33 protein-coding genes (1 of these 33 running past the window's edge) are annotated in these 46,231 nt (G+C 68.8%); 12 read left to right on the plus strand and 21 right to left on the minus strand.

Annotated elements, in window-relative coordinates; genetic code table 11:
- The 7 genes from PLE19_08120 to PLE19_08150 all read left to right on the plus strand — a co-directional run.
- Positions 1-307: the 3' end of a Gfo/Idh/MocA family oxidoreductase gene (locus PLE19_08120; protein ID HPD14900.1), read on the plus strand. 959 nt of this gene lie to the left of the window's left edge; the window shows 307 of its 1,266 coding nt (coding positions 960-1,266); its start codon lies beyond the left edge, outside the window; the stop codon is at positions 305-307.
- 251 nt (positions 308-558) lie between these two features.
- The gene (locus tag PLE19_08125; protein HPD14901.1) at positions 559-3,183 is read left to right on the plus strand and encodes a HEAT repeat domain-containing protein; all 2,625 of its coding nucleotides are present in this window, start codon (positions 559-561) and stop codon (positions 3,181-3,183) included.
- A 37-nt stretch (positions 3,184-3,220) separates the two neighbouring features.
- Complete coding sequence (locus PLE19_08130; protein ID HPD14902.1) at positions 3,221-5,878, plus strand: heparinase II/III family protein; 2,658 nt, start codon at positions 3,221-3,223, stop codon at positions 5,876-5,878.
- Positions 5,879-6,406 (plus strand): hypothetical protein, encoded by a 528-nt coding sequence (locus PLE19_08135; GenBank protein ID HPD14903.1) that lies wholly within the window; start codon positions 5,879-5,881, stop codon positions 6,404-6,406.
- A 64-nt stretch (positions 6,407-6,470) separates the two neighbouring features.
- Complete coding sequence (locus PLE19_08140; protein HPD14904.1) at positions 6,471-7,178, plus strand: PEP-CTERM sorting domain-containing protein; 708 nt, start codon at positions 6,471-6,473, stop codon at positions 7,176-7,178.
- A 98-nt stretch (positions 7,179-7,276) separates the two neighbouring features.
- On the plus strand, positions 7,277-7,963 hold the full coding sequence (locus PLE19_08145; protein HPD14905.1) for a LysE family transporter: 687 nt from the start codon (positions 7,277-7,279) through the stop codon (positions 7,961-7,963).
- Between the two features lie 97 nt (positions 7,964-8,060).
- Positions 8,061-8,987 (plus strand): fumarylacetoacetate hydrolase family protein, encoded by a 927-nt coding sequence (locus PLE19_08150; protein HPD14906.1) that lies wholly within the window; start codon positions 8,061-8,063, stop codon positions 8,985-8,987.
- Between the two features lie 51 nt (positions 8,988-9,038).
- Here PLE19_08150 and PLE19_08155 read toward each other — a convergent pair whose 3' ends face one another.
- On the minus strand, positions 9,039-10,562 hold the full coding sequence (locus tag PLE19_08155; GenBank protein ID HPD14907.1) for an amidohydrolase family protein: 1,524 nt from the start codon (positions 10,560-10,562) through the stop codon (positions 9,039-9,041).
- An 86-nt stretch (positions 10,563-10,648) separates the two neighbouring features.
- Between PLE19_08155 and PLE19_08160 the strand changes: the two genes are divergently transcribed.
- The 3 genes from PLE19_08160 (at position 10,649) to proB (ending at position 14,152) form a co-directional block, all read left to right on the plus strand.
- A complete protein-coding gene (locus PLE19_08160) occupies positions 10,649-11,731 on the plus strand; it encodes a DSD1 family PLP-dependent enzyme (GenBank protein HPD14908.1) in 1,083 nt (360 codons plus the stop codon).
- A gap of 71 nt (positions 11,732-11,802) precedes the next feature.
- Positions 11,803-12,903 carry a UDP-N-acetylglucosamine 2-epimerase (non-hydrolyzing) gene (gene wecB / locus PLE19_08165; protein HPD14909.1) on the plus strand — a complete coding sequence of 367 codons (1,101 nt, stop codon included), beginning with the start codon at positions 11,803-11,805 and terminating at the stop codon, positions 12,901-12,903.
- Positions 12,904-13,012: 109 nt separating this feature from the next.
- Positions 13,013-14,152 (plus strand): glutamate 5-kinase, encoded by a 1,140-nt coding sequence (gene proB, locus PLE19_08170; GenBank protein ID HPD14910.1) that lies wholly within the window; start codon positions 13,013-13,015, stop codon positions 14,150-14,152.
- Positions 14,153-14,221: 69 nt separating this feature from the next.
- Here proB and PLE19_08175 read toward each other — a convergent pair whose 3' ends face one another.
- The 16 genes from PLE19_08175 to PLE19_08250 form a co-directional block, all read right to left on the minus strand.
- Positions 14,222-14,941, minus strand: a complete 720-nt coding sequence (locus tag PLE19_08175; GenBank protein HPD14911.1) for a C4-type zinc ribbon domain-containing protein — start codon at positions 14,939-14,941, stop codon at positions 14,222-14,224.
- A gap of 13 nt (positions 14,942-14,954) precedes the next feature.
- On the minus strand, positions 14,955-16,589 hold the full coding sequence (rpoD, locus tag PLE19_08180) for an RNA polymerase sigma factor RpoD (protein ID HPD14912.1): 1,635 nt from the start codon (positions 16,587-16,589) through the stop codon (positions 14,955-14,957).
- A 27-nt stretch (positions 16,590-16,616) separates the two neighbouring features.
- Entirely contained in the window at positions 16,617-18,389 is a 1,773-nt protein-coding gene (gene dnaG, locus PLE19_08185) for a DNA primase (protein ID HPD14913.1), read from the minus strand.
- Between the two features lie 274 nt (positions 18,390-18,663).
- Positions 18,664-20,019, minus strand: coding sequence for a trypsin-like peptidase domain-containing protein (locus PLE19_08190; GenBank protein HPD14914.1), 1,356 nt, complete (start codon positions 20,017-20,019; stop codon positions 18,664-18,666).
- 85 nt (positions 20,020-20,104) lie between these two features.
- Positions 20,105-22,756, minus strand: coding sequence for a DUF4340 domain-containing protein (locus tag PLE19_08195; GenBank protein HPD14915.1), 2,652 nt, complete (start codon positions 22,754-22,756; stop codon positions 20,105-20,107).
- Between the two features lie 21 nt (positions 22,757-22,777).
- Positions 22,778-24,769 carry a GldG family protein gene (locus PLE19_08200; protein HPD14916.1) on the minus strand — a complete coding sequence of 664 codons (1,992 nt, stop codon included), beginning with the start codon at positions 24,767-24,769 and terminating at the stop codon, positions 22,778-22,780.
- A 5-nt stretch (positions 24,770-24,774) separates the two neighbouring features.
- Positions 24,775-25,491 carry an ABC transporter permease gene (locus tag PLE19_08205; GenBank protein ID HPD14917.1) on the minus strand — a complete coding sequence of 239 codons (717 nt, stop codon included), beginning with the start codon at positions 25,489-25,491 and terminating at the stop codon, positions 24,775-24,777.
- Positions 25,488-26,243: an ABC transporter ATP-binding protein gene (locus PLE19_08210; GenBank protein HPD14918.1), complete on the minus strand. Its 756-nt coding sequence runs from the start codon at positions 26,241-26,243 to the stop codon at positions 25,488-25,490. The genes PLE19_08205 and PLE19_08210 overlap by 4 nt, the downstream gene beginning before the upstream one ends.
- 21 nt (positions 26,244-26,264) lie before the next feature.
- A complete protein-coding gene (locus PLE19_08215) occupies positions 26,265-26,927 on the minus strand; it encodes a hypothetical protein (protein ID HPD14919.1) in 663 nt (220 codons plus the stop codon).
- A 15-nt stretch (positions 26,928-26,942) separates the two neighbouring features.
- Positions 26,943-28,613, minus strand: coding sequence for a chaperonin GroEL (groL, locus tag PLE19_08220; GenBank protein HPD14920.1), 1,671 nt, complete (start codon positions 28,611-28,613; stop codon positions 26,943-26,945).
- Between the two features lie 17 nt (positions 28,614-28,630).
- A complete protein-coding gene (gene groES / locus PLE19_08225) occupies positions 28,631-28,933 on the minus strand; it encodes a co-chaperone GroES (GenBank protein ID HPD14921.1) in 303 nt (100 codons plus the stop codon).
- A gap of 44 nt (positions 28,934-28,977) precedes the next feature.
- Positions 28,978-29,391 carry a response regulator gene (locus PLE19_08230; protein HPD14922.1) on the minus strand — a complete coding sequence of 138 codons (414 nt, stop codon included), beginning with the start codon at positions 29,389-29,391 and terminating at the stop codon, positions 28,978-28,980.
- A gap of 285 nt (positions 29,392-29,676) precedes the next feature.
- Positions 29,677-30,681: a Gfo/Idh/MocA family oxidoreductase gene (locus PLE19_08235; GenBank protein ID HPD14923.1), complete on the minus strand. Its 1,005-nt coding sequence runs from the start codon at positions 30,679-30,681 to the stop codon at positions 29,677-29,679.
- Between the two features lie 81 nt (positions 30,682-30,762).
- Positions 30,763-31,668, minus strand: coding sequence for a sulfite exporter TauE/SafE family protein (locus PLE19_08240; protein HPD14924.1), 906 nt, complete (start codon positions 31,666-31,668; stop codon positions 30,763-30,765).
- 50 nt (positions 31,669-31,718) lie between these two features.
- Positions 31,719-32,162, minus strand: coding sequence for an Rrf2 family transcriptional regulator (locus PLE19_08245; GenBank protein HPD14925.1), 444 nt, complete (start codon positions 32,160-32,162; stop codon positions 31,719-31,721).
- A gap of 997 nt (positions 32,163-33,159) precedes the next feature.
- Entirely contained in the window at positions 33,160-34,080 is a 921-nt protein-coding gene (locus PLE19_08250) for an EamA family transporter (protein ID HPD14926.1), read from the minus strand.
- A gap of 140 nt (positions 34,081-34,220) precedes the next feature.
- Between PLE19_08250 and PLE19_08255 the strand changes: the two genes are divergently transcribed.
- Together PLE19_08255 and PLE19_08260 are read left to right on the plus strand one after the other, a co-directional pair.
- Positions 34,221-34,958: a carbon-nitrogen hydrolase family protein gene (locus PLE19_08255; GenBank protein HPD14927.1), complete on the plus strand. Its 738-nt coding sequence runs from the start codon at positions 34,221-34,223 to the stop codon at positions 34,956-34,958.
- A 29-nt stretch (positions 34,959-34,987) separates the two neighbouring features.
- A complete protein-coding gene (locus PLE19_08260; protein HPD14928.1) occupies positions 34,988-35,809 on the plus strand; it encodes a sugar phosphate isomerase/epimerase in 822 nt (273 codons plus the stop codon).
- 102 nt (positions 35,810-35,911) lie between these two features.
- On the opposite strand, the gene PLE19_08265 is transcribed toward PLE19_08260, so the two are convergent.
- The 4 genes from PLE19_08265 to PLE19_08280 form a co-directional block, all read right to left on the minus strand.
- A complete protein-coding gene (locus PLE19_08265) occupies positions 35,912-37,723 on the minus strand; it encodes a DNA methyltransferase (GenBank protein HPD14929.1) in 1,812 nt (603 codons plus the stop codon).
- A complete protein-coding gene (locus tag PLE19_08270; GenBank protein ID HPD14930.1) occupies positions 37,720-41,250 on the minus strand; it encodes a DNA polymerase III subunit alpha in 3,531 nt (1,176 codons plus the stop codon). Before PLE19_08270 ends, PLE19_08265 begins: the two co-directional genes overlap by 4 nt.
- 228 nt (positions 41,251-41,478) lie before the next feature.
- The gene (locus PLE19_08275; GenBank protein HPD14931.1) at positions 41,479-42,243 is read right to left on the minus strand and encodes a glucose 1-dehydrogenase; all 765 of its coding nucleotides are present in this window, start codon (positions 42,241-42,243) and stop codon (positions 41,479-41,481) included.
- 165 nt (positions 42,244-42,408) lie between these two features.
- Positions 42,409-45,576, minus strand: coding sequence for a C25 family cysteine peptidase (locus tag PLE19_08280; protein HPD14932.1), 3,168 nt, complete (start codon positions 45,574-45,576; stop codon positions 42,409-42,411).
- Positions 45,577-46,231: the final 655 nt, after the last annotated feature.

Genomic DNA, 46,231 nt, shown 5'->3' on the forward strand with positions numbered 1-46,231 from the left:
CCAGGAGCGCGGCTTGCCGCCGCTGACAGACGAGCAGGAGAAGCTGGTGGCCGCCGTGCCTGACATGCCGCGCAAGTACGGCGCCGGCGAGGGCAGCTTCGAGGAGGCCGTGCGCCTGCGCGTCCAGTGCGCGGGCAACGCCGACGTGTCGCACCGCTGCGCCACCCTGCTGCACCTGGCCAACATCGCCATCCGCCTCGGACGCAAGCTGCGCTACGACCCCGACAAGGAGCAGTTCATCGGCGACGACGAGGCGAACCGCCTGGTGAACGTGCCCATGAGGGCGCCGTGGCATTTGCCTGTGTGAGGTGAGCGGCCGAGGCAGGTCTTACTACTCCGGCCGCCAACCAGTTTGCAGTGGCCGGGATCACGCTGCGTCGGCCAGGGCATCAAATGTTCCGCTTGCGGTGGTTTTCGACAAGCGAGACGCTTGTCGCAACGCGGAAGAATGCGAACTGATTCGCGGCCGTGGCAGTATCTGTCCCCATCGGTGCCATCGGTCCTATAGAACAGATAGGACGGATAGGGCCGATAGGACGCCAGAGAGGAGAGAAAGCAATGGTCGTCAGCCGCACGGGCGTCGTGTTGGGAGCACTCGTCTTCGGGCTGGGCCTTGCGGGCCTGGCCTCCGCCGCTGAGCCGCCCCAGGGCGTTGCCGCCCTCGTGGAGAAGCTGCCCTGCGACAAGCCGGAGGAGGCACAGGCCATCCTCCAGGAGATCCTCAAGGGGGCGCCCGACAGCCTCGTGGAGCTGACGAAGATGCTCAAGGCGCCCGGCCCGGACGACGACAGCAAGGCCCGCTTCGCCCTCCACGGCCTGGCGACCTGGGTGCAGCGCGCCGACGCGGAGGCCGAACGCGAGCTCTTCGCGGAGACCGTCGCGAAGCAGCTCGACGCCGACCTGGCGCCCGCGGTCAAGGGCTTCCTCATCCGCCAGCTCCAGCTCGCGGGCAAAGCCGAGTCCATCGCGCCGCTCGGCAAGTTCCTCACCGACGCGGAGCTGGGCGAGTACGCCGCCCAGGCCCTTCTGGCGATGAACGACAAGGCGGTCGTCCCGGTCTTCCAGGAGGCGCTGCCCAAGGCGACCGGCCCATGCCGCGTGGCCATCCTCCAGGCCCTCGGCGTGCTGCGCGCCGCGAAGGGCAACAGCATCGCCCTCAACGCCTTGGGCGACAAGGACCGCGAGACGCGTCTCGTGGCGGCGTTCGCTCTGGCGAACTCCGCTGACCCCTCGGCCGTGGCGCCGCTGCTCAAGGGCGCGGAGGCCGAGGAGCAGTACGAACGCAGCCAGATGACCGACGCAGCACTTCTCCTCGCCCGCCGCCTGGGCGAGACGGGCGAGAAGGCGGCCGGGGCGAAGCTGGCACGCCAGCTCCTCGCGGGCAAGGCCAGCGGCATCCACGTCCGCTGCGCGGCCCTCGTCGCCCTGGCGGCCGCGGCCGGCGAAGAGGCGATGGATGAGGTGCTGGCCGCGATGGGCAGCGAGGACCTGGACATCCGGGCCAGCGGCATCTCCGCCGCCATCGCCATGCCCGGCGAGAAGGCCACCCAGCGCTGGGTCGGCCAGCTCAAGGCCGCCAAGCCGGCGGCCAAGGTCGCCATCCTCGACCTGTTGGCCAAGCGCGGCGACCCGGCCGCGTGCCCGGCCGTCATCGAGGCGATGGGCGACGCCGACGAGGCGGTGCGCCTGGCCGCCATCCGCGCCGCCGCCACCGCCGGCACCGAGGCTGCCGTGCCGCCTCTGGCTGCGAAACTCGCGGGCGAGAGCGCCGCCGAGCGCTCCGCCGCGCAGGGCAGCCTCCTCCGCCTTCCCGGGGAAGCCGCCACCGCGGCCCTCGTGAAGCAGCTCGAGGCCGCCGCGCCCGACGCCAAGGCCCCGCTCTTCGACATCCTGGCCGGCCGCAAGGGCCGCGAGCACCTGAAGACCATCCTGGGCTACACGGCCGACGCGAATCCCAAGATCGCCGCCGCCGCCGTCGCCGCCCTCGGCAAGCTGGCAGACGAGAGCGACCTGCCGGCCCTCGGCAAGCTCCTCCTGGAGGCGAAGGACGACGCCGTGCGCTCCGCCGCCGAACGCGGCCTCGCCTCCGCCTGCTCCCGCTTGGCCGACAAGGAGAAGGCCACGGTCGCCGTCGCCGCCGCACTCAAGGACACCCAGGGCGCCGCCCGCGCCGCCCTCCTGCGCGTCCTGGGCGGCCTCGGCACCCAGGGCGCCTGCGAGACCCTCCGCGCCAGCCTGAACGACCCCAGCGCCGACGTGAAGAACGCCGCGATCCGGGCACTGGCCGACTGGCGCGACGACGCCCCGGCGGCCGACCTCCTCCAGGTCGCGAAGACCGCCACGGATGACGTCCACCACGTCCTCGCCCTGCGCGGCTACGTGCGCCTGATCGCCGTGCGCAAGGACCGGCCGGCCGACGAGCGCCTGAAGATGTGCCAGGAGGCCATGGCCGCTGCAAAACGCGATGACGAGCGGCGCGCCGTCCTCTCCGCCGTCGGCGACATTCCCACCGCCGAAGCGCTGACGATGGCGGAGGCCAGCCTCGGCAATGCCGCCCTCAAGAACGAGGCGGCCATTGCCGCCATCAAGATCGCGCGTGCCCTCAGCGGCGCCGACCGCGACGCCGCCAGGCAGGCCATCGGCAAGGCCGCCGCCGCGAGTGACAACCCCGAAGTCCAGAAGCAGGCCAAGGAGGCCGTCGCTTTCCTCGAACGCAACGAGGGCTTCATCACCGCCTGGCTCGCCAGCGGCCCCTACAAGGGCGCCAAGACCGCCACCGTCCATGAGCCCGAGAAGCCCGAGGCCAAGGACGTGAAGTGGAAGCTCGTGGCCGCCACGGGCGACCAGCCGGGCTTCGTGGACCTCAACAAGGAGCTGGGCGCGCCCGGCGATTGCGCCGGCTACCTCAAGTGCCAGGTCTACTCGCCCAAGGAACAGCCCGCCGTCATCGAAAGCGGCAGCGACGACGGCATGAAAATCTGGCTCAACGGCGCCGTGGTCATGGACAAGGACGTGCCGCGCTCCTTCAAGCTCAACGAGGACCAGACCAAGGTCACCCTCAAGGAGGGCTGGAACCAGTTGCTCATCAAAGTCGTCAACGGCGGGGGCGGCTGGGAGGCCGCGGTGCGGCTGCGCGCGCCTGACGGCGGGGCGCTGCCCGGCCTCAAGCTCAAGGCGGAGTGAGCTGCCGGGCCGCGGCCCGCGATGAAGGGAGCCGACCGTGAGAACCCCCTCGAAGGTTGCGTGGGCGGGATGGGGCATGCTCTGCTCCCTCGCCCTGGCCGGCGAGCCGCCCCAGACCCTGTGGCAGACGACGCTGAAGGACCGCATCGGCCACGCCTGGTCGGGCGAACTCGTGCATTTCGATATCCCGATCCGCCTCGCCGCCGACCCGGCCCACCACCGCCTGATCGTCGCCGAGGGCGACACCGCGGCCGAAATCCCGTTCCAGACCACCGTGTCGCCGGACAGGAAGCGCCAGCTCTGGTGCGTGGTGAACCTGTCGCCCTTCGCGGAGAAGACGCTGCGCCTCGAAGCGAGACCGGCCGCCACGGACATCACAACCCCAATGCCGGCCACCGAGGCCAAGGACCGCTGGCAGATCGAAAGCGGCGCGCTCCGCATCGAGGTGCCGCGAAGCATCGCCGACAGGACGGCCGAGAACGACGCCCCCCCTCCCCTCCTCCGCCTCCAGAACGCCGCGGGAAGCCCCTGGGTCGGCGCGGGCCGCTTCAAGGGCACGGGCGACCTCCTCTCCCTCAAGGCCGCCGTTCACCGCGGCCCCGTGACCACCGAGGCCACGCTCCACTATGAGTTCGAGAAGGGCAAGTACGACGCCTGGCTCCGCCTCATCCGCGGCCAGCCCGAGGTCCTCTGGATGGAGCGCGGCGAGTTCCAGAGCAGCGATGCCTCGCTCGAATGGGACCTTGCAGGCTTCGAGCCTGGCACAGGCGTGTGGGACTACTATCGCACCCAGAGCGAATGGCGCAAGACCGCCCTCGGCGTCTCCAAAGCCTATCCCATCGAGGACGGGCAGGCCGAGACGACCACCTTCACGCCCTGGGTCCAGTGGTGGATGGACGACGTTTCGACATGGCTCGAGCTGTGGGACAAGGAGAAGGCCTGGGCCATAGGCATCTTCACGGGCGACCCGCTCGACTGGGGACCCGAGGACCGTGAAGCCTATCGCGCCGCCGCCTTCCGTCTCGACCGCCAGGGCCGCCGGGCCAAGCTGCACCTGCCGCTGCGGAAGGGCACCCGCACCTGGGGCCTCTCGCTCGCGCCCCGCACCCCCGACGAGCGCATCGGCCCGAACACCACGGTAGGCCCCGCCGACACCGCCCGCCGCCAGATCAAGTACGCCGAGTCGCCCCTCGACGAGGTCAAAGACTATGTACTCACCGACGCCACGCCGCCCACGTCCTATCCCCTCTTCGCCATCACGAAGGCCGACCGCGAGCGGCTGCGCGGGGCGGCGCCGCAGGGCATCCCGTTCCTCCAGAAGCTTGCCGAAGCGGCCGAATGGGCGAGGAAGGCCAGGCCCATCGAGGATGCCGAGGGCTTCTGGCACCTGGGCGTGCCGCCCGACCAGCGTCCCTGGCCCGCGCTGCCGCCCAAGGACACCCTTGCCGCCGCCGCCCTCCTCGGCATCCCCTGGGCCGCCGAGAGCCACCTCCGCTGCATGGTCCTGCGCGAGAGCCTGGGCTGCGTCGAGAACATCCTGCGCCACGTGACCGGCCCCGGCATGGGCATCGCCCCGCACAACTGGATGTGCGGCGGCCCGTTGGCCTACTTGCCGCCGCTGGCCGACCTGGCCATGCCGCACCTGAGCAGCCGCGAGCGCGACGTGCTGTGCGCCCGCCTGCTGTTCCTTGCCTACAAGCTCGCCTCCGAGAGATACTGGGCGCCGCGTCTCGGCTTCTCGGCCAACCCGAACATGACGACGCTCGTCTACGCCGAGCTGGCCTTCCTGTCGTTCCTCTTCCCCAAGCACCCGATGGCCGCCGAGTGGCGCAAGGCGGGCGTGGGCGAGATGTTCCACGAGGTCGAAACATGGTCCGGCCCGAACGGCGGCTGGCTCGAGGCGCCCCATTACGCCACCGTAGCCCTCGACCACATCGTGGCCATCGGCTACGCGACGAAGAACCTCGGGCTCGGCGACAAGCTGCTCTACCACGAGCGCCTCAAGAAGTCCATCGAGTGGCTCGCCAAGATCGCCACGCCGCCCGACCCGCGCTTCCACGGCCTCCGTCACTCGCCTCCCATCGGCAACACCTGGCTCTACGAGACCACCTGCCTCCCCGGCTACATGGCCAAGGTCTGGCGCGACCGCGACCCTGCCTACGCCAACGCCATGCAATGGATGTGGGAGCAGCAGGGCCGCCCCCTCCACCCCGGCATCGGCGGCGCCTATCCCACCACCGACGGCTTCCGCGAGGCGCTCTTCAGCCCCTTCCCCTCGCTCGGGCCGCCCCAGTGGGGCAGCGAGCAGTTCCCCGGCAGCGGCGCCATCCTTCGCGCCCATTTCCCCGGCGACCGCGAGACCCAGCTCTACCTCATCCAGGGCAAGCTCCACGACCACTACGACGACGACCAGGGCAGCTTCGAGCTCTGGGGCAAAGGCCGCCCGCTCCTGTGCGACTTCGGCTATAACGGCTATGACCCCGCCGAGCACCACAACCGCATGGACATCAATGGCCCCGGCGACATCGTGGCCTTCGCCACCACGCCCGCCGCCGACTTCCTCCACAACCGGCAAGGCGCCTGGGACCGTCGCATCCTGTTCGTCAAGGACCCCGACCCCCTCGGCCCCAACTACGTCCTCATCCGCGACACCGTGGGCAAGGACGCCGCGCGCCCGGGCAACTGGCGCCTGTAGATGAACGCCTCCGAGCCCCCCCAACTCGACCGCCAGGACGACACGACCGTGCGCGCCAGGGGCCGGCACGACGTGGACCTCGACCTCTGGTTCCCCCCGGCCGCGAAAGCCTTGTTGCCGCTGGACAAAGGGTCCCTCAAGACCGACTTCCTCTCCATCAAGACGCACAGCGCCGGCCCCCCCTCGACCGACCAGTATGGCCTGCACCTCGTGCTGGAGCCGGGCGCAAGCCTGCCCTTCATCCTCTACCCGCGCCTGCGCGACGAGAAGCCCCCGGCCCTCTTCGTCCACGGCACGCCCGAGGCCATCGAGCTCGCCAGCCCGGCGGGCACGGACTACCTGTTCCTTTCGCCCGAGTCGCGCGAACTGCGCGTCGCCAACATCCGATTCAAGGGCACCGTCGGTGTCGTGCAGGCGCGCGGGAAGCAAGTCACGCTCACCCTCTGCGCACCGGGGGAATTGAGCTTCGGCCGCCTGGAACTGGCGGGCGAGAGGCCGGTCTCTCGGGCCTTTGCCCGACAGGATTGAAATGGCGTTGAAACCGGGCGGTCAGTCTGCTAGAATGCACGGAGACAGGGTGGAGACTTGACAGATGCGTCTGACCCGATCTTCTTGGGTGTGCATCTTCATCGTCGTCGCATCGCGGCTCGGCCTCGCCGTTCCCATCACCCTGCTCGAGTACACTTTCCCCACGGCGGGCGGCGCGGGGGTCGAAGTCCACTCCTCGCTCAACCCAACCACCGTCGCCGTAGGCCTCAACCCGTCGTTCAACATGGCGATTCGAGACACGGCGGGCACCATCACCCTCGGCACCGAGAACCCCACGCCGAACTACGCCACGCAGCCTGTGCTGCGCGTGGACCCCGATGGCAATTCCAGTAGCCTGGCTCAGGCCATTACGAACAACAAGTACTTCGTCTTCGCGCTGCAGCCCGACCTCAACTACGAGCTGGACCTGCTCCAGCTCGAGTTCCTCACTGCGCGCGGGGGCGCGGGCACGCCGCGCGGTTGGGGGCTGCGGTCGAGCGTTGACGGCTATGCCTCCACCATCGCGGGGGCGGACATCACAACCGTGCGCGCGACATGGTCGAGCGTCACGGTGCCCCTGCCCGCTTCGTACTTCGAGGGCATCACGGGCCCCGTCACGTTTCGCATGTACGTGTACTCGCCCGCGGACGGCTCGACCATCGAGTTCGACAACATCCGCCTCATCGGCGAGGCGACGCTACTGCCCGAGCCCGCCACCATGTCGCTCCTCGCCGTGGGGGCGCTGATCCTCGTTCGTCGCCGCCGCAAGTGACCCTGGCCCGCGCCCGCGTCTCCCCCATTTCCCCCCGTTCCGAGCCCGTGGTATAATGCCGCCGTCGGCGGCCCCAGGACACTCCACGCGGAACAGCCATGAAGAGCCGCTGGGCCATCTTCGCGAGCGCACTGGTCATCGGCCTCTCGGGCGCCATGATGCCCGGGCCGCTGCTCACGGCGAGCATCGGCTACACGATGCAGCGCGGGTTCCTCGCGGGCGGACCGCTGCTGGTCCTCGGCCACGCCATCCTGGAGCTTGCGCTCGTGGTGCTAGTCCTCGCGGGCATCGGGCCGCTGCTGTCGCGGCCAAGGGTGGGCGCCGCCATCGGCCTCGTCGGAGGCGCCGTGCTCATCTGGATGGGCTACGGGATGATTTCCTCAGCCATGGGCGGGATGCGGCTCGCTGCCGAGCCGCGCGCGGGCACACTGATGACCAGTCCCGTGCTCGCGGGAGCGCTCATCTCGCTTGCGAACCCCTACTGGTCGCTGTGGTGGGCGACGATTGGGCTGAAGTACATTGCTCTTTCGCGCGAAAGAGCCAACACCGGTGTCGTCGCATTCTACTGCGGCCATCAACTCTCGGACGTGGCCTGGTACTTCTTCGTCGCAGGCGCCGTGGCCCTGGGCCGCAAGGCCATCCCCGATGTGGTCTATCGCTGGGCCATCGGTGCCTGTGGCATCGTGCTCCTGGCCTTCGCCGCATACTTCATGGTCGGAGCGGTCCGCACCTTCGTTCGCGCGCGTCTCGCCCTCCCGAAGGTTCCAACACCTTCGGGAGGGTAATCCGGCCGCGCCCTGGCCGGGGCGACGTGACGTTACCCTCCCGCAGGTACTGGAACCTGCGGGAGGGAGCGGACTCTCAACTGAAAGGGGAAACCGAATGCGTCTCGTCACATTCCGCAAGGGCAAGGCCAACCATCTCGGTGCGATCGTGGGCGACAGCGTGGCCGACATCGTGGCGGCCAGCCGCGCCAGCGGCGGCCCGGCCCTCCCGGCCGACATGATCGCGCTGCTCGACATGGGCGCCAAGGGCCTGCGCGCCGCCAAGGCCGCGGCCCGCTTCGCCCTCAAGAACCCCAAGCGCGGCCTCCTCGTGCCGCTCGAACTCGTGCGCCTCGAAGCCCCCGTGCCCTGCCCCCGCAAGCTCCTCGCCCTCGCGGGCAACTACTCCTCGCACCTCAAGGAGGAGGGCAAGAACGCCCGCGCCAAGCGCGAGCAGACGCCCCGCGTGTTCATGAAGCCCCCCTCCACCACCGTCAACCGTCCCGGCGGACCCATCCCCATCACCCGCTATTCTCACTTCGTGGACTGGGAGGTGGAGCTGGGCATCGTTATCGGCCGCAAGGCGAGGGACGTGTCGGCTAAGGATGCTTCCCGCCACATCGCAGGCTACACCATCGTTAACGACATCTCGGAGCGCGAGTTCTGCGTCCAGAAGCGCACGAAGACCGAGGACTTCGACAAGTTCTTCGACTGGCTGAACGGCAAGTGGCCCGACGGCTTCGCCCCGATGGGGCCGTGCATCACCACGCCCGACGAGATCGGCGACCCGATGAACCTGGCCATCCGCCTGAGCGTGAACGGCACCGTGATGCAGGACGCGAACACGAGCGGGATGATCTACAACTGTGCGGAAATCGTGTCCTTCATCTCGCGCTGGGTCACGCTGGAGCCGGGCGACATCATCGCCACGGGCACCCCCGCCGGCATCGGCAAGGTGCGCGGCATCCGCCTGAGGCCAGGCGACCTGGTGCGGTGCGAGATTGAGAAGATCGGTGTGCTGGAGAACAGGGTCGTGAAGAGCTGATGCGTGATGCGTGAGAAGAGAGACTGCCGACTCGCTTTCCCGGGGCTCGCATTACACAAGCTCGCCGTCGCGCAGGACGAGTCGGCCGCTCAGAAGCACGTGGTGGACCCCTTCGGCGAGGAGGAGCGGCTGGTCGTAGGTGGCGCGGTCGCGGATGGCCGTGGGGTCGAAAACCACGAGGTCCGCCGCCATGCCCTCGGCGATGACGCCCCGGCCATCCAGGCCATAGCGGCGGGCGGGAACCGACGTGATGCGGCGAATGGCCTCCTCGAGCGGCAAGAGACCAAGGTCCCTCACGTAGTGGCCAAGGTAGCGGGCGAAGCAGCCCGAGGCCCTCGGGTGGCGTGCGCCGCCCATCGGGATGCTGTCGCTGCCCACAAGGCACAGCGGGTGACGCAGCACCTCGCGTAGATCGCTCTCCTCGATCGGCCAGCCTACGACGCCCACGCGCAGCCGCTCCTCAACCAGAAGGTCCACGCAGGCGTCGAAGACGTCCTTGCCCACGGCCTCGGCGAAGGCGGGCAGGCGCAGGCCCTCGAAGCGCCGGTTCGCCTCGCTCCACACGCTGGCGATGTGGACCTCAGACCAGTCGGCCGCGGGCGCAGCATCCCGCAGGCGACGCCGCTCGGCGGGCTCGCCCAACAGAGACAACGCCGCCTCGATGCCCCCCGCATACACCTCGGGCGCGAGGAACAGCGCCGACATGAGCGTGTAACCTTTGAGGTAGGTGTACATGTCGAAGGCGACGTCCACCCCCCTCGCCCGCCAGGACTCGATGTGGGTGAGCACATCGCCCGCGCGGTTGCGGAACCTGCCCTGCGGCCTCAGGTGGGAGATCTGGACGGGCAGGCCGGCGCGGCGGCCGATCTCGCACGCCTCATCTATCGCATCAAGGAACTGGTCAGTGTAGTTGCGCAGGTGCGTCACATAGACGCCCCCGCGCGCGGCCACGACCTCGGCCACCGCGACGAGTTCCTCGATGTCGGCCTCGGAGCCGGGGAAGTAGGTGAGCCCGGTCGAGAGCCCCCGGGCGCCTTGCTCCATTCCCTCGGCGGCGAGGGCCTTCATCCGGTCGAGCTGCCGCGACGAGAGCGGGCCGCGGCGCATCCCCGCCACCTCCGCGCGCAGCAGCCCGTGCGGCAGGATGGCAACAACATGGGCCGCGCTGCCCCGGAGGAGCGCAAGGTAATCCGCCACGGTGCGGAACGGCGGCAACGCAGGATCGCCCGTGATGCCGGCCAGGTAGTCGCGAAACAGGGCCTGGGTCCCGGGCGATGCGGGCGCGAAGCCCAGGCCGCACTGGCCAACATGGTAGGTGGTGATCCCTTGCCGCAGGCCGTCGAGATGGGCCGGCTCGGCAACAAGCGACAGGTCGAAGTGGGTGTGAATGTCATGGAAGCCCGGAGCCACGGCCAGGCCCGTAGCCTCCAGCACCTCGCCGTCGGCGCCCTGGCCGCAGCCGCCGACAGCGGCGATGCGGCCGCCCTCCACGAGCACATCGGCCCGCCTTGCCGGCGCGCCCGTGCCGTCAATCACCGTGCCGCCTCGCACAAGAATGCGGCCCAATTTGCCCATCACCTGCCTTTCCTCTACAATCTCCGTCGTGGGTCGTCAGTATAGCACGGACGCTCTCCGGCTACCAGTCTCCTGAGGACGTTGCGATGGGTTCTGTGGCGATTGCGGAACTGGATACCCCCGCGTTGGTGATCGATCTGGACGCGCTGGAGCGCAACCTGCGGCGGATGGCCGCGTTCTTCGCGCCGCTGCCGTGCAAGCTGCGGCCCCACGCGAAGACCCACAAGTGCACCGAGATCGCGCGCCGCCAGGTGGCGCTGGGGGCCATCGGCATCACGTGCGCCAAGCTGGGCGAGGCCGAGGCGATGGCCGCGGGCGGCATCGAGGACATCCTCATCGCCAATCAGGTGGTCGGCGAGCGCAAGCTCCAGCGCCTCGCAGCACTGGCCCGTCGCGCCCTGGTGACCGTGGCCGTGGACAATCTGGTCAACGCCGGCGCGATTGCCGAAGCCGCGCGCCGCGCCGGGGCCACGGTGGGGGCGCTCATCGAGGTGGACACGGGAATGGGGCGCTGCGGCATGCCCGCCGACCGAGCGACCATCGTGCGCGCCGCGCAGGAGGTCGCGCGCATGCCGGGGCTCCGCTTCCGCGGCCTGATGGGCTACGAGGGCCACGCCGTGCTGCTGGAGGACGCCACCGAGCGAAAGGCCCGGGCCGAAGCGGCCGCACGCACCCTGGTGGCCTGTGTCGAGGCGGTGCGGAAGGCGGGGATCGCGGTGGAGATCGTCTCGGCCGGCGGCACAGGCACCTACGACCTCACCTCGCAGGTCGAAGGCATCACCGAAATCCAGGCCGGCTCGTACGTGTTCATGGACGCCCGCTACGCGCGTGTGAAGCCCGAGTTCGAGAACGCCCTCTTCCTCGCCGCCACCGTGGTGAGCCGGCCCACGCCCGACCGCGTGGTGCTCGACGCTGGGATGAAATCCGTCACCCACGAATTCGGCCTGCCCGCCGTGGCCGAGCCGCCGGGCCTGAGGCTGGCCAGCCTGTCGGAGGAGCACGCCACCTGCACGGCCGAGGGGCTGTGCGACCTGGCGCCCGGCGACCAGGTGTGGCTCCTACCCACGCACTGCTGCACCACCGTGAACCTTCACGACCGCTACTGGTGCGTGCGCGACGGCCGGGTGGCGGCCTCCTGGCCCATCGAAGCCCGCGGCAAGTTCGCCTGACCCCCGTTGACTCCCCTCCCCTGCGTGCGTAGAATCTGCCCTGCGCACTGACAGAGAGCGAAGAAGCCCACATGACCGTGACCACCATCGTCGGCGCCAGGCCGCAGTTCGTCAAGGCTGCCCCCGTCTCGCGCGCGCTCGCCGCACGCGGCGTGGCCGAAACGCTGGTCCACACCGGCCAACACTACGATCCGCAGCTCTCCGACGTCTTCTTCGCCGAGCTGCGCCTGCCAAAGCCCCACCACCACCTGGGCATCGGCTCCGGCACCCACGCGGCGCAAACGGGGCGCATGCTCGCCGCCATCGAGGCCGTGCTCGTGGCGGAACGGCCCGACTGGGCGCTCGTCTACGGCGACACCAACTCGACCCTGGCCGGCGCCCTCGCTGCCGCCAAGCTAGGGATTCGAGTCGCCCACGTGGAGGCGGGACTGCGCAGCTTCAACCGCACCATGCCCGAGGAGATCAACCGCGTGGTCGCCGACCACCTGGCCGACCTCCTCCTCTGCCCCACCCAGGCCGCCGTGAGAAATCTGGCCGCCGAGGGCATCCAGCGCGGCGTCCACCTCGTGGGCGATGTGATGTACGATTCCCTGCTCCATAACCTCCGCCTCGCCGACCAGGCGCCCAGCCCTCTCGAGGCCATCGGCATCGCCCCGCGCGCCTACTACCTCGCCACCGTGCACCGCGCCGCCAACACCGACGACCCCGCCCGCCTCGCCCGCCTGCTCGGCCTGCTCGCGGGCCTCGATGCGCCCGTGCTCCTGCCGCTCCATCCCCGAACAGCAGGAGCCCTCGCCGCCGCGGGCATGGAGGCCCGACACGGAGTCCTCCGCCCCATCGAGCCCGCCTCGTACCTTCAGATGCTCCGCCTCGAGCGGCACGCCAGGGCCATCCTCACCGACTCGGGCGGCGTGCAGAAGGAGGCCTACCTCCTCGCCGTGCCCTGCATCACCCTCCGCGCCGAGACCGAGTGGGTGGAGACTGTGGAAGCAGGCTGGAACGCGCTGGTGGACGCGGATGCGGCGCGCTTCGCCGAGGCGATGGAGGCCGTGGCCCGATGGGACGGGCAGCGCGCGCCTTTCGGCGCGGGCAGCGGACGCCCCGACCTCTACGGCGATGGCCACGCCGCCGAGGCCATCGCGGAAATCCTCACCCGAGTCCAGGAGGAGTAGCCTCTCTTGCGGACGCATGTGGCGACAAGCGCCGCGCTTGTCGAGACGCCGAAGGGGACCGCAAGCGGGATGCTTGCGGCCACACAGAGAGATAGGAAGGCTCAGCGACATGGCTGTTGACCCCCGCCAACTGCTGGCACAGGCCCGCCGAGTAGTCGTCAAGATCGGCTCGAACGTCCTCACCTCGAAGACCGGCTCGCTGGACCGCCGCCGCGTGCACCACCTGGCGGACCAGATCTCTGAGCTCTGCGACGCGGGGCGCGAGATCATCGTCGTCAGCTCCGGCGCCATCGCCGCCGGCATGGGCGAGCTGGGCCTGCCCAAGCGCCCGGCCACCCTGCCCGAGCTTCAGGCCGCCGCCGCCGTGGGCCAGAGCCGCCTGATCCGCACCTACAACGAGAGCTTCCGCCGCCACGGCCGCTGCGTGGGCCAGGTGCTGCTGACCCGCGAGGACATGGAACACCGCGCCCGCTTCCTCAACACCCGCAATACCCTCCACGCGCTCGTGGCCATGGGCTGCGTGCCGGTGATCAACGAGAACGACTCGGTGTCGGTGGACGAGATTCGCTACGGCGACAACGACTTCCTGGCGGCGCACCTGGCCGCGCTGATCCTCGCCGACCTGCTGGTGATCCTGAGCACCGTGGACGGCCTGCTGGAGGAGGATGCCGCGGGCCGCCCGCACGTCGTGCCCCTGGTCGAAAGAATCTCGGACGACATCGTGAGGCTCGATACGGGCGAGAAGTCGGCGCGCGGCACGGGAGGCATGGGCAGCAAGCTGCGGGCGGCCGCTATGACGACCCGCGCGGGCGTGCCCGTGGTGATCGCGGGCGGCCGCCGCCGCGGCATCCTGCGCCGCATCGTCGCGGGCGAGAACGTCGGCACCCTCTTCCTGCCCGCGGCGCGCCGCATGGCCAGCCGCAAGCGCTGGATCGCCTTCACCGCCCGGCCCAGCGGCGAATTGGTGGTGGACGCGGGGGCACGGCGCGCGCTGGTCGAGGGCGGCAAGAGCCTGCTGGCCTCGGGGGTGCGGGCGGTCCGCGGCACGTTCGGCAAAGGCGCCGTGGTGGCTCTGGCCGTGGGCCAGGAGCCGCCCTTCGCGCGCGGCCTCACCAACTACTCCTCGGCCGAGCTGGCCCTCATCCAGGGCTACCACACGCGCGACATCCAGGCGCGTCTCGGCTACAAGGACTACGACGAGGTGGTCCACCGCGACAATCTGGTGATTCTCGGGGGCGGAGCCGGCTGAGCCGGCGAAGGAGGCGCCGCGCCTCCCCTCTCTTCGGAGCGAAGCAGGCACTCGGCGCACCGCGGCCCGTCACACGACGCCGCTCGGCATGTAGAGCAGCCGCGAACAGCTCGGGCACTTGACGATCTTGCGGCCCGCGCGCAGCGTGTGCGAGAGCTGGGGCGGGAGCTGCATGAAGCAGCCCTGGCACGAGTTGCCGACAACCGGGGCCAGGGCCGAGGAGCCCTTCTTCTGGGCGATCCGCTCGTACTCGCCGAGCAGGGCGGGCTCTACCCTGGCCACAGCGGCCTGCCGCGCCTCCTGAAGCTCCGCGATCTGCTCGTCGAGCTGGCCCACATCGGCCGACACGCCCTTGGCTTCCTCGGCGTGCTGACGCTCGAGCTGGGCGATGCCGCGCTCGAGCTCTCGCGCGTCGCTCTCGAGTTCCTCCACGTCCGCCATCATCGCCAGCAGGTCGTCCTCGATGCGCGACGCATCCGCCTTCTTCGCGGCGATCTCGTGCTGGAACGCCGTGTACTCTTTGTTGGTGCGCGCGGTGTTGAGCTGCGTGGTGAGCTTCTCGGTCTCCTGTTCGGCGGCGCGGAGGTCCACCTCGCGGGCGTGGATCTGGGTGCGGAGCTGCTTTACGCTCGCGCGCTTCTCCTCCAGGGCCTGCCGTTGCTGGGCGAGGTGGGTCTCGATGTGGCGCAGGGCGACGGGAAGCAGGTCCTTCTGCGCGGTGAGCTTGTCAATCTTGCTGTCGATGCTGTGCAGGCTCAGCAGGGCGTCAATCTCGGGGCTGTTGGGCATGCAGGGTTCCTGTCTACTTCAATATGTCCTCCATGAACCCCTCCAGCTTCCGGCTGCGGATGGGGTGCTGGAGCTTTCGAATGGCTTTGGCCTCGATCTGCCGGACGCGCTCGCGGGTGACGCGGAAGCGCCGGCCGACCTCTTCGAGGGTGTAGGTGTAGCCGTCGCCGATGCCGTAGCGGAGCTTGATGATCTCGCGCTCGCGGTACGTCAGGGTGTCGAGGACCGAGTGAATCTTGTCCTTGAGCATTTCGTGGGTGGCCGCACTCACGGGGTTCTCGGCGTTCTCGTCCTCGATGAAATCGCCGAAGTAGCTGTCCTCGCTCTCGCCGATCGGGCGGTCGAGCGAGATGGGGTGCTTGGAGATCTTGAGCACGCGGCGCGCCTCTTCCATCGAGATGTCGGCCTCGGCCGCGATCTCGTCCACCGTGGGGTCGCGGCCCAGCTCCTGCACCAGGCGCTTGCTGACGTTGCGCAGCTTGCTCATCGTCTCCATCATGTGCACGGGGATGCGGATGGTGCGCGCCTGGTCGGCGATGGAGCGGGTGATGGCCTGGCGGATCCACCAGGTGGCGTAGGTGGAGAACTTGTAGCCGCGGCGGTACTCGTACTTTTCCACGGCCTTCATCAGGCCGGTGTTGCCTTCCTGGATCAGGTCGAGGAACGACAGGCCGCGGTTGCGGTACTTCTTGGCGATGGAGACGACGAGGCGCAGGTTGCCGCCGGAGAGCTTGCGCTTGGCCTGCTCGTAGCCCATGAAGCGCTCGGTGATGGCAGCCACGCGGCGCCGAAGCTGCTCGCGGTCCTCCAGGCACTCCTCCTCGAGCTGCGCGAGGTCCTCCTCGAGGCCCCGGATGCGCGCTCCGTCGCCATCGTTCGCGTTCTGCACCAGCCGGTCGCGCAGCTCGGCGCAGCGGTCCATCCGCTCGCTCAGCTCCTGGAGGTTGCGCATCATCGGCTGGATCTTGTCTATGTTGATGTTGAGTTCTTCGAGCAGCGCCACGGCCTTGCGGCGGCGCGAGCGCAGGCGGGCCAGCGCCTGGGCCCTCTCGCTGGGGCTGCTGCCGGGCCGGTTGATGATGCGGTAGTCGGCCTTGTTGCGCTCGTGGATCTTGCGCAGCGTGGCCAGGTTGAGCGGCAGCAGGCGCATGATCTCGTCGCGGCCCACCTCCACCGCCGTCGAGAGGCGCAGGGTGCGGTCGAACGGCAGCTTGCCGCTCTGCACGTCCTCAAGGATCCGGATGCCGGTGCGCAGTGAGTAGTCGGATTCGAGCACCTTGGTGCGGTAGCGTTTGCGCGTGACCTCGATCTTCTTGGCGAGAGAGATCTCCTCCTCGCGGCTCAGCAGGGGGATTTCGCCCATCTGCGTGAGGTACATGCGCACGGGGTCATCTATGCGGTCCGCGACCTCCTCCTCTTCGACCTCTTCGAGGACGTCCGGCTCCTCCTCCTTCGCGGCGCCCGGCTCCTCGGATTCGTCGAGGATATCAATCCCCATCTCGTCGAGGGTCATGAGGATCTTGTCAATCTTGTCGGGCGACACGGCGTCCTCGGGGAGCAGGTCGTTGAGCTCCTCGTAGGTGACGAAGCCCTTTTCCTTGCCCCTCTCGACGAGGAGTTTCAGGCTTTCATCGAGCGTGGTCGGCATGGCGCCATGCACTCCTGTGGCCGGCGATTACGGGACGGGCGCGCCGCTGGGGCGGCCCGCTCGACGCCGGTGAAGTTGCTGTATCGCGGCCAGGGCGCTCGGGTCGGCGCCCCGGGCCTGTTCCTTCAGTCGCTCGTACTCGGCCCGCTGCTGCCGCGCCTCGAGCCGGTCGAGGCAGTCCTGCACCGATTTCTCGGCCTTCCCCCCACCCCCCTCAAAGTCCAGCGTGGCGATGATGGCGCTCAGTTCCCGGTCCTGGAGCGTGGAGCTGAGCATCGCCGGGTCCACTTCGCCCTCCTGATCGTAGAGGAGCACGCACTGCTCGAAGATGCGGCGGAGGCGGCTGTCGCCGAAGCTCTCCGGGCCCACGCGCGCCAGCACGCAGGGGATCAGTTCGTTGGCGGCGAGCACGTGGCGGAGGATCCAGAGCTCCGCCCAGTCGAACTCCTGGGTACGGACTGGTTCCTGCTTCTGGGCGCTTCGCCGCTGCGCCCTGTGCAGCGCGGCGAGGCGCCGGCGCACGGCCTCGCGGTCCACCCGCGCGCGGGTGGCGATCGTCTCGGTGAGCAGGTCCGCCTTGGCCACGTTGGTGACTTGCGCCACGACGCGCAGCACCTCGTCCACCGCGCGGGCTCGCCCGTCGGTCGTGCCCATGTCGTGGTGTGCGCAGGCCAGGTCCACCTTGACCTCGAAGAGGTCCCTGGCGGCGTCGAGACGCGCGACGAAGGCCTCCGCCCCCTCCGCCACGAGGAAGTCGCAGGGGTCCATCCCCGCCGTGAGCGCGGGCACGCGCACGCTCAGGTCGGCGTCCGCGAAGACCTCGAGGCTGCGGTCCACGGCGGCCTCGCCGGCCGCATCGGCGTCGAAGAGCAGGATCACGGTGTCGGCGTACCGGCGGAGCAGCGTGATGTGCTCGCGCGTGAGGGCGGTGCCGAGCGTGGCGACGGCCCACGCGATGCCCTTCTGGTGGCACATCAGCGTGTCGGTGTAGCCTTCGGTGACGAGGATGCGGCGGCCCTTGATGGCCGCGTCGCGCGCCTTGTCGAGGCCGTAGAGGCAGCGGCTCTTGCTGAACAGCGGGGTTTCGGGCGAGTTGATGTACTTCACCTCGCTGTCGGCCAGGGTGCGCGCGCCGAAGGCGATGACGCGGCCCTGCACATCGCAGATCGGGAACATCACCCGGTTGCGGAAGCGGTCGTAATGGCCCTTGCCGCCCTCGCGCGCGATGGCCAGGCCGGAGGCCACGAGCTCCTGGTCGGTGTAGCCGGCGGCGCGGGCGGCGCGGCCCAGGGCGTCCCAGGAATCCGGGGCGTAGCCGATGCGCCAGGCCTCGAGTGTCTCCGGCTCGAAGCCGCGCTGGCTCATGTAGCGGCGGGCGCCTTCGGCCTCGGGCGCCTGGGCGAACTGGCGGGCGTAGAAGCGCGCGGCCCAGGTGTGCAGATCGTAGAGACGCGACTTGACGTCCTGGCTGACCCCGCTGCCTTCGCCGCGGCGGCCGAAGGTCTCGGGGATGGCAACGCCCACGGCCGCGGCCACGATCCGCACGGCCTCGGGGAAGTCCACCCGCTCGTGCTCGGCCACGAAGCTGAACACGTCGCCGGCCTTGCCACACCCGAAGCACTTGAACATCTGGCGCTCGGGATTGACGATGAACGACGGCGTCTTCTCTGTGTGGAAGGGACACAGAGCCTTGAAGGTGCGCCCCGCCTTCTTCACCGTGACGTAGCGCGACACAATGTCCACGATGTCAGCGGACCGCTTGACCGCCGCAAGGATGTCGTCGGAGATTCGCCCAGGCAATCTGGTTTCGCCCCTAGCCTGCTCGCAGGCGCGCCCGCGGGCAGCCATGCCGCCGGCTCGCTCGCCCCAGTCGAGTTTCCTGAATGCCCGGCGGTGAACGCTAACCCTGTAAGTTTACCACTATAATAGCGGGGAGTCAAACGTGCCGCACAACTCTGCCCAACTGCCCGTCACTCACGGGCGCCGGCACCAGCGAGGCCGCCAGACGCAAGTCATTCAATGCGAATGACTTACAAGATGCGGCCGACCTCCAAGGAGTCTCACGACCTAGCAGTCAGCGCACGGGGAGAATCGCGCGGTACAGGTGTCCGCGCCGGGCGATGAGCACGCGCACCTGACCGCCGCCGTCCTGCTCGAGCGCGACGGCGACTTGATCGAGGGTCTGCACGGCCACATCGCCCACGCGCAGGAGGACGTCGCCCCGCATGAGGCCGGCCTTGTCGCCCGGCCCGCCCGGCTCCAGCGCGGTGACGATCAGCCCCGCGGGCTCTCGGAAGCCGAACGACCGTGCGAGTTCGGCGGTCATCGGTTGAAGCGACAGGCCGAGCCGGGTGCGCGCCACCTCGGCCCCCGAGGGTTTCGGCGCGGCGGCCACGGTGACGCGAATGACCTGGTCCTTGCTGCCGCGTAAGACCCGCAGCGCCACGGTGTCGCCCACGTTCTTGTCCAGCATCTTCTTGAAGAACTGAAGCATGTCCGCCACAGGCACGGAGTCGACTGCGGTGATCAGGTCGCCCTCTGCCAGGCCGGCCCTGGCGGCGGGGCTGTCGGGGTCCACGCCCACGACGAGCACGCCGCTGTGCGCGGCCGCTTTGTGGCGCGCCATGTCCTCGGGGGTGAGGTCGCGGCCCCGCACGCCGATGTAGGTTTTCTTGATGAGGCGGTAGTTGAATAGGCCCTTGAGCACCTCGCGCACGCGGTCCACGGGGATGGCGAAGCCGATGCCCTGGGCGTCGGCCCGGATGGCCACGTTGATGCCGATCAGCTCGCCCTCGATGTTCACCAGGGCGCCGCCGCTGTTGCCGGGGTTGATGGCCGCGTCGGTCTGCACCAGGCCGGCGTAGGCCTCGCGGCCCTCGAGGGTCACGGAGCGGTTCTTCGCGCTCACGACGCCCACCGTGACGGTGCTCTCGAGGCCGAAGGGGTTGCCGAGGGCGATCACGGTTTCGCCAATCATCAGGTCGTCGGAGCGGCCGAGGCGCAGCGCCGGCAGCGGCTTCTTGGCATTGAGCTCGATGAGGGCCAGGTCGCTCTCGGGGTCGCCCGAGAGCAGCTTGCCCTCGTACTTGCTGCCGTCGGCGAGCGTAACGTCAATCCGCGACGCCTTCCGCACCACGTGCTCGTTGGTGACCACGTGCCCCTCGGGGTCAATGATCACCCCCGAGCCCAGGCTGTGGGTGCGAAACTGCTGCGGGCGGGCAAACCGCTCGAAGTACTCGCTGAAGAACTGGTCGAAGAAGGGGTCGCGGAACTGGTAGAAGGGGTCGCCCTGCCGGACGACGATCTGCTCGGTGCTGATGTTGACGACGGACGGCCCGGCCTTCTCGACGGCTATCACGACGGGGGTGCGACGCGTGGCCTCATGCGCAGGGGCGAGCGCTCCCCCGAAGGCCCCGTCGGCCGTTGCCACGCACAAGGCGAAGAGCGGCCTGACGAGGCGATGCGCGGCACAGACTCGGGAACGGCAACGATGGTGGCTCACATCTGGTCGCCGATCACTGGGTCTTCGGGGCCTCTTCCTTGGCCTTGGGCGCTTCCTCCGCCTTGGCCTTCGGCTCCTCTTTCGTCGGGGCCTCGGCCTTTGGCTCTTCCTTCTTCGGGGTCTCAGCCTTTGGCTCTTCCTTCGTTGGGGCCTCGGCCTTCGGCTCGGGCTTCTTCTCGAGGTCGGCGAGCGACTTGGCGATGTCCTCGACCTTGCCCTTGGGCATCAGGAGGACCTGCTTGGCGTCGCCCTTGACGGCAGCGGAGCCGGGATCGTCCTTCTCGTCCGCAAGCGGCTTGCCGATCTTGAGGACCACGTCGGCCTTGTCCTTGACCTTCACGGTGACGACAACCTCGGGCGGCTCCAGTCCGTGCTCGGCCAGGCTCTTGCCCTCGTAGTCAATGCAGCGGCGGCCCTTGAGGTCGTGCAGGGCGTCGAGCACCTTCTTCACGGCGTCCTGATCGGCCTCGGCCTTCTTGGGTTTGGTGATGGCCCAGGTGTCTTTCTCCTTCTCGAGGACAATCTCGGGCTTGCCGCGATGGGCGATGGTGAGCGACGTGGCGTCGGCCTCGGCGAAATCGGCAAGGGCGGTGGAGATGACCTCGGTGCGCAGGCTCTCGGCATCCCACGACTTGAGGGAGAAGACCAGTGTCCCGCCCTGCTCCATGCCGTACGTCGTTCCGTCCATCTTGCGGCTGACCAGGAGCGTCTTCGTGAAGGTCCTCTTTTCCTTGGCCTCCTTCTTTTCGTCCTTCTTGGCGTCCGCCTTGGCGTCGGGCGCCTTCTCGTCGGCCTTCGCTTCTTCCTCGACGGTGGCGGTGAGGCGGAGCGAGGGGGCGTCGAGGCCGTAGCGCTTGAGGTCCTCCGGCTTCGGGGTCTCGACGACGTACTCGTCGGCGCTCAGGTCGTTCATCGCGCCGAGGATGTTGTTGACGCTGTTCGCGTCGGCGTCGAGGGCCACGGGGCTGGTGAGTTTCCAAGCGCCGTCCTTCTTCTCGCAGGCCAGCTTGAGGGTGTCGCGCTCGATGGCGAGGCGGATGACGGCGTCGGACTTGAAGTCGAAGACCCTGCGGTCGAGGACGGCCAGGTAGCCCTTGTCGAGCGCCTTGCCCAGGGCAGCGAGGGCCTCGACGCTGTCCTTCTCGTCGTACGCGGCGCCGTCGGGGGCCTTGCCGCCGACCACGTAGAGCAGCCCCGCCTGCCCATCGCGTTGGACGTAGCGTCCTTCCTCGAACTCCTTCTCCTTGGGCTTGTCCTTGGCCTCGTTCTTCGCGTCGTCCTTGCCCTTCTCCTTGGAGGCCTCCGTATCCTTCGCGGGCTCAGCAGCCTTCTCCTTCTTCACGACGGCGCTGAAGGTGAGCTTGACCGGCGGCTGCGGCTTGACGCCGGGGGCGCCCATCGGCTCGCGGGCCAGGGTGACGACAGCCTCGGGCTGCTTGAGGTGCTCGAAGGCGGGGTCCTTCGGGTCGTCAATCCAGCGGGCGACCCGCAGGCGGCCCAGATGCCTGAGGACATCATTCGTGCCGCTCTGGTCCGCCTTCGCCTCCCGGGGCTTCGTGAGCTTCCAGTCCTTGTCTTTTCCCTCGCGGGTCACGGCCCAGGCCGTTCCGCCGCGCGCGATCTCGATGCCGCTCACCTCGGCGTCCTCGAAGCTCGCCACCTTGCGGTCACGAAGATCCTCGAGTTTCGGGGCCACCTCCGTGGCGAAATCCTTCTTGATCGTGAAGATGGTGGGCTCTTCGGCGCGCTTGGCGTAGAGCTGGTCCTTGAGTTTGTCGTCGCCCTCGGGGGCCTTGCCGACGAGGAGTTTCATCGTCGAGCCGTCCTCGGCCTTGACCTCGCAGGTGAGCTGGGGCTTGTCGAGGCCGTAGTCGGCGAGTTTCGAGGGGTCTTCGGAGATGAACTTCTCGACCTCGAGGTTGCGCGCCTTGGAGAGGAGGCTGGAGACCTTCGAGGCATCGGCGAGGTCGGCCACGGGGGCCTTCAGGCTCCAGGTCTTGCCGTCCTTCTGGAGCTCGAGGGTGCGCTCGGCGCTCACGACGCGCACGGAGCTGGCCTTCTCAGGGTCGCGTTCGCGCTCGAAGACCTTCTTGTCGCGGAAGCCGTTCGGCTCTTTGTCGAGCTTCTCGATGAGGTCGTTGGCGACGACGAGCAGTCGCGGCTCGCCCTTGAGGCGGATGTAGGCCCGCTTTTCGTAGGATTTCTGGCCCTTGACTTCGGCGCCGACGGCGAACTCGTGCGCCTTGTCGCCGAGCCAGAAGGTGGCGGTGATGCGCGGCTCTTTGAGGCCGAACTTGGCCATCTCGTCGGGCGTGTCGGCGGCCGGCTGCACGAAGCTCTCGGCGGTGAGGTTCTTGAGGCCGTCGAGGATCGAGAGGACGGCGGAGCGGTCGGCGCGGGCGTCGTGAGGCTTGCGGAGCCGCCAGTTCTGTGCATCGGCCTTCTCGATGACGACGGTGTCCTTGCCGCGCGTGATCTCGAGCTTGGTCGCAAGGTCGCGCAGGGTGCGGTTCTTGTCGTCCTTCACGGGGAAGACGAGGCCGCGTTCCTTGAGGGCCTCGTCGGTGGTCGGGGCCGCCGACTCGACGAAGATCACGTAGGCGGCGAGAGCGAGGACGGCGACGCAGCCGCCCCCGAGGAGCAGGAGCATCTTCTTGAGGCCCATGGGCGATTTTCCTCCGAAGCGCTAGCGGCGACGAATCCACCAGACGACGAGGCCGATGACCAGAATGTGGAACGGCGGGGCGAAGACCGTCGCCCACCAGGCGAAGTTCTTCTCGTCGCTGGGCATGTCGAGAATGTCTTGCTGCTGGAGCGGCTTGGGCGGGATGCCGATCTTGTACTCCTTGCCGGCCGCCCAGGCCACGGCGTTGCGGAAGAGCGTGGCGTTGCCGGTGGAGCCGCGCGTGACGTACATGTTCGTGATGAAGTCCGAATCGCCGAACACCACCAGCTTGCCTTGGGGCGGCGGGCCCATGGGCTGCCGCATGGGCGGCGGCTCCTGGCCCTTGGTCTGGCCGCGGGCGATCGCCAGTGTGAACGGCCCCGGCTTGTCCTGGTCCTGGTTGATGCGCAGACGCGCCAGGTTGGCGGGGTCGAGGTCCGCCTTCGCATAGGCTCGCGGCGAAGTTTTCACCAGCTCAGCCGTGAAGGGGTCGCCTTGCGGAGGCCCGCCGTACGGGCTCGGCCGCGGCGGCGCGGTGGAGACCAGCGGGCAGGCGAGGTAGAAGGTGGTGCGGAGGGTCTTCAGGTCGCGCACGATCGGGTGGGGAGGGCCGCCGCCCATCATCATCGCCTGCCCCCCGCCGTACTCCGTGGCGTCTATGCTCACCGTGGGCCCCGTGCTCACGATCCCAGGCAGGATCTCCTGCCGGCCAATGTCCACGATGGCGTCCATCGTCCGCGCCTCGATCGCGTTCTCGCGCAGGAACACCTCGAGGCCGCTGGGCGCCGTGTCGCCCACGGCGGGGTCGAGCATCACGATCAGGCCGGCCCCCTCCTTGCCCGTGAGGTACTTGCGCACCGCCTCCACCTCTTCGGGCCGGATGGGCGTCTTCGGCCCCGCGATCACCAGCACGTCGCAGTCGTCGGGGATTTCCGGCAGCTCGCAGGTCTTCACCTCGCAGTTGTCGCCGCGCACGCGCTCGACGATGGTGGAGGCGCCGTCGCGCTCGTAGTCGTCTATGCCGCGCTCGCCGTGGCCGATGACGAAGTAGACCTTGGTGGTCTTCTGCTCGAGGAGCGCCTGGAGAGCGCCGGTGAAGGCCTCCTCGCCCTTGAACTGCGGCGGCTCGCCGAACATGGACTGGGTGAGCATTTCGCTGAGTTCGACGACCTTGGTCTTGCCTTCGTAGGCGAAGACCACGGTGTCGGCGAGGAGCTCGGTCTTCAGCTCGGCCCCCATCTTCGCCGCCGCCTCGGGGTCGGCGTAGATGTTCAGGGGAATGTACTCCACGTGGCGCGACTGGCTGGCGTACTCCTCGAGCAGCTCGCCGACGCGGCCGCGGACGAAGTTCTTGAACTCTTCCGGCCCCTGGGGATTGGGGTGGCGGACCATGGTCGCAATGATCCGCAGCGGCTTCTCCACGCTCTTGAGGATCTTCACCGTCTGGTCGTTCAGGCTGTAGAAGCCGGTGCGCGTGAGGTCCACGCGGCGGTAGCGCCGCACGTTGATGTAGCTCACGAGCCCCAGGGCCAGCACGCCCAGCACGCCGGCGCCGAGGACGATCATCGTGAGCGGAAACGACGGCCCGGTGCATACGCGGATGATCGTGCGATGCTCGGCCGCCAGGGCCAGTTCCAGGAGCAGCAGCCCCACCACCAGCCCGGCCACGGGAACGGCCGACGTGCCGGTCCAGTAGAAGGCCAGGCAGTTGCCCAGCACCACGATGCCGACGACGAGCGCCACGCCGCCGCCGACCTCGAGCCAGGCCCTGTGAGGCGACTTCTCCAGGCCGCGGTAGAACGCGGCGTTGAGCCAGGCGCCTGCCTCCACCAGCGCCACCCCCACCACCAGGCTCAGGAACGCCAGCAGCGCCGGCGCCTTGCCGGCCAGGGGCTCCTTCGCCTGGGTGGCGAAGACGCCGAATCCGATGCCCGTCACCAGCAGGCCCGCCAGCGTGATCAGCAGGCCCCCTGCCTTTGGCTTGTCGCTCGTCACAGCTCGCTCCTCGGTCACGGCGCTCACCTCCACCTGCGGACGGTGACGATGACCGTCGTCAGGAAAACGCAGAACAGGCTGTTGGTCACGAAGTACAGCACGTCGCGCGTGTCCACAATCCCCTTCGTGAAGGCCCCGAAGAAATGCTGCGAGAAGGAGATGTAGCGAAGCGCCTTGGAGAGCGGGTCCACCGCATCGGGCCGGATGATGTAGCCCAGAATGTAGAGGAGCAGCAGGAGCACGATGGAGATCACGGCGGCCGCAATCTGCGCGCGCACGCAGGCCGAGGCCACCAGGCCCACCGCCAGGTAGAAGGCCCCCAGCAGGAACAGCCCGAGATACCCCGTCAGGATCGGCCCGGCGTCGGGCTTGCCGAAGGCGAACAGGATCGCCGCGTAGAGCAGCGTGGGCAAGATGAGCACGAGAAGGAAGAGCAGCGAGGCCAGGTACTTCGACAACACCACCTCGAGGGTCGTCACGGGGGCCGTCATCAGCGTCTCGATCGTGCCCGTGTCGAACTCGTCGGCGAACAGGCGCATCGTGAGCAGCGGCAGGATGAAGATCGAGATGAAGCCCATGAAGCCCAGGATCTGGCTCATGTCGGCCCGCCGCGAGAAGCTCAGGAACTCGAAGAACAGGTAGCCGATCAGCACGAGGAACACGGTGAGTATGATATAGGCGATCGGCGACAGGAAGTAGGCGATCAGCTCGCGCTTGGTCAGGGTGGCGACGTTTCTCATGCCCGCACCTCCTCGGCCTTCCGCTCATGCCCCACCACGTCGGCCGTCTTCGTGAGCTGCACGAACACGTCCTCCAGCGTGCCGCCGAGCCGGCCCTTGAGGTTCGCCGTCGTGTCCTCGGCCACGATGCGCCCGCCGCTGATGATGATCACGCGGGGGCAGATCATCTCGACCTCCGAGAGGATGTGGGTGGAGAGCAGCACGGTGCGCCGCTGGCCCAGGTCGCGGATCATCTCGCGCACCAGCCGCACCTGGTTGGGGTCGAGGCCCACCGTGGGCTCGTCGAGGATCAGGATCGGCGGGTCGTTCACCAGCGCGTCGGCCAGGCCCACCCGCTGGCGATAGCCCTTCGAGAGCTGGCCGATCACGCGGCCCGCCACCTCGGCGATGCCGCAGCGGTCCAGCACCTCGCCGATCCGCCGCTTGCGCTCGCAGGCCGCCACCCCCTTGAGCCGCGCCCGGTGGAACAGGTACTCGCTCACCCGCATCTCGCGGTACAGCGGCACGTTTTCGGGCAGATAGCCTACCCCCTCGCGCACCTGCATGGACTCCCAGAAGGGGTCGAACCCGGCGACCCGCACCTGGCCCGAGGTGGCCGGGGTGAACGACGTGAGGATGCGCATGACGGTGGACTTCCCGGCGCCGTTCGGCCCGAGGAAGCCCACCACCTCGCCCTCCTCCACACGGAACGACACGTCGTCCACCGCGACGATCTTGCCGTAGCGCTTGGTGAGATGTTCGACTTCGATCAACCCGCACCTCCTGCCTTGCGGTTACAGCCGCCGGGCCTCGAAGGCCTCGACGACGGCCGGCAACATGAAGTACACGAGCAGGAAGAGAAACAACACGGCCGAAGCGCCCAGGGAGATGGCCAGCGGCAGCGTCGCCGTGGCCACCTGCCACTTCGTGAGGTTGAACACCAGCGCCACGACGAGCAGCGCCAGCACGAGCCCGCTGGCGATCAGGCTGCCGGGCCGCGCCCACGTGCGCAGCTCGGCCACCGCCGAGCCCAACGTCCGCACGAGCAGCGACAGGAAGATGCCCAGCACGAACAGCGCCGCCAGGCCCGGCCGCGGCACCTGCGGCAGCACGATCGTGGTCACGGTGAGCGCGATGCAGGCCGCCGTCGCCAGCGAGCCCAGGATGCGGCCCAGGTTCCCCAGGAGCTTGAGGCCCACAGGCACCTCGGGCGCGACCACCCAGTCCTTGAGCCTCAGGAAGTCGCGGAACAGCCCCCAGCCCAGGAGCGACACGAGCAGGAAGAGCAGCCCGTAGAGGAGCATGGCTCCTCCCTGATCGCCCGCCCGAATTCCCAGGACCACGAGCGCGCCACAAGCGAGAACGCCCAGGGCGCTGAGCCCGTAGCCCACTGTGCCCACGACCCTCGCGGCGAACGGCGCCGCGGCCGCTTCCGCAGGCTTGCTTGCTTTCGCCATCCTCAGGGCTCCTCTCTAGAAGCCGCCCATGCCGGGCATTCCGCCGCCCATGCCGCCCATCCCACCGCCCATGCCGCCGCCCGGAGGGCCGGCCGGCGCGGGCTTCTTCTCGGGGACCTCGGCGATCAGGGCGTCGGTCGTCAGCAGCAGGCCGGCCACGCTGGCCGCGTTCTGGAGCGCGGTGCGCACGACCTTCGTCGGGTCAATGATGCCGGCCTCCACCAGATCGCCGTAGCGATCGGCCAGGGCGTCGTACCCGTAGGTGTCGCTGTTCTCCTGGAGGATTCGGTGGACCACCACGTTGCCGCTTTCGCCCGCATTCTCGGCAATCTGCACCACGGGCGCGCGGAGCGCGCGGCGCACGATCTCGACGCCCACCTTCTCGTCGTCCTTGGCCTTCACCTTGTCGAGGCAGCGGGCGGCCCGCAGCAGCGCGACGCCGCCGCCGGGCAGGATGCCTTCCTCGACAGCCGCGCGGGTGGCGTGGAGCGCGTCCTCGATGCGCGCCTTCTTCTCCTTCATCTCGACCTCGGTGGCCGCGCCCACCCGCACCTCGGCCACGCCGCCGGCCAGCTTGGCCATCCGCTCCTCGAGCTTCTCGCGGTCGTAGTCGGAGGTCGTCGTCTCGATCTCGTGGCGAATCTGCGCGATGCGGCCCTTGATCGCCTCGGGCGTGCCGCCGCCCTGGATGATCGTGGTGTTCTCCTTCTCCACGACCACCTTCTTGGCCGTGCCCAGGTCGCGGAGGTCCACGCTCTGGAGCTTGACGCCGAGGTCATTGAAGAGAGCCTTGCCGCCGACGAGGAGCGCGATGTCCTCCAGCATCGCCTTCCGGCGGTCGCCGAAGCCCGGGGCTTTGATGGCGCACACCCTCAGGATGCCGCGCAGCTTGTTGACCACCAGGGTGGCCAGCGCATCGCCGTCCACGTCCTCCGCGATGATGACGAGCGGCCGGCCGCTCTTGGCCACCTTCTCGAGCACCGGCACCAGGTCGCGCACCGCCGAGATCTTCTCCTCGTGGATGAGGATGTAAGGGTCCTCGAGCTCGCAGGTCATCGCGTCCGGGTCGGTGACGAAATGGGCGGAGATGTATCCGCGGTCGAACTGCATGCCTTCGACCCATTCCACGGCGGTCTCCATCGCCTTGCCTTCCTCGATGGTGATCACGCCGTCCTTGCCCACGCGCTCCATCGCCTGGGCCAGCATGTCGCCGATGGCCGGGTCGTTGTTGGCGGCCACGGCGGCCACCTGGGCGATCTCCTTGCGCCCCTTGACCTTCTGGCTCATGCGGCGGAGTTCCTCGACCACGGCCTCCACGCCCTTCTCGATGCCGCGTTTGATGGCCATGGCGTTCGTGCCGGCGGCCACGTTCCGCAGGCCCTCCTCGAAGATCGCTTCGGCCAGCACGGTCGCCGTGGTGGTGCCGTCGCCGGCCACGTCGCTCGTCTTCGAGGCCACCTGGCGCACCATCTGGCTGCCCATGTTCTCGTAGGCTTCTTCGAGCTCGATCTCCTTGGCCACGGTCACGCCGTCCTTGGTGACCGTGGGCGCGCCGTAGCTCTTCTCGATCACCACGTTGCGGCCACGGGGGCCGAGGGTGACCTTGACGGCATGTGCCAGCTTGCTCACGCCCAGGCGAATCGCCTCCCGGGCATCCTGTTCGAACGCCATCTTCTTGGCGGCCATTCCGCGTGCTCCTGTCGCTATTTCTGGATGATACCGAGGACGTCTTCCTCACGCATGATGAGGAGGTCCTCATCGGCGTGCTTGATCTCGGTGCCGGCGTAGCTGGTGAAGACAATGCGGTCGCCGACCTTGACGTGCATGGGCAGGTGCTTGCCCTCCTCGGTCAGCGCGCCATCGCCCACGGCCACCACCTCGCCCTGCCTGGGCTTCTCCTTGGCCGTGTCGGGCAGCACGATGCCGCCCGCGGTGCGGTCCTCCGCCTCGAGCCGCCGCACGACGATCCGGTCGCCCAGGGGCTTGATGTTCAGCTTCTTCGCCATGACTCGTCCTTCCTCTGGAGTTTGGGCCGGCCACGCCGGCTGCCTTAGACCCTCCGGCGCGGCCGGAGCGCTGAGGCCACCACCCGCCGCAAGAGCGCATCGTCCAGCGGCTTCGGCACCACAGCGAACGCATCCTCAAGAAACGCAGACACTTGAACACGTCCCGACACTTCCCGCGCGGTGAGCACGCAGGGCACGGCGGCCCCGCTGCGCGCGCGGATGGCCCGCAGCAGCGCCAGCCCTCCGCGGTGCGGGATCTCCAGTTGCACCAGGACCACGTCAATCCGCCTGTGATGGACGATCTCGAACGCCGCCGCATCGTCCCCGGCCAGATAGGTCTCGTACCCCTCGGCGTCGAAGAGCGAGCCCAGGTCGCGCCTCAGGCGCTCCTCCTGTTCGGCGATCAGCACCGAACGCCGGGCCTCGGGGTGCGCCGCTCTCTCCTCGTCAACCACCATCGTCGGCCATCCGACCTCAGAGGATTCCGGCTGGTCGCCATAGCCTAACACAATCGGCGGGATGTTGCAAACCCTGTGCCGAAGCGCCCGCAGGGTCAGAGGGAACCCTAGCCGCCCCGACGCCCCGGAATCAGGGCTCGACCAGCGTGAGCCGTAACTCATTCTGCAAAGGATGTTTACCGAGCGCTGCCTACTCGCGCTTGCCTGCATCAGGATACCCGACGCAACCGCGCAGAAGGGCGTTCGGCATCCGCAGCCACTGTCAGCGAGGCAGCGGCGGGCCTGTCAAAGTGGCAGCGGAACCGTCTCGCCGCACTCGATAGACTGGTAGGCGGCCACGCCGATCTCCACGGCGGCTCGCCCGTCCTCGCCCGCCACGGGCGGCGGCGTGTCGTTCAACACGCTGTCCACGAAGTCCCGAAGCTCGTGCCGCACGGGGTCCTCCACCGGAATCTGGCTCGCAGGGAGGAAGGTGGCCTTCTCGCCCGTCTTGCACAGGTGCAGCCCCGCGTCGGCGCCCCAGATCGCGGGGAACACGATCGAGCCGCGCTCGCAGTCCACCCGCCCGCCGTAGCCGCCGAGGGCGCTCACCTGTCCCGCGTGGAGCAGCCCCTTGGCGCCGCTCGCGAAGTGCAGAGTCACCAGAGCGAGGTCCGGGTAGTCCAGCCGCCTGTCCACGTAGAACCCGCCGGTGGCATACACGGCCTCCACCTCACCGCACACCCAGCGCAGGAAGTCAATCTCGTGTGCATTGATCTCGAGCAGCGTGCCGCCGCACAGGCTGCGTTGGAGGCGCCAGGGCTGCGTGTAGGCTCCGCCCCACTGGCCGCCCAGCCGATGCACCGTCATGCAGATGGGCGCCCCGAAGTCCCCGCCCCTCGCCAGCTCACGCACCTTGCCGTGCACCGCGTGGTAGCGGCACACCTGGCCGATCATCAGTTTCACCTTGGCCTTGCGGCACGCCTTGATCATGGCGTCGCAGTCTTCCAGCGTCACCGCCATCGGCTTCTCGCAGAAGACGTGCTTGCCCGCCCGGGCGGCGGCGATCGTGTGCTCGGCGTGGGCGAACTGGGGCGAGGCCACCACCACGGCATCCACCGCGTCGAGCGAGACCAGCGCCTCGAGGCTGCTGCACGCTCGAGCGCCGTGCTTCGAGGCCAGCTCGCCGGCCCGCTCGGGGAGTTCGTCGTAGGCCGCGGTCACGGCCGCCGTGTCCAACCCGGCCACCCCCTGCGCCAGCGCCGCCCCCATGCCGCCACAACCGACGATGCCGATGCCAACCTTCGCCATCGCGCGCCTCGCTTTCGCCACAGTGGGAGGGTCCTCGAGCACGGCCAAGAGCATACACTTCCGCCCCGCCGTGTCAAGCCCTCACATCTTGATGCTGCTGACGAGGCTCAGGACCCCCAGGAAGGTGGTCGCGTAGCCGATGGAGCGCCGCAGGATGGATTCAGGCAGCACCTTGACGGTCCACGTGGCAGCCGGCACGGAGGCCATCGCACCGACCACTAGGGGCACTGCCAGGCCCCAGTCGAGCGACTGACTCAGGCTGAAGTACGCAATCAGCCCCACCAGGCACACGACTCCTTCGGCCAGCGACGTGATCCCGATGGCATTCTTCCCAGGCACCCCCGCGAGCACCTGCCCGCCTGTGAGCAGCGGCCCGTAGCCCCCGCCCGAGATGCCCTTGTTGAACGCGGCCACTGTGCCAAGGCCCACGATCTTGCCCCACGAGAACCGCCCTATCCCCTTGCCCGCCAGAATGATGAAGAGGCCGACCGCAAGCACCATGGCGCCGATGTAGAGCTTCACAGCCTGCTTCGGCAGGTTCACGGCCAGCACCACGGCCGCGAGGGCCCCCACCACGGAACAGAGCGCCAGGATCCAGGTCGTCGTGAACGCCCGGGTACCACGCCTCAGGTCCACATTGCCGAACCCATGGTGCATCAACCCCGCGGAGATCCCGGTGAAGAACTCCGACAACAGCACCGCGGGGACAATCTGTAGGGGGGAAAAGCCCAGGATCATGAGGAGCGGGGTGAGCGTGGTGCCGTAACCCATGCCCAGCGAAGAGTCCACGTACTCCGCCACAAAGGCCATCAGGCCGATGGCCACGAACCTCCACGCCCCGCCCACCGCGAGACCGGGCATTCGCGTGAAAGTCAAGGCGAGCAGAAGGCCGCCCAGTGCCACCAGCCCGATGTTCCAGGCGACGCGGAGGCGCCGCGCAGGGGCCTGCTCGTCAGCGGCCATCAGGGTTTCTCCGCTCAACTTCATTCTTTACTCCTATCTGTGTAATAGGCTTTGCACAACAGAAAAAAGGCGACTCACGCCTTCCTCACTGCCCGACGGGCCTCCGCGGCCATCTGGGCCACCGTCTCCTGGTCCAGCACCGCAGCGATGTTGTCGCGCACCCGCAGCATGAGCAGGCGCAACCAGCAGGTCTCGATGGGATACGGGCAATCGGGGTCGTGGTGCGGCGCCGTGCGGCTGGCGCACGGGATCGGCGCCAGGGGGCCATCCACTGCGCGGATCACGTCGCCCAGCGTCACCTGCTGCGGCGGAACCCGCAGTGCGTACCCTCCTTCCTTGCCCCTCTCGCTCACCAGGAACCCCGCCTTGCGCAGGGTTGTGAGCACCTGCTCCAGGTACTTCACCGATATCCCCTCACGCTTCGCAAGCGTGGCAGCCGACAGCGCCTCCTTGCCGTAGCCATCGGCCAGATGCGGCAGAACGCGCAGGGCGTAGATTCCCTTTTTCGACAGTTTCATAATCTTCAAATCCTATATTGTCAGGGGCTATTATACAGGACGCAGCTCGGTTGTCAAGGCTATTTCGTCTGTTGTCCCCGACTTCGGGTCCCGGGAGCCTTCCTGGAAACCTAAGCCCCGCTCGCCCTCCCGAATGTTCTCGTCGTCCCTACGCTCTGCTCCCTTCTCTCGTCCCTACGCTCCGCTCCCTTCTCTCGTCCCTACGCTTCGCGTGGGGACGAGCCTCTTGGCCGCTCCGCGGCCTCTTCTTCTTCCTCTTCTTCTTCGTGGAAGAAAACCTCCCGGGGTTGCGAACCCGCGGGAGATTGGGGCTGGACGCAGGAGCGTCCGGATTTCCGCCCCCACGCAGAGCGTAGGGGCGAGAAAGAGAAGGGGACGGAGCGCAGGGGCGAGAAGGGTGAGAAGGCATCGGCGAGAGGGGAAAGAGGCGTAGGGGGCAGCATGAGAGCCGCGCCCTCCCGACCGTTCCAACTCGGTGCAGCGCGTGGGCGTGCCAGCTCCTGGCGGACCTGGCGGCTCCACGGGGGAGCTGTGCCGAGCGGCTGGCGGCCGAAGCCTGTCCATACTTGCTCAACCCTGTGAGGGGGGAATGAGCAAGTATGGGTAGATGGGCGAGCATGGGCGGTTCTCGCGGCTCCGGCCATTCCGGCTCATCTGCGGGATGAGCAAGTATGGGGGCGGGAGCGACCGTAGAGCCTAAGGCGTTGCGACATAAGTGGTTATGGGTAGGACTCGCTGGCGGAGTAGCCAGCGTCCCACGCTCCCCAGCGACTGACATGTCGGAATCGCCAGACCCTGTCGCCGACGCGTGGACCTGCCCCGCCATGTGGGATTTCGGCAACGTGGTCGCCATGGTGTATCACCCCTGTGCGGGAGAATGTGATACACCATGGCAGCACCGGCCACGGGAGCGGCCGTACCGCAAGAGCGCTTGCCGAATCACCTGTCGGGCGCTGACGGGGCGATGGATGGCCGCGGGGACAGCCTGTGTGCCTTGTCAGAGGTCGGACTCATCGGACCCGCGTGCTCTTGGACCCGCGGCCTCGCGCGTCGAGAGGAACACACCGGCCAGAGCGACGATGCCCCCCAGGAGCATGGGGGCGGTGAGCCGCTCGTCGGGCAGGAGCAGAAGGGCCAAGGCCACGCCCCCGACCGGAACGACGAACTGAAGCGGGCCGAGGACGTTCGCCGGCAGGTCCTTCAGCGCCACGTACCACGCGGTGAAGCCGAACGCTGTGGGCACGAGGGCAAGGTAAACCCCGGCCAGCGCGCCCCGCCACGGCAGCGCCAGGCCCTTCCCCATCGCCAGGCAGGCGACGAGAAACGCCACGCCGCCGATGAGCATGCTCAGCGTCGTCGTCACCAGACCGCCGTGCCGCCGAACCACGCGCCGCCCAAACACGGTGTAAGCCGCCCACGAGAGGCCCGACAGCCCCGCGAGAACGCCGCCGAGCACGTGGCGCGGGTTCTCGTGAGCCTGCTCGGGCGACACCCCTCCCAGCACGAGCACGCACCCCGCCACCCCGAGCGCCACCCCGCAGACCTTGCCCACGCCCACCCGCTCTCCCACCAGAAGCGACAGCGGCACGATGAGCACGGGGTTGGAGTTCATGATGACCTGGACGACGATCGAATGGGTGTGCTGAAGCGCGAGGAAGACGAAGAAGCCCATGGCGAACCCGCCCGTGAGGCCCAGAAACAGGAACGGAGCCGGCTCGCGGATCACCACGCCGAGGGCCCCGCCGCGTCCGCTCAGGATCAGCGTGGCGGCCAGAACGAGGCCCGTGAGGCCGAAGCGGTAGAGGCCCAACACCACAGGGTCGGTGGCGTGATGGCGGATCGTCATCCTGCCGAGCACGAAGACCGTGCTCCAGGACACGCAGGCGAGAACTCCCAGCACCAGGGCGCGGCGGCTCACGGCGGCTCTCTCCGTCCGGCGGTGCTCCGCCGGCGGGCGTATCATAGTCGAACGGGGCATCGCGCGCCAATGTCGCCTTGACAAGCGCCCGCGGAAGCCTATCATGTCGCACGCGAGACTGAGGCCACAAGGGGCGCGGCATGCGTGTGGGGATCGTGCAGATGCGGGTGGAGACGGGCGAGAAGGAGGCCAATCTCGAGCGCGCGCTGGTGGGGATCGCCGAGGCGGCCGAGCAGCGCGCCGACGTGGTGGTGCTGCCCGAGTGCCTGGACCTCGGCTGGCTGTGCGGGCGCGCCCGCGAGCTGGCCGAGCCGGTGCCGGGCACCCTCAGCCGCCGGCTGGCCGAGGCGGCCCGGGCGCACGGCGTGTACCTGTGCGCAGGCTTCACCGAGCAGGCGGGCGAGAGCTTCTACAATTCGGCGCTGCTCTTCGACCGCATGGGCCGCCTGATCCTCAAGCACCGCAAGATCAACGAACTGGAGGTCGGGCTGAGGACCTACTCGCGCGGCTCGGAGCTGCGCGTGGCCGACACGGAGTTCGGACGCATCGGCGTGAACATCTGTGCGGACAACTGGGTGCCGTTCATTGACCAGACGCTCGCCTGCATGGGTGCGCGCGTGGTGCTCTCGCCGTGCGCCTGGGCCTGCGAGCCCCGCAAGGAGGCCGCCAACAGCAAGGCGATCCGCGAGCGGTTCAAGAAGCGCACCACCGAGAGCCCCATCTTCCTCGTCGGCGCCAACAGCGTGGGCGAACTCACCGACGGCCCCTGGAAGGGCCGCATCCTGCACGGCCGCAGCCTCGTCTACGGGCCCGGCGGCCGCGAACTCGCCGCCGGACACCTCAACAAGGAGCAAATCCTGTACTGTGACATCGCGTGAACCCGGGGAGGAGAAGCAAGGAGAGACGAATGCAGATCGGGTTTCTGACCGCGTGCATGGGCAAGAAGTCGCTCGAGGACGTCGTGCGAGTCGCCTCGGAGCTCGGGTTCGCCGCGCTCGAGGTCTCCGTGGGCCATCTGCCGGCGGACCGGGCGATCAAAGAGGCGTCGAAGATCAAAGACCTGTTCGCCGAGAACGGGCTGGCGATCTCGAGCCTCGCCGCCTACAGCAATCTGCTGGAGGCCGACGAGGCGAAGCGCCAGGCCGCCATCGCCGCGTTCAAGAAGAACGTGGACGCCTGCGTGGCTGTCGGCACGCCGATCCTGTGCGCCATGACCGGCATGCCGGTGCCCGGGAAGAGCAAAGAGCAGACGATCGCCGAAGACTTCAAGACGGTCTTCACCCCGCTCGCCCAGTACGCCGAGGACAAAGGGATCAAGATCGCCTTCGAGAACTGGTTCCCCACGCTGCTCCAGCACTTCGACCTGTGGGACGCCATCCTCGCCGCCGTGCCCTCGCCCGCCATCGGGTTCAACTACGATCCGTCGCATCTGATCTGGCAGGGCATTGACTACCTGGGCGGGGTGGACCGCTACAAGGACCGTATCTTCCACACGCACGCCAAGGACACGGAGATGAAGGCCGAGGTGCTGGCCCGGCGCGGGTGCCTGGCGGGCGGCTGGTGGCGCTACGTGATCCCCGGCTACGGCAGCGTGGAGTGGGGCAAGTACGTCGGCCGCCTGCGCCAGATCGGCTACAAGGGCGTGCTGAGCATCGAGCACGAGGACGGCGCCTTCAGCCCCGAGGATGGGCTCGACAAGGGCATCAAGTACCTGCGGCTGTTCGTGTGAAACCGGCTGCTTCCGCGTGGAGACAGGACCGATAGGACAGATGGGACGCATAGGACAGGCAGCTCTTGTCCTACCGGTCCCATAGGTCCTATCGGTCCTACTCTATTCCGTGCGAGCGAGCATCGCCCGGAACTCCCGGAACCCGAAGGGCACGCGCACACCCCGCACGAGGAAGTGCGCGATGGCCGCGGAGTAGAGCCTGCGCGGCTCGCGCGAGCCGGAGGGCGCAGCCCGGAGGCCCTGGAGGTACTCGGCGAGATCGGCCTCGGTGGCCGCCGGAGGACGCGGGGCGGAGATGCCCCGCTCCTCGGGGGCGCAGGTGACGACGAGGTCGTGGGTAACGGCGCCCTCGGCGGTGAACTGCTTGAAGCTCTGGTTCGGGCCTTTGTCGAAGGTGACGGCGGCTTCGACCGCGAAGCCGGCGTCGGCGAGGGCATCCTGGAGGGCGCGCCAGACCTCGGCCGCGGTGTTGTGGAAGACGATGCTGAAGCGCCCGCCGGGCCGCAATACGCGGCGCACCTCGCCGAATGCCTGGGCCATGAGCCGCCGATAGTCCTCCGCGCCCTTCCTCTGCGTGCGGCTCATCACCGCCTCGTCGGGCACGTGGGTGCGCACGCCCAGCCACGATTCCCACACCAGGTTCAGTTCGGAGTACGCGATGTTGGCCCCGAATGGCGGGTCGGTGAAGGCGTAGTCTATGCTGGCGTCGGGGATGTTCGAGAGGTCCGTGGCGCTCTGGGTGGAGATGCGGACGGCGTCTCGCTCCACGGGCTGGAAGAGCAGGCCATCCTTGGCGAGCCCTGAGTCCCGGCTGTACCGAACCACGTCGTCCACCTTGCGCTGGAAGAGGGCGAGGACGTTGAGTTCGGGGTGGAAGCCCGGGATGTACATGGTGCCGAGGATCGGCCCGGGCGCGGCGCCGAGCGCGGGGATGTACTTGTTGGTGCGGGAGGCCCGGGGCATGGCGCCGGTGAGGCAGAAGAAGAGCCCGCGGCGGCACTCGAGGCCGGGCAGCGTGGCCGCCGCGTGCCAGAGGGTGGCGAGGGCGCGCAGGTTGCGGCGGGTGAAGAGCTGGTCCACCCGGCCGATGCCCTGCTTGTGCACGCGGGCGATCTCGTCGCCCCGCGTGGGGATGGGCGTGGTGGGGTGCGGGACGCGCTGCTCCCAGTCGCCCGCGCCGGCGGCCTGCGCGAGCGCGCGGTCGGCCTCGGTGGGCGGGGCCTCCTGGCGGCCGCAGCCGCGGCAGTCCAGGGCGATCCGCACGGGCACCGGGTCGAGGCGGCGCCAGCCGCCGCGCGGGGCCTCGCGCGGGCAGTGCGGGCACGCGAGCCGGCCCGCCACGCGGCGGCCCTTGCGGGCAACGTCCCACAGGGCGAATTCGCCGCCGCAGTCCGGGCAGGCGTAGCGGTCGCTCCAGACGGTGTAGGCGATGGAGGCGGCCCCGCCGCAGGACCGGCAGGTGGTGGCGTACAGCGGGTCGAGTTCGCCGGCAACGGCGGCGAGGAGACGCTGCGCCTCGCGGCGGAGGCGCTGGGGGTCGGGCGGCGCGCAGTAGTTGCTGGCGATGAAGGTCGCCGCCGGCGAGAGGTCCACGAGCACGGCGCGGCGGCCGGCCCGGAGTGCGGCGACCCCGGTCATGCCCGAGCCGCAGAAGGGGTCGAGCACCACGCCGCCCGGGCTCGTGTAGTGCTCGATGAAGGGGACGATGCCCTCGGGCGGCACCTTGGTGTGATAGGAGTGCGCGCGATAGGCGGCGGAGCCCTTCGAAGCGGCCACATCGGTGGGCGGCCCCGCCTCCGCGGCACGGCCCTGGCGGCGGCCCGCCGCGAGGAAGGGGGCGATAGCGGGGTTGGCGCCCACGGTGTAGATGGGGGGCCGTTCCAGGCGCGGCGGTTGATAGGGCGGGTGGCTCACGCGTGCCTGGTGCCTGCGAAGGGGCGTCGCCGGGGCCGTTGCCCGCCATTGCCGCCGTGGCCGTTGCCGTTGCCGTTGCGCCGCGGGGCGAAGCGCGCGTGGCCGGGGCCGACGAGGCGGTGGGTGGCGGCGAGGAGCTGGGCCGAGGGTTCCACGTACATGGATCTGCCGACTCGGAGCGTGTAGGCGCTCTGGTCGAGGAGGCGGATTCGGACGTAGACGGGCAGTTCGCCGTGGTGCGCGGCGCACAGGTCGCGGAGCTCGGTGAGGGTGGCCTCGTTGGCCGCCGCCTCATCTACATCCACGATCAGGCTGCCGGCCAGCAGGGCGTGTGCGCGTTCGATGGGGATGATTTGCTGGGCGCGCAGGGTGGGCTCGTTGCCCTGGTAGTCCACGCGCCCGCGGATGAAGACGATGGCGCCCTCCTTGAGAAGCTGGCCGTGCTGGGCGAACTCCTGGGCGAACATGACGCCGCGGGCCGTGCCGTCGAGGTCGGAGAGTTCGTAGCGCGCCCAGCGCTGCCCCTCGAATCGGCCCTTGCGGGTGACGGAGATGCGCACGCTGTCCACGATGCCCCCCACGACCACCTCGGTGCCGTCCTCTGTTTGCGCGAGCTGGGCCGTGGTGGCCGTGGCGTACATGCGCAGCACGTCCTCGTGCTCCTCGAGCGGATGGCCCGAGACGTAGAAGCCCAGGAGGTCCTTCTCCCAGGCCTGCTGCTCGTTCTTGGGCACGTCGGGGACGTCGGGGAGCTGCTCCTGAGGCGGCGTCTGCTGGTCGGCGAGGAGGTCGAAGAGGCTGGCCTGGCCGCGCGAGCGGTCCTGCTGTGCGGTGGCGCCGACCTGGAGGGCGCGGTCGAGGCCCGCCAGGAGCTGGCCGCGCGTGCCGCCCAGGGAGTCGGCGGCGCCGCACTTGATGAGGGTCTCGAGGGCGGCGCGGGTGACGAGGCGGCTGTCGCAGCGCTCGCACAGGTCGAAGAGCGAGCGGAAGGGGCCGCCAGCCTCGCGGGCCGCCACCAGGGCGTCGGCCGTCTTGTCGCCCAGGTTCTTGATGGCGCCCAGGCCGAAGCGGATCTGGCGGCCCTCGGTGCGGAAGTCGGTGTAGCTGCGGTTCAGATCGGGCGGAAGGACCTCGATGCCGTGGGCCTTGGCGTCCTTGACGAAGGCGTTGACCTGGTCGCGGTTGGAGCGCTCGCAGGTCATGGAGGCGGCGAAGAACTGCACGGGGTAGTGGGCGCGGAGGTAGGCCATGCGGTAGGCGACGTAGGCGTAGGCGGTGGAGTGCGCCTTGTTGAAGCCGTAGCCGGCGAAGAACTCGATGAGGTTGTAGATGTCCTGGGCGGTCTTGGCGTCGAGGCCGCGCTCGGTCGAGCCCTGGATGAAGGCGTCGCGGCCCTTCTTGATCTTGTCTTCCTTCTTCTTGCTGATCGCTTTGATCATCGAGAGGGCCTCGCCCATGGACATGCCGCCGATGTCGTGGGCGAGTTGCATGATCTGCTCTTGATAGACGATGAGGCCGTAGGTGCCCTTGAGGTAGGGCTCGAGCTTGGGGTGCGCGTAGGTGATCGGCTCGCGGCCGTGCTTGCAGTTGATGAACTTGTCCATCATGCCGCTCTGGAGCGGGCCGGGCCGGTAGTAGGCCACGATGGCGATGAGGTCCTCGATCGAGTCGGGCTTGGCGCGGGTGAGCAGGCTGCGCATGCCCTGCGAGGCGAACTGGAAGACGCCCTCCGTCTCGCCGCGCTTGAGCAGCTCGTAGGTTGCGGCATCGTCGAGGGGAATCTGCGTGAGGTCGAGGCGCGTCCCGGTCTCGCGCTCGACCAGGTCGAGGATTTCGTGGCAGATGGTCAGGCTGCGAAGGCCCAGGAAGTCCATCTTCAGCAGCCCGATGGTCTCCACGTCCTCGAAGACGAACTGGGTGGTGACGGTGTCGCCGGTCTTGCACAGGGGCAGGTGCTCGGTGAGCGGCCGGTCGGAGATGACGACTCCTGCGGCGTGGGTGGAGGCGTGGCGGCAGAGGCCCTCGAGGCGCATGGCCACGTCGAGCAGGTTGTGGATTCGCGGGTCGTTCTTGTAGCGGTTCTGGAGCTCGGGGCTCTTGGCCAGGGCCTCCTTGAGGGTAATGTGGAGGACCTCGGGCACCTCCTTCGCGATGGCGTCCACTTCCTTGAGCGGAATGTCCATCACGCGCCCCACGTCGCGGATGGCGGCCCGCGCGCCCAGGGTGCCGAAGGTGACGATCTGGGCCACGCAGTCGGCGCCGTACTTCTGGCGCACGTAGCTCAGCACCTCTTCGCGCCGCACCTCGCAGAGGTCCACGTCAATGTCGGGCGGCTCGCGCCGTTCGGGGTCGAGGAAGCGCTTGAAGAGCAGGCCGTGCTCGACGGGGTTGAAGTCGGTCATGCCCAGGGCGCGGGTGATGAGGCAGCCGGCGCCGGAGCCGCGGAGGCCGACGGGGATGTCGTGCTCGCGGGCGTACATCACGAAGTCGCGCACGATGAGGAAGTAGCTGGCGTAGGCCATCTCCTTGATGATGCCCAGCTCCTCCTCCAGGCGCGCCACCACGTCGGCCGGGGGCTGGCCGCCATACATCTCGCGCAGGCCGTCGAAGGCCAGGCGGCGCAGGTGTTCGTCGTTCGACACGCCCCCGGAGTCGAAGGGCGGGAAGTGCCGCTTCGAGAAGTCCATCTTGAGGTTGCAGCGCTCGGCGATGTCGAGCGTGGCGGCGAGGGCCTCGGGCAGGTCCTTGAAACGCTCGGCCATTTCGCGGCCGGAGGCGAAGTAGAACTGGTCGGTGCCGAAGGCCATGCGGTCTTCGTCAGTGAGCAGCTTGCCGGTGTTGATGCACAGCAGGGCCTCGTGGGCGGCCGCGTCGTCGCGGCGCAGGTAGTGGATGTCGTTGGTCGCCACGAGGGGCACGCCCAGCTCGCGGGCGATGGCGATCTCGCCCTGGTTCACGGTGCGCTGCTCGTCGAGACCGTTCTCCTGGACCTCGAGGTAGTAGCGCCCCGGGCCGAAGAGGTCGCGGTATCGCGCGGCGGTGTCGCGGGCGACGCCGTGGCGCTCGGCGAGGAGGTGATGGGCGACCTCGCTCTTGAGGCAGCCGCTGAGGCAGAGGAGGCCCCCGCAGTGCTTCTGGAGCAGTTCCCAGTCAATCCGGGGCTTGTAGTAGAAGCCTTCGAGGTAGGCGGCGGAGGCGAGCTTGATCAGGTTGCGCCAGCCCTGCTCGTTCTCGGCCAGCAGCGTGAGGTGGAAGGCGGCCTCCTTGATGCCGCCGGTATTCACCTTGTCGAGGCGGCTGCCGGGGGCCACGTAGGCCTCGTAGCCGATGATGGGCTTGACGCCGGCGTCGGAGGCGGCGCGGTAGAACTCCACGGCGCCGAAGAGGTTGCCGTGATCGGTCACGGCCACGGCCGGCATCTTCAGCTCGCTCGCCGTCTCGACCAGCTCGGGAATCTTGCACGCCCCGTCGAGCAGCGAGTAGTGGCTATGGACATGGAGATGCACGAAGCTATCGGCTGAGGCCATGGCTGCCTCCTGATGGCTTTCTCGGACGCTCGGGCAATCGAAGACGAGCCAGGAAGAGACCTGGTTCGAAGCTGGTCACCGCAGCGCGGCATACCAGGGGATGGGCTTCAACGTGCCCCGCCCACAACAACTGCGGTATCCTAGCGCCGGTGCGCCCACTGTGTCAACGGCAAAATCCGGCGGCCCCTAACCGCCCGAGGCGCTTGGCTTTGCGTCGCCCCACCCCATTCACCACGCCGTCCAGCCGCCGTCCACCGACAGCACGCTGCCTGTGACCATGCCCGCCTCATCGCTGGCCAGGTAGACCACGGCGGCGGCCACGTCCCCGGGCGTGGCCAGCCGGCCCGCGGGGATGCGCGCCAGCACCGAGGCGCGGAACTCTGGGTTCGCCAGCCGAGCCCGCGTGAGGTTCGTCTCCACCACGGTCGGCGCCACGGCGTTCACCGTGACCCCCTGCTTCGCCCACTCGACGGCCAGCCCCTTGGCCAGCAGGATCACGGCGGCCTTGCTCGCGCAGTAGAGGCTCTGCCCCGGCAGCGCCACCAGCCCGGCCTGGCTCGCAACGAAGATCACCCGCCCGTAGCCTCTGGCCAGCATCGCCGGCGCCACCGCCTGGGTGACGAAGAAGTGCCCCTTCACGTTCGTATCGAACACCGCATCCCAGTCGGCCTCCGTGACGTCGAGGCCCGGCCCCGGGCGGTTGATCCCCGCGTTGTTGACCAGGACATCAATGCGTCCGAGGCCGCGCTCGGCCTCGGCCACGCCCTCGCGCACCTGGGCCAGATCGCGAATATCCATCGCCACCCTCACCACGCGGTGGCCGTGCGCCGAGGCCCCCGCGGCGGTGTCGTCCAGGCTCACGCCGGGGCGGTCCGCGAGGGCCACATCGGCCCCGCTGCGCGCCAGGGCGACGGCCGAGGCCGCGCCCAGGCCGCCCGCCGCGCCCGTGACCAGAGCCGTCTTGCCCTCCAGGCGAAACATGGGCACGCTCATCCCTGTGTCTCCGGTGTTCCAAGGGGACACTCGTTCGGCGGGTGCAGTGTACAGGATCGCCGGGCCATTGCAACCCAGGCAAGTGCCGGGGAGCCATGCCCTCGGGTTGGGCGAGGTTGCGGTGGTCTCCGAGCCGGCCGCGGCAGCGTGAGGTGTGGCCTCCGCCTAACGTCGCAGGCGCAGGGCAGGGTCGCCGAGGAGCTGGTAGAGCCGCGCGGCCGGCGGGCAGACGGCCGACGCCTTCAGCGCGACGTCGCCCAGCACGGCCGGGCCGGGCGCGAAGGCGTGGCGGAAGAACTCGGCCCCCATCGTCTTGGCCGCGCTGTTCTCAGACATGCCGGTCGGCCCCCAGAAGGCGATGCCCCCGCCCCCATCCTGCAACACCAGGGCGAGGCCGAGACACCGATAGCCAGGCATCTCGAACCTTCCGGCGATGCAGGTGAAGGCCGTGACCACCGGCAGGCGGCTGCCGTTGCTCAACGAGCCCGCATCCCTCACAGTCAGCAACCCATCGCTCGCGAACCGGTCCATGCCGCCGTGCCCGATGTAGTTCAGCAGGAACGCGCCGCGGTTCAGGGCGTTCAGCAGGCCCGCCCGGGCGTCTCGGAGCGGCATCTGCGGCAGGTAGAATCTGCTCACGTCATAGGGGGCCGGCACCAGGCCGCCCAGGTCATCGCTGTCCTGCGGGAACTGGCCCGCGTTCCTGTCCGGCTGGTCGGCGGCGAGGACGACGCTCTTGGTCCACGGCCCGCCCGCCGCCTCATAGGCGATGATCTTGCCCACGAGGGTGGCGAGTTCGCCCGCCGTGGCCGCCGGCAGGCGCCCGACGGCGAAGCCCGCGTCGGGGGCGAACTGCGTGTCCGCCGCGAACAGCCCATAGTCCGTCGCCACCAGCAGCGGCGGAATCAGGTTATCGCCGTAGCCCAGGTAGTCTTTGTAGTCGAACGTGCCGTGCCCCGCCAGCACGGCGTAGCGGGGGCCGGTCTTCCACGTGCCGCGCGCCAGGGCGAGGAAGGTCTGGATCGCGTGCGGGTCGGCGATGCCGTGGTTGAACTCATCGTAGATGTCCTCGAGGTCCACCACCACGGCCTTGAGGCCCTGGCTCCGACGGTACGAGGCCAGCGCCTCTGCCCCGTCCAGGAAGACGCCGGGCGCCACCACCACGTAGTCGGCCTGGTTCCCCCGCCAGGTGAGGCGCGACGGCACGTCGAGCTCGACCGACACCGGGGTCTTCACCGCCGCCGGCGCCACCGCCAGATAGGCGCTCCCCGCAGAGGCCGAGAGGCTCACGCGGTAGAGGTTCTCCAGCTTCTCCACGCTCGTGCCGTCCACCACGGCGGGTTCGAGAGGGGCCGTCACATCAAACACCCAGATCGCCGGGCCGCTGAAGCCTTCGATGGTCAGGACATCCCCCTCGGCGCGGCACAGCAGGCTATCGTCCACCGCCCGGCACAGCCGCGGATAGGCCAGGTCGAAGGCATCCACATAGAAGATGCTATAAGGAACCCCCGCGTCGCGCAGTCCGGTCACCGTGACCAGGTTGTCGCCGGGGACGAGGAGTTGCGCGCCGACGCTCAGCGCGAGGGTGCAGCCATCCGTGCCGCCCCACCGCCCCTCGCCGATGGGGGTGCCATTGAGGCTCACGACGACATGATGGTTGGGGTTCGCCGCGCACTGGGTGGCGCCCTTGAGTCGCACGGTCAGGGTCGCCGTGCCGGTTCCCGCGGCATCGGGCGCCGCCAACCGGAAGGTGGGGCTGCCCAGCGCCCGGTCGCCCGCCACCACATAGTCCCATAGCCAGAAGTCCGCCTCAGGGTCGGTGAAGAGGCCGGTGGCGGGATAGCGGTTGACTTCGGCATGGACGGTGTCGCGGAACGTCCCCGGAGCCGCGTCCGCCGCTGCGCCGCTGCCGCCCACCGTGGCCATGAGCAGCCCGCGCTCATGCCGCAGCCAGTAGACATTGGAGTCCGTGTAGATGCTGCCCGCCACAGGCTGGCCGAAGAAGTAGAGGCCCGTGCCGCCTTCGGCGGGGAGGTAGCGGACCGCCTTGCCCTGACAGGAGAGCGAGAGCATCCCGTTTCGGATCTGCGGACGCAGGCCGTTCTCGGCCACGCCCAGCAGGGGCGCGATTTCCGCGGCGCTGACGTAGTACAGCCCCGTCTCCCGCACCGTGATCTTCACGGCAGGCTGTGCCCCCGGCGCGGCGGCCACCGCCGCCTTGGCACGCAGGGCCCTGGCCTCGGCCTGGCCCTTTCGGCGGCCCGGCTCGTCGGCCGGCACGCCGGGCGCCCCCTGCCCCCACGTCCGCCGCGCCTTGCGGCTGTAGCCGGTGGCGGCCAGTTCCCCCGCCGCCTCCGCGAGGCCAACGGCGCCGGCGGCCTCGGCCACGGTGACGCGGTAAGGGCCGTAGCTGCGCTCGCGCCCGCTGGTCTCCACCTCGACAAGCCGGTAGGTGTAGGTCTCGCCGGGCTTCGCCGACGGGTCCACCAGCCGATACGTGCCGCCTTCGGGCGACTGGAGCAATGCGGGCACGAGTTCGCTGCTCACGCGCTGATACTTCCCGCTCGCCTCGTTCAGCCGCTCGAGGTAGAAGCCGGCGGTCCCGAGTTCCGAGGCCGTCTCCCACTCGGCCACGACACGTCCGTGCTGAGCCGAGGCCCCGAACCCGGAGACGGCCACCGCGGTGGGGTAAGCGCCGTCCGTCCATCCGATGTTGATGGTTCCGGTGGGAGTGCCGCCCCCGGCAATGTCGCCGCTGGCGTCAAGGGTGCTATGGTCGTCCTTGTTCGGCACCGCGGCGAAGGCGAGGCGCCAGGGCGAGGCGGCCCACAGCGTCGGAACGTACGTCTGAAGATAGGCGCGGGAGATGGCGAAATCCACGAAGGTCGTGGTGCCGAAGTTGGCGGTATTCACTCCGTCCACGGTCCGCACATAGCCTTCGCCAGTCCTGCCCCCGCCATTGATGTCGGACGAGAGCTTGGAACTGGTGCTGCCGTCCACATCCTTGAACGCAACCGTGTTCCAGACACCCTGTCCCTTGTCGAAAACCTGCATCTCCAGCCCGCGATCGGTCCCGCTCGCCGTATAGGAGTCCCACGCGAATGCAAAGTCCGGCAGGCTGTCCCCATTGATGTCAATCATCACGTAGATCGTATCGCTGTACGTGGCGGCAGGGCTCTCGTCCACACGGATGCGGAAGTACAGGTACGCCGAGTCCACGGCGCGATAGCCGCACGGGTCGGTCGCGTCGCCGACAAAGTCAATCCTGCTGGGCGGATTGGTTCCCCTCTTGTCCATTGGGTCGCTGAAGGGCCCGTTGCTCTGTCTGAGCATGACCCACTGGTCCTCAGCGGGCCACCCCGTGTACGTGCCGCCGTACTGCGCCACCTCCGTTCCGCTCGAGAGGGACGCCATGGCCAGAAACACGACGGCCAGAGCTGCGAACCTCGCGTCGTGAGTTGCGCGGAGGGAGCGCCCTGCCTCAGCCGCTCTGCCCATGAGCGCGCGCGTAGCCCATGCCCAAGCACCCGTTGTCTTCATTGGGACCCCCCTTGACCGTGGAACCGCCCGTCACAGTCCCACGGTGCCCTCTAGCTATGTAGGATGCAACCCTAGGCAGGATTGTAGGAGTCCGGGGAGCCGGAGTCAAGGGGATTTGAAGGTTTTCGGCAAGCCCCCGCCGCGCCCGAGAGCGGGCGCCCTGGGTGTGGGCCGGAATTGCAGGCAGGGTGATTGTCTCTGGAGCCTGAAGGGCTCGCATGGGATAGCCCAGGGCAACGCCCTGGGAACAAGACCGCCTCGCGGCAGCCCTGAAAGGGCGGAATAGACAGCCTCTATCTCGCCCCTTCAGGGCTGAACCCGTGAATCCCGCTGAACCCAGGGCGTTGCCCCGATCTTTGCCCACATCTTCCGCGGGCTGGGGTCTAGGAGCCCGTCCAAGAATCCCCGTGGGCTGCGTTGCCGGCGCCAGCGGGGCGGATGCAAGGCG

This window comes from Planctomycetota bacterium (assembly GCA_035384565.1).
Taxonomy (GTDB): domain Bacteria; phylum Planctomycetota; class PUPC01; order DSUN01; family DSUN01; genus DAOOIT01.

Coding starts and splice junctions, on each gene's coding strand:
- PLE19_08125 (HPD14901.1), top strand. CDS start 559: ATGGTCGTCAGCCGCACGGGCGTCGTGTTGGGAGCACTCGTCTTCGGG.
- PLE19_08135 (HPD14903.1), top strand. CDS start 5,879: ATGAACGCCTCCGAGCCCCCCCAACTCGACCGCCAGGACGACACGACC.
- PLE19_08140 (HPD14904.1), top strand. CDS start 6,471: ATGCGTCTGACCCGATCTTCTTGGGTGTGCATCTTCATCGTCGTCGCA.
- PLE19_08145 (HPD14905.1), top strand. CDS start 7,277: ATGAAGAGCCGCTGGGCCATCTTCGCGAGCGCACTGGTCATCGGCCTC.
- PLE19_08150 (HPD14906.1), top strand. CDS start 8,061: ATGCGTCTCGTCACATTCCGCAAGGGCAAGGCCAACCATCTCGGTGCG.
- PLE19_08155 (HPD14907.1), bottom strand. CDS start 10,562: ATGGGCAAATTGGGCCGCATTCTTGTGCGAGGCGGCACGGTGATTGAC.
- PLE19_08160 (HPD14908.1), top strand. CDS start 10,649: ATGGGTTCTGTGGCGATTGCGGAACTGGATACCCCCGCGTTGGTGATC.
- wecB (HPD14909.1), top strand. CDS start 11,803: ATGACCGTGACCACCATCGTCGGCGCCAGGCCGCAGTTCGTCAAGGCT.
- proB (HPD14910.1), top strand. CDS start 13,013: ATGGCTGTTGACCCCCGCCAACTGCTGGCACAGGCCCGCCGAGTAGTC.
- PLE19_08175 (HPD14911.1), bottom strand. CDS start 14,941: ATGCCCAACAGCCCCGAGATTGACGCCCTGCTGAGCCTGCACAGCATC.
- rpoD (HPD14912.1), bottom strand. CDS start 16,589: ATGCCGACCACGCTCGATGAAAGCCTGAAACTCCTCGTCGAGAGGGGC.
- PLE19_08195 (HPD14915.1), bottom strand. CDS start 22,756: ATGGGCCTCAAGAAGATGCTCCTGCTCCTCGGGGGCGGCTGCGTCGCC.
- PLE19_08205 (HPD14917.1), bottom strand. CDS start 25,491: ATGAGAAACGTCGCCACCCTGACCAAGCGCGAGCTGATCGCCTACTTC.
- PLE19_08215 (HPD14919.1), bottom strand. CDS start 26,927: ATGGCGAAAGCAAGCAAGCCTGCGGAAGCGGCCGCGGCGCCGTTCGCC.
- groL (HPD14920.1), bottom strand. CDS start 28,613: ATGGCCGCCAAGAAGATGGCGTTCGAACAGGATGCCCGGGAGGCGATT.
- groES (HPD14921.1), bottom strand. CDS start 28,933: ATGGCGAAGAAGCTGAACATCAAGCCCCTGGGCGACCGGATCGTCGTG.
- PLE19_08230 (HPD14922.1), bottom strand. CDS start 29,391: ATGGTGGTTGACGAGGAGAGAGCGGCGCACCCCGAGGCCCGGCGTTCG.
- PLE19_08235 (HPD14923.1), bottom strand. CDS start 30,681: ATGGCGAAGGTTGGCATCGGCATCGTCGGTTGTGGCGGCATGGGGGCG.
- PLE19_08240 (HPD14924.1), bottom strand. CDS start 31,668: ATGAAGTTGAGCGGAGAAACCCTGATGGCCGCTGACGAGCAGGCCCCT.
- PLE19_08245 (HPD14925.1), bottom strand. CDS start 32,162: ATGAAACTGTCGAAAAAGGGAATCTACGCCCTGCGCGTTCTGCCGCAT.
- PLE19_08255 (HPD14927.1), top strand. CDS start 34,221: ATGCGTGTGGGGATCGTGCAGATGCGGGTGGAGACGGGCGAGAAGGAG.
- PLE19_08260 (HPD14928.1), top strand. CDS start 34,988: ATGCAGATCGGGTTTCTGACCGCGTGCATGGGCAAGAAGTCGCTCGAG.
- PLE19_08270 (HPD14930.1), bottom strand. CDS start 41,250: ATGGCCTCAGCCGATAGCTTCGTGCATCTCCATGTCCATAGCCACTAC.
- PLE19_08275 (HPD14931.1), bottom strand. CDS start 42,243: ATGAGCGTGCCCATGTTTCGCCTGGAGGGCAAGACGGCTCTGGTCACG.
- PLE19_08280 (HPD14932.1), bottom strand. CDS start 45,576: ATGCTCAGACAGAGCAACGGGCCCTTCAGCGACCCAATGGACAAGAGG.